Origin of the sequence: Novipirellula herctigrandis (genome assembly GCA_007859835.1) — a bacterium.
Classification (GTDB): Bacteria; Planctomycetota; Planctomycetia; order Pirellulales; family Pirellulaceae; genus Novipirellula_A; species Novipirellula_A herctigrandis.
In genome coordinates this window covers 124238-181908 of the sequence record SJPJ01000001.1, presented here as the reverse complement: position 1 = coordinate 181908, position 57671 = coordinate 124238, and the positions used below count along the sequence as shown (strand labels likewise).

Genomic DNA, 57671 nt, shown 5'->3' with positions numbered 1-57671 from the left:
TTAGGACCTTTTCCAGCGCCGGGATGAACTCGACTTGGTTTGGATTTCGGAGATCTTTGTGCCGCCCCAATTCTGTGATCGACGCGCCGGCGGTTTGCGCAAGCGATGGCTGGTCCAAGTAGGGCAACAGAAAACGCAACGCCTCGACGGTCCGTACTGCCGAGACACGCTGCAAGACCAAGTTGCGTTCTTCGTCACGGACCGACCGTCCCATCGCCTGCTCAAGCAAATTCAGTTTTTGGGTATTTGGCAAATCACTCGGAAGTGCAATGACGCGAATGAAGGCACGCAAAGCGGAAAGTCGATGTGCCGACGACTCCGCGTTCTCAGAAAGAGCCAACAATTGCTCCGCTACCGACGCATCCGGCCAATTACAGATCGCTCGCACTGCGGAGTCGTATCGTGCTGATTCTCTTGATCTAAGCGCAGCCTCAATTTCCTGTTTCGCTTTGCTTCCCCCCACGCGACCCAACATTGGCAACAGCGCAACTTGGTCTTTGGGACTTGAACTTTGGAGAACTTGGATAATCAAATCCGCTCGTCTATCCGATTCATTTATCTGCTGACAAACAAGCATCACGGCTTTCTCCGCACTATCTCGTTCGGAGCCTTTCTCAGCATGCAATACGGCAGAGGTCATGGCGGCAATGTCATTCGGTCCTGCCAAATTTGCCAACGCAGCCATCGCGCGACGGCGAACCCGCGGATGACTTCCGGATGCCTCTTGCAGCAATAGCGATACGGCTCCCAACGGGCGTCTTGCCTCGACGACTTCGATCCAAGTAGCGCGGCGTTCCGCGACATCTTCTGCACGAAGGATAGACGCGATCTGCTGATCGAGCTTGGGATCACTGATAAGTTCAAGGCTATGACGTGCCGCTTTGCCAACCTCATCGTCCTGTATCGCGGATTGGATTAGCAATGGCAACGCGGATGCATCGCCGACAATTCCCAATGCTCGGATTGCAGCGACTTGCACCGCCAAGTCCTTGTCGCTGGCGGCTTGTAAGGCGATAGACGCCAACGATTTGTCCTGTCGAGTACGAATCGCCGCCATCATCGCCACTTGTCCCTCGGCCGGAAGACGCGACCAATTCGTCTGCATTTTGTTTGCGAAATCACGAAATGCCTGAATCGACAGACTCGGCAACTGGCTGGCAGCCGCTTGTCGAACCAACAAATCGTCATCGACCATTGCCTGTTCGATCGCCATCGCGAGTCCTGAATTGGCGGACTGCAGTCGACCACGCAAGGCCCCTATCCGAACGGCTTGGGGTTGGTTCGGCTGCGACAGTTTCGTGTAGATCGCCAAAGCTTTCGCTCGATTGCCCGCGGCGAACAATCGATCGGCGCAGATTACCAACGCTTGGCTGATATCCGTCGTGTTATCAACCTTCGACTTGGCATGCCCAGCGGCCAATAACTCAGCGGCTTCCGTGGTCCCGATTTTTCCGAGTGCTATGGCAGTTGCAACTCGCACATGCGGGCCATCGTCCTTCATCGATTCAGCGAAAAGCGTCACGGCTTCGGCGTCGCGACGTTCCCCCAAGCTGGCGATGATGCCAGATTTCGTCAAACCGCTGGTCTTGCTTACTGCCTCTCGTAACGCGGCGCTAGCCTGAGGATAGGGCATCACTTCCAACGCCATTCGTGCCGTATGCGAAACGCTTGGTTCCGTTAAAAGCTCCGCCAAGGCGGGAATCGCCTTTTCCGTACCCACAGCCTGCAACTCGCGACACGCATTACATTTGTCTGCGACCGAGGCATCCGAAGCCAGCACGCTGAGCAAAATATCTTCGTTCGACTGGCTTAATACGGGGCCACTCGTAATGCAACTAACACTGAGTACGGCAATCACCCATAGGTTTCGTTTCATGAAGGTCATTAAATTTGCATCTCGCATGGGACACTTTTCCAGTAATCGGCTCCGCATCACAACTCGTGTTACATTCCACTACTACACAACCTTTAATCATTCCAAGGTTCGCGGGATGCCATCGTCAGCAGCCGGTTAGCGTCGGCCGCGTCTGGGAATTCCTCCTTGACGGGGTCCCACCTCAACGTCCGGCCCATTTTCATGGCGATCCCGCCCAACAGCAGCAGGCTGGCCGCCCGGTGAGTGCTTTCTGCGTTGCAAATGGTTGGTTGCCGAGTGCGCACGCACTCAAGGAAATTGCCCGAGTGACTGTTGGAGTAGTATACGCCTGAGTCGTTTGGTATCGGCGTCTCACGCAGTAGTTCCGGCGGATCGGAAACCAAGACGTTGCGATGCACCGTGACCGAACCTTCGGTACCGACAAAGGTTGCACCACCTTCGTCCCAACCCTTGCCGGGCAGCGGGCCACCGATAATCTCGACGCCATTGGCGTAGCGGAAGACGGGCTTGCCATCCTCCAACCGGATCTCTAGCGGCCCTGTTTCATCCGCATCCGCGCCCCATTGGACGATGTCGTAATGATGTTGCCCCCAATTGATGTCGCCCCAGCCGAAGCGATGGGCACCAGTATGACCGTCGTAGTTGAACCATGGCAAACAGTTGACGTAAGCTTCCCAGTTCACGTCCACGGGAATCGCTCCGCCGCGATCAGTTGATGCAGGCGGGGTCAGTCCGCCACCAACTTGGTAAGAGTAGATTCGCTGCAGCTGACCGATGTGACCGCCGCGAACCAATTCCACGGCGCGGCGGAAGCGGCCATCGTACTCCGATCGTTGCTGCGTTCCGGCCTGAAACACGCGTCCGAAAGCAGCAGCCGTATCGGCCACCGCACGCCCGGTGCGAATCGTGACGCTAGTGGGCTTTTCACAATAGACGTCTTTGCCGGCTCGCAACGCGATCAGTGTGTTTGTCGTGGCGGCATGATAGGCCGCAGCAATCAGCACCGCGTCGATGCTTGGGTCAGCCACCAATTCTCGAATGTCATCGTAGGGTCGGCAACCACGATAATTCCCACGTCCGGATCGATCAGCATAGTGCCGTTGTACGCGTGTGGCTGCGTCATCAGCCCGTTTCCTTTGAACGTCGCAAACGCCCAACACCTGGACATCATCGCGTCCCAAGTAGCCACCGGGCAGATAGGTCCAGGCGCCACCGAACAAGTGGCCGCCGCCTTGTCCACCCAAACCGACGAACCCCATGCAGATGCGCTCGCTGGGCGCTGTGGCACCATCTCTTCCCAGTGCCGATGCCGGTACAACATACGGCGCCGCGATCAGCGAACTGGCCGTGCCCTTCAAGAATCGTCTTCGTGTTAGCCCATTCGACACGTCTGGCTCCTCTCGTTGAATTATGTTTTTGGAGTCCTCGTTCTCGCCTACGTCTCGGTTGCCGACCCAGCAAAGACGTTCTAACAAATCACGCCCGTGCGAAGCCCGCCCACTGACGCCGACCATCTTCTCGTTCACACACATAGTTAATGGAACACGCTGTCAATGGAACACGCTGGCCGGTACTTCTTTGTCGACGATCGCGCCGTTCTCTAAGTCCGAGTTGTTCTCTGAGTTCCAGTTCATGTGCGTTGTTCAAGGTTGGGCGACGATTTGGATACCTGACACGCCGGTCCAACCCTGCTTCAAGTTTCCGGTCCATTCGATTTTAAATTGCTTGGCCGTGATGCCGCGAAAAACGACGCAATTCGAAGGTTTCACTTCGTCCAAACTCGTGGCGTCGGATTCGACGAATATCCCGTCAAGCCAACGTTTCCAATAGTAATAGGTCTTGTTTGCGACAACACCGCCGTCGGGTGAAGAAATCGTTACGCTGCCCGAGCCTTGGTTGTCATCAGCCGCCAGATAAACATGCACGTCATACTTCTTGTAAGGCACGTCCGCGACAGAAAGCTCACCACCGAGTTGGATATAGCCGCTTTGCAGTTTCAGGTTAGCATGTTCGAAGCCCCAGTCTCTGCCTAGCTTCGATCGCCACGCATGTTCCTCGCTGGGCACGGACCATTTGACCGTCAAACCATCAACCGTGTTTCCTTTGTCATCCATGCCTTGTGTCATCTGCCCGCTTGGCCCTACCAGGTTATTCCAGTTGCCTTGTGCCACGCCCGCCGCGCCGGCAGCTTGGTTTGGCGAAAGTTGAGTCGACGCTTCATCCTTGACTGAAAAGTTCAAGCCGACAGCTGCCGTTTTGATCCGTGGAATCGGGCCAAGGTTGGGCGTGTAACCTTCGATGACAGGTTGTTCGGCATAAACGCGGACAAAGTCGACCCACATGTCGGTGCCGTTGCTGTAACGTTCCAAGTCGATCGGCCAACCACTAATCCCGCCAATCGCGTAGTTGACCATGAAGAAATGCGGATAGTGGATCGAGACGGTTCCGGACGGATGACGCAACACCTCGATGTCATCGAAGTAATAGACCGTCTCCTCCAATCCAATATAGACCCCATAAGTATGAAACGTTGACGACCAATAAGACTTACCGCCGAGTTCCATAATCGGCACCCGTGTCGAAAAGGCCTTCTTGTCCGTACCGTCCGCGTTCTTCTGTTCCCAAAAGTGAGACACAATCGAATAGCCGCCATGGTTTGGATTTCCCGTGCCTTTGCCGCCATATGCTTCGATGATATCAAGTTCGTCGGTCCCTTCATCGCCGAGGGCCAAAGTCCAGAATGCCGGCCATGTTCCGATTGCGGATTGTGCCGTGAAACGACACTCCATGTAGCACGGCGCTTTCGCCCAGACGCCTTCAAAGTCGCGATTGACCGACGCGATAATTCCGCTGCGTCCGTTGGGCGATTCATCATCTTTCCGTGCGGCAATTCTCAGCCACGTGTCTTTCTGGTCAAACGGCTTACCGTCGCCAAGCACGTTCGAAAATTGCCATCCGCTGAAGTCTCCACCGCCCGGTTTATGAGCGTTGTATTTCGCATCACGCCCATCATTGGAGATCGAGTTTGGACCGTCAAAATCGTCGGCATAAATCAGACGCATCCCTTTGGTCGCCGGAGGATCCGTTGCGGGGATGCCTTCATTCCATTTCACACCGCCTAAATTGAACAACTGCAGTTCAAAAATATCCTTTTTGTCGTTGCCGTTGTGAGCGTAGATGCGGACATTCACCGGACCATGCGGAAATTCATCAGCCGGGAAGACAAACGTTCCATTGCCATTGGCGTCCAACACGATTCCCCCAGGAATCAAATTGGAATCTTCGCCCCAACGATCAAGTGATTCCGCTTGGTGCCAGCAAAGAGCGTTTGCATGGGGCATACCGGATGCCTGAAACTTCACTGTCACGTCACCACGAACCTCGGAACGAAGCGCGGGCTGCATGACGCGGATCGCCTGAGTCCATTGCTCAGCATCTTCGGCAACCTGGCCGTAATTGAACTCGTGATACCCATCGATCTTCGCAGTGGACCCCGCTTCTTGGGCAAGGATGGTAGTTGCGAAGAATCCCGCTGTGAGAACGAAAAGAATGATGTACTTCATAACGACGACTCGGATAACTTGCTTCATTTACGCAGCCGCGATGCATCATTGTGGTTGCGAAAGGTAACGGCCCTAACGCAGGATTGACAAGCGTTCCAAGGCCGGCATAAAAAATTGCACGGTTACGCTTGTGATCGCTGTGCGTAACCACTAACGCGGTTACAACAACAAGGAGGGGGTAAGGTAGGCATTCGGTTCCTTGCACGGGGACAGTAAAGTACAAGAAACTTGGCAGGCAGGTACAGGAGTCCAGGATGATCCAAGCAAGTGGATTCCGAAATACTCCATCCGCCCAACGCTCGCCTAAGATTATACATTATTCCGCTCGCCCGTGGCTAGCTACTGACCAACCCCAATGGCATTTCCGTAACGGCTATGACATTCGATACAGCCATAGGAAAGAAGAGCACCGAGGCAAGACAAACGATCAATGTATTATTGCTGTTTGGAACGCAGCCTAATTGACCCATCGGCACAATCGGTTCTCTCGCGAGACGCCAACGCCTCTGAATTTCTGCCGGATCCGAGTCTACGATGCTGCGGGACAATCCACTCATAATGGGGTTCCATAGTACCAACATTTGGTGGGTGGTATCATACGTCCCTGGGCCAGTAATCATTATTGAGTGCTGCCACCTTTGTTTTGTCCAGTCTCGATGTCCTGCGCAAACACTGGAGAAGTGACGCGAAAGACCACGAATTTCCACGTGCCATCTTCCTTTTTCAATTTGGCGATTATCGTACCGTTTCCATTTTCGAATGTCGCATCGTACGAAACATTAATGGAAGATCCAGAAATATATTTTGTAGTTGTGAATCCTTGCAAGGACTTAGATTTCAGTTTGCCAAGCCGAAGTCTGATCAGGTCGCCAACAGCCGTGTATTGATCCTTCGTCGCTGATTCGCGTAGCGATTGGGTCGTTTCGGATTCATAGGTTTCAGCAAAAGTATTGTTGTCGATTGCTGAAAACATTGCGTCAATTTTTGGAGAAACCTGTGATTTCACATCCTTGAAACCGAAAAGGAGCAGTCCAGCACATGATCCGGCCAATAAAACACCGATACTGACACATGCGATAAAGATCGGGACGATCGCTTTAGCTTTTGTCATCGGAAGCTCGTCGGGATCAAGGAGAACAAAGGGGCCAGCCGACTTTCTTCTTTTGTACCGAGCTTTTTAGGAGGGGCAAAAGGAGCAACCATATCGGGCTTACTGCGCACAACCAGATGCAAGTGATTGCTCAGCACCGTATAGCTCAGGCAATCGATTCCGAAAACACTGGCCAAAATGTCCAGCGATCGCGAATCCCACCACGGCGATGCAATCATAGGATTGCCCTGAAAACCGGTCTTCACGCACAGAAAGTCTTCACCGCACAGAAAGACGCGTCGTACGCAACGTTGTACAGCCTGGAACACTTGAACTTCGCCGGAATCTGCGACTTCATAACGTGGTTTCTGTGGCATAGCGACCTCATGGGCTGAATGTTTCGACTAGGAATCTTAGCAAATCCCCGCTGCAGTGCAAACGTGTTTGGGTGGCCCCCGTTTGCTGCCCGTTTGGCCCGTTTGCTGGATTTTGCTTTTTTAATCTAACGAAGAGAGTCGCATCAAAAATGGCATGGACGAACTCGTTATCGAATGAATCGTCCCGACTGCGAGCTAACGGCGCGACGCGTTGCCGAGCGGGCATTGCGAACAGTGAGGATCAGCGTCTTTTGCAGCGGTCCGTTGGTTACACCCACGGCGTCTAGCGTGCCCAAAACACCGAACTGACTACAGGCAAGTGATCTGAGTAACCCGTCTCGTGAAAGAAAGGGCCTGAGTAAGACCGACTCGGCCGCGCGATGGCGTCGCCACGAGGGTCGTATAGTTGGTTCCACGTCAAAATCGCCGGCCTTGTGGATCCCAACACCCAACTAACTCCATTGGGAATCAACATTCCAGGTGAAACAAATATCTGATCAAGCGTTTCCCACTGATTGTCGTAAACATAAGTTCCTGGAGGCTCGATTGAATCCACAGCAAACATCGTATTGAAAAGCTTCCCTCCTTGAATCTCCGCTAGCTCCGCCGTCGCTCCCAACGCGGTACTAATGGATTCGTCGGATTGATGATCGTTGAAATCTCCCATTGCAATGATGTCTGCCAATGCATCGACACTCAGCAGTTCGTCGATGCGTTTTCGTAACGTTGTACCCGCGGCAATACGAAACGAAGCGTCGTGACTACGCGCGGGCCAATGGTTCACAAAGACGGTCAATTTGTGATCGTTTCGCGTGAACGTTGCTTCAACAATTTCTCGTGTATTTCCAGCATCCACGAAATGAAACCTTGAATCCTGCAATCCAAACACTGCCGCATCGTAGAGTAACGCACAATCGATTCCGCGTCCGCTCGGCGAGTCGTGATGTACGATTCGATAGTCTCGGCCGAGAAGTTTTAGCTTTTCGATCAGTGCCTCCAAGACAACAAGGTTTTCGATTTCAGAGAGCCCTAAAATATCGGGCCCCAGTTGACCGTTCATCTGGCCGATGACTTTCGCTAGATTGTTTAGTTTGATTTGGTACCTTTCCTCAGTCCACTTCTTTGGTCCTGTGGGTGTAAATTCCTCGTCGCCTTCGACATCGGGATCATCCTGCGTATCAAACAGATTCTCTACATTCCAAAATGCGATACCGCATTTCATATTCGCGTGTTTCAATTGGGCTAGGTCATCGAGACCACGACCGAAGGGTTTCATCCATTCACCGTAGACTGGGTTCGGAAGCACAATCCATGACCGACCCCACTTCGACCGCGTTTGGTCCACTCGGCGTTTTCGATGTTCAATCGCTGCGGTCAGGTCAGCGGAAACTGACGCAGGGGGTAACGACGGCGACTTAAAGGATTCGTCGAAATCCCTCAGGTTGTCGCCAATGTTTAACAATACGGTAAACCCGTCTTGGGCTATCTCCGCCCGACGCGTTGTTTTATTGCTGGTTGTCGTACGTAACTTTAGTTCTCGCTCGTCTTCAATGGGAATACCGAGTCGCTGAAGCGTCTGCTTTGTCTGCAGTCGGTAATCCTCGTTTCGATTGCTGATGAAGAAAACGGTGACACCAAGCGATCGAGCCGCGAGAACAAACTCCTTCGAAGCTGGAATTAGTTCCGTCTGGCTACCGCCCAATTCCTCCCATTGATCGAAAAGACGTTGGTCATACGCAAGCCCACTTTGCAGTAATTTTGTTTGAAATCCTGAGTTATCGACAACGGTCTCATCAAGATCGAGAATCACAGCATGTTTCTCGTTGCGATCTTTCCTCGACGCCCATTGTTGTCGTAGCCGCAGGTATGCCAATTGGTACGCTTGAATACACGCGGCGCGGTACTCCGCAGATGTTTGCATATAAAGATTTGCATCCAAGCCTCGCTGCGTCGGAGGCTCCGGTGCAAACGCAAGCGAGTGAGTTGAGTTCGGTTCTGATTGTCCGTAGCAGGAGGTTGCGAAAACAAAAACAAAGAGACATAGAACGAAGCGAACCATCATGCTCGCGCGTTGAGCAAAGTAGACAGGAGACGCGGCTTTCCTCAGGGGCGGGCTAGGCAAATAGGCCATATCATTTTCCGGTGGGTTGAATTGCTGACAAACAAGATTCTCGTCTACGAGATCATTATCTTAATTAAAGAAGAATCATTGTAGGCCGGTCATCGAACGGATTTAATTCCTGAACATTCGCAGGAAATGGACACTGCAAATTAGTTTTCCGAGTCGAGAATTGATGATTCCTACTGGCAAAAACAAAGCTTCAAACGTCTAATTCCGATTGCCGTACGATGTGGTTTTCGTCGATATTATTCCAAGACGTCACTCGATCCGGTTGGGTGGATCCTAGGATTGGCGGCTGAATTGGCTTGCAAAGCTTCGCCCATTCGTCCCGGCGGCTTTCCGTCACTTTGCTTTTTTGAAGCGGGTGGGCTCAGAACACTCCCTCCGTCTAGCATGCGACTCTACAAAAACAGACGCTCAAGTCGTTATTAATCACGGCAGCCCGTCCTTATCGAAATGCTTCGCTTTCCGCATCTTGAACTCAAGGTCTCTGACGATCAGCCATTGTTTCGGGGTTGGTGGTAGTGCGTTGCTGAACAGGGACCGTCGCCGGTATCGATCACGCGTGTATTGAATCCAACACTCGCGCAATTTTTCTCAGGCGTCGTTACATGTGGATGAGGGCGTTCACAATAATATCACTGGTGATTGAAATCTCTTTTCGCTGACGTGCGCGAGATCTGGGCGACCGAGTGGATGACAATTGCCATTAATTCCAAAATCAGGAGGCAAGATCGATTAGAATCGTTATTGGTTGCCGGCCGCTTGAAACGCTCTGCCATTTGTCACAGTCTCGTAAGCAGTTTGGAATAGGCATTGGAAGCGGCTCCACGGAGCCAAACTTAAACGACAAACACGGCGGATGGCGCCATTTGAAATGACGCAACGACAAAGAAAACGAAAACGCACGGCCGAACTGGACACGATCGTCGTTAAAGGGGCGAGAGAGCACAACCTCAAGAACGTCGACATCGAGCTGCCCAAGAAGAAATTGATTGTCTTCACGGGAGTCTCTGGATCAGGCAAGTCCTCGTTGGCGTTCGATACGATCTTTGCCGAAGGGCAACGACGTTTCGTGGAGTCGCTATCGGCGTACGCGCGTCAGTTTATCGGCCAGATGGACAAACCACGCTACGACATGATCCGCGGGCTATCCCCCACCATTTCCATCGACCAGAAGGCAGCTAGTCGCAATCCGCGTTCGACGGTGGGCACGATCACCGAAATCTCCGACTACCTCCGCGTGCTTTACGCGCGGATTGGCGAACAATTCTGCTTGGACTGCGGCAAACCGGTCGGACGAGGGAACGCTCAAGATATGGTGGACCAGATTCTCGATCTGCCAGACCAGACAAAGATTATGCTGCTCGCACCGATCATTGAGAACCGCAAGGGCGAACATCGCGACCGATTGAAACAACTTCTAATCGAAGGGTTCTCGCGTGTGCGAATCGATGGGGTCATTCAATCGCTCGGGGACGTGCAAAAACTGCCCAAGCAAAAGAAGCACACGATCGAGATCGTGGTGGATCGCTTGGTAATCAAAGCCGGCAAAGCGTTCAAACAACGTTTGACTGACTCGGTGGAGCAATGTCTCAAGTTCGGCCAGGGACGGGTGCTAGTGCATGTACCGACGCGCGAAGATCTAGCGTTCAGCGAGGCACGCACCTGCTGCGGCCGCGCCTACCCAGCCTTGTCGCCACCGCTGTTTTCCTTCAACTCACCGCAAGGCATGTGTCCGGATTGCAATGGTATCGGAAGTGCCGTGACGATGGATTCCGACAAAATCATTCCGGACAAATCACTTTCCATCTGGGAAGGTGCGGTCGTGCCGTGGTCCGGTTATGTCAAGCGTGGAGGCGCTCGCTCGTGGGGAGGACGGCAATTGGCGGCGATGCAGGAACAGTGGGGCTTCGACTTCGACCGGCCTTGGTCCAAGATGACCCGGCGGCAGCGGGACATCATTCTTCACGGCGGCGGTAACCGGGAATTGAAAGTCAAATGGGACTCCGAAAAAATCCAAGCCAACGTGAGTCTGACCTGGGAAGGTATCGTGCCGACACTCATGCGGCGATACCAGCAAACCCAATCCGAGCATCAGAAGAAGTACTACGCCGGCTTCATGGCAGAGCAGACTTGTGCGACCTGCGGCGGCGCACGGCTTAAGCCAGAGGTGGTCGGCGTGCGTGTCGGCGGCAAGTCGATCGTCCAGCTTTCCGAGATGACGATCGGAGAGGCTAACGATTTTCTTTCAGGACTTGCGCTCACTGGAAATCGCCGTTTGATCGGCGAAGAATTAATTAAGGAGATTGGAAATCGCCTGCGTTTTCTGATCAACGTGGGATTGGATTACCTGAGTCTATCGCGGAAGGGGCCAACGCTATCGGGCGGCGAATCACAACGCATCCGTCTGGCATCGCAAGTCGGCTCGGAACTGACCGGCGTTCTGTACATCCTGGACGAACCCTCCATCGGTCTCCACCAACGTGATAACATTCGGCTGTTGGAAACGCTCTTTCACCTACGTGATATCGGCAACACTCTCATCGTCATCGAGCATGATCGGGAGACCATGAAATCGGCGGACTGGATCGTGGACATCGGTCCCGGCGCTGGTTTGCTGGGCGGACAGATCATTGCCGAGGGAACCCCGGCCGCAATTCGGCGTAATCCGCGATCCGTCACAGGACGCTATCTGGCCGGCAAGGAAGACATCCCTTGTCCGGAGCAAAGACGGCGACCGGGCCGCGAAGATTCATCATGGATCACTGTTCACGGAGCACGGCAAAACAACTTGGCCGACATCACCGTCCCGATTCCTCTGGGACTCTTGGTCGCCGTCACCGGGGTTTCGGGCGCTGGCAAATCGACGCTGATCAATCAGGTTCTCTATCCCGCATTGGCTCGTCACCTGCACGGCTCCGACGTCGAGATGGGCCAACATGATCGAATCGAAGGGCTGGAACATATTGACAAGGTGATCAACATTGACCAGGCCCCCATCGGACGCACGCCCCGAAGCAATCCCGCAACGTACACGAAGGTCTTCGATCTAATCCGCGATCTCTTTTCCCTGTTGCCGGCATCCAAGGTCGCCGGATTCAAAAAAGGCCGCTTCTCTTTTAACGTCAAGGGCGGACGTTGCGAAGCGTGCAAGGGGGACGGGTTCGTACGGGTGGAGATGCACTTCTTGGCCGACGTGTACGTCCCTTGCGAAACGTGCCAAGGCAGACGATTCAACGACGCCACACTCGACGTGCTGTTCAAAGATCATTCCATCGCCCAGGTGTTGGACCTCTCGGTGCGTCAGGCACGAGACCTGTTCGAAAATCAACCCAAGATCGCCACGATCCTCGACACCCTAATCGACGTCGGACTCGGCTACATCAAACTCGGCCAATCCGCCATCACTCTTTCTGGTGGCGAGGCACAACGCATCAAGCTCGCCCGTGAGTTGGCTCGGCGCGATACCGGCCGCACGCTTTATGTCCTCGACGAACCGACCACCGGGCTGCACTTCCAAGACATACGCATGCTCCTGACGGTGCTCGATCGATTGGTTGAGGCTGGTAACACGGTGATTCTGATCGAGCACAACCTGGACGTCATCAAGACCGCGGACTGGATCATCGACCTCGGCCCCGAAGGCGGTCACGCTGGCGGGCGGTTAGTGGCTCAGGGATCACCTGAGAAAGTCGCCAGTAGAAAATCGAGTTACACCGGACGGTTCCTCCGGGATATCCTTGATGCCTAGCGCAGACGCCACTAGCCACCCCCTCGCTCCGTGCATGGCTCGCCGACAGCAGCAAATGGTCGGAGAGGTGTCTGCGCTAGGCCTAAAGGGGGCACCATTTATCCAAACATTGCAGTTGCACATCAACGTGCGCACAGTACGAAACCGATCCCGAACGACAAAGAGATCCATACGCGGTGCAACAACCTCAGAGTTTCGATCGGAAGCCCCAAAACAATGGTCACGATTACGAAGTGTTTCCTAACGGCAACAAAGTGGGGCCGAGACATTACGACAGGCCAGAAGGGCATACCTGTTTCGGGTGGGGCATGTACGACAAAACCCTACAGCACGACGCGATGATCTTTGTTACGGCACCAAGTTAAAGTGCGAGGACGCAAGCAGCAAAGCCAGACACGCTAAACTTCTCCGTCCCCCATCGATGGGCCACGGAGTCCGTTTCATGAATAGGGGCATCGTTGTTTGCCCGTGCGCCAGCCAAGTTTGCCCGTGCGCCAGCCAACCAAACAAAGATGACACTGTGTTATAAAACAGACTGCGTCGGTACGAAAGATTCAATCCGGCGTCTCGAATTGCAGTGTCGTCAAGTGAAAGGCAGCTCAATGATGAACCGATTGCATGCGTTGATCCCACTCGCCGCCCTCGCGTTGTTTGGCTTACCAGGCGGAACTGTCGTTTCCGCAGAGGGAAACGAGCACGCGACTCGCCAGATTCGCCGCAGCGACGTTGTCTTTATGTATGACGATCCGACCATGTACGAACCATACGGTTGTACCGTTTTGGGCTGGGCTGGATCGTCAAAAAGTAAACAACACATCGAACAAGCACACGCCGCCGGCGTGCGACATTTCGCGGTCAGCGTTGGATGGCTCACCGAATCTCAAGGGATGATTGATTTCAGTGCCGACTTTCTCGACGCAGCCGCCCGCAACTATAGCGGCGAACCCTTCGTCACTCCTTGGTTAACGGACCATCAACATAAGGGACAACCATCTTGGTGGTGGTGCACCAACAGCCCTCTGTATCGCCGCTTTTTGGAATCACGACTCGAACAACGGATGACATTGAACCCAGATGGACTTCATATCGATGACTACCGCGGAAGTTCGGGGGCGGTCACATGGCTGTCGGCCTGTTTTTGCCGTCACTGTTTGGCCGAGTTCCGCCAGTATCTTGCCGACGAGGTCTCTAAAGAGAAACTTGTCGAACTGGGTATCGAAAACCTCAACGATTTCGATTATCGGCAATTTCTAATCGATAAGAATGTCGATCCGAAGGATTACAACCACCGCCGTAGCCAGTTGCCGCTTGCCGACGAATTCTACGACTTCCATGTCGGAGCCAATACGCAGTATGTGCGCGCGTATCGTCGCCGTGCAGAGCAGATTCGGGGAAAGCCGCTGAGTCTTTGCGTCAATTCCGGTCTGAGCAACCCGCAGGCTTTGTCGATCGCGCCAGAGCTAACTTACTTTTGTTGCGAAGTGCCTCACCGGGCCGAGACGTTGGCGGTGGCGACGCATCCCATCGCCATTTACAAACTTGGCGACGGACTCGACCGGCCGATCACTTCGACCGCCAGTGGCCAAGATTGGGCACGGGTCGCTGAAGAAGGAAGACCTTCCCTCGTGAGAAGTTGGGCGGCGTTATCGTATGCGTTGGGGCACAACTTTATGGCACCGCATCGGCAGTGGTGCTACACATCGGAAAAGGGGACGCATTGGTACAACGGACCTCAAGAGCAATACGCTTGGCTATACCGATTCATCGGCGATCAGGCACGATTGCTCAATGGTTACGAAGCGGTTGCTCCCGTCGCGGTGGTCTACGACAACGCGGCCAACCGAAAAAACCAAGGCAAAATCGAAGCCACATGCGTCGCGCTGGCTGAGCGCAGCATACCGTTCACGGTAGTCGTGGCCGGCGATAATTGGCTCGACTATCGCATCAATGCCGCGCAGCTGGACAAGTTTGCCGCCGTGGTCACCGCCTGTGATACTCGCTGGATGGACCCCACACAGAAACAGGTTCTCGATGAAGTGGACCAGCAGGGCCGACTGCTGAAAACAATCGATGACGCTCGACTAGCCAAGCTGATTGGAAAGCCGATTGAGATCACCGGCGACAAGCAAGTCATGGCAGTCGCTCGCACGAAAGTCGGTGACGATCAATCGCCCGCGGTGTTGCACCTGCTGAACCGTCAATATGACGGCAAGTCCGATGCGATGGTTCCCCAGTTGGACTTCGCGGTACGACTTTCCGATTCACTTTTCGCAGGCCGAACATTCCGTAAAGCCATGATGCACTCGCCCAAGGCGGAACCGATCGAACTTTCGCTAACGCGCAAGGGCAACACGACGGAGCTTCATGTCGACAGGATCGACCTTTGGGGGATTGTTGAATTGATCCCATGAGGCGTGGGATATTAGCAGCGTCGAGTGCGGCTTGCTCATGACCGTTGCATCACCTGCGTCGCCGGAGCGAGTTCGCAAAGCTCAAAGCTTTCCGATGACCGATGTGAGATGAGCACCTATGCAAGGAGTTGCCAATGCTCGTTTCATTTATCCATCGCCCCGTTATTTTTTCAGTGCAATTCGTTGCTTTGGGCGTCGGCTAGATAGCCTTCTTTGTTTGCTTCGTCTAAGTTCATCGATTCTCCACCCTGGATCGTTGAGAGCGATTGGATCACCTTCAAAGTGGCTTTGCGTGTCAAACTGAAGTTCACGTTTCCATCTGCAAAAAGCACACAAGGGTCACGCCATGGGGAAGACGATATTGTCAAGTCTTCAGGGCCTGGATTATCTGAAACGGATTTTTCAACGTCAATGTCTCGAGGCTCAAGCCAAAGAAGGTTCGAGTTTGCTATTTCCGTCAATACGATTGTGTTCTCAATGCCATCGGTGAACTCTTCGATGCGTTTGGCCTCGCTTCCTTGGAATGCCGTTCCCGGGCCTGTCACAGCAACGACATTTGTAAATCGATCACTTTCAACCTCTGAAGGCATATGGAAAACCCGCGGCATCTGGTCAACCAAACGTAGATTCACCGGATCATCCCAGGCTTTCGTGAAGTCATATTGTTGGTAAAGGGCTTGTTCCTCGACATAAGGAAGTACCAAAACCCGCCAACTGTGCATTGGCTGTCCTGAAGCGTCGGCAAGGTACGCAGGCGGAAAACAACCGTGGGCAGTGTGATAGTTATGTAGTGCAAGCGCCAATTGTTTCAAACAACCTCGCCCATTCATCCACAGAGCCACGCGCCGAGCATCGCGTATTGCAATCGTCAGTTTCAGAGCCATCACCAAAGAGACAACGACAACCATTATCCAAACTGCAGTTGACCGACGCATCGCTCAGCTCCACTTACTTGTTTCCGTTTTTTCAATTCATCGAACCAAATCGCTATCCTATTTCCGTGAGGATACCGCCCCACGAAAAACCAACGAATGCAGACGTAATCAACGCGGTCATGCTTGTCAGTGACGCCCATGCTGTCGGTCGCAGTACGATGCAAACTTCATTTCCATTGTCTTGGACCCGTGATCTATCGTCGCTTCTAAAACAAACACCGAGCGAGCGCAGATCACAACCGGATATCCCAAACGGGCCGTCAGTCATAATCGCGACAAACACTCGTTCCCGTTCAAACCGCGTTCCCGTTCAAAGGGCATTCATGAGCAATGAATTGGCAGGTTTAGTCGCAAAGCACATCATAGACGTTTTCAAAGGTGTTGGTATCGGCAATAATACGAGATCATGCGGGCGCTCGTTGCTGACAAAGGAAGACCATGGGGCTTGATGCAGTTGAAATCTTGATGGAAGTGGAAGAGTCCTTCGGAATCACGATTCCTGAGGACCGAGCATCGATGGTTAGGACGGTTGGCGACCTCTACGCCATTGTCCTTGAGGAAACTAGCGATATCACTCGCGACAATACGAGTTGCGTGACTGCCGCGACGTTCTACTCGCTCCGCCGCCATTTAATTCCATACGTTCCAAACCCGTCAGCGATCCGCCCAACGACAAGCGTTGCGGAATCGTTGCGCCGTCGAGACCGTCCTCGATTGTGGGCCAAACTTCAATACGAAATGGACCTTCGTTTTCCGCCACTCCAGCGGCCTGGTTGGTTGCGGCTGCTTGCTGTCTTGATCACGGCGACGATTGGATGGTTGGTTTTGGCTTCGTCATTGATTTCCGATCGCCCCGGCCTGACTGGCATTATGACGTTACTTAGCGTCGTGTTGGCGGGCCTCATCCTTGCCGTCGTGACAAAACCGTTCGCAATTTGCACGGCACCGTCGTATTCTGACTATCGAGGTCTTGTCACTCAGATCGTCTCACTGAATTACGCAAAGCTCTCCGAATCGAGCAACACGTGGAATGCCAGTGATGTTTGGAATGTTCTGCAGTGGATCATCGTCGAACAACTCGGCGTCAAGAAACAAGCTGTCACCCTAAACGCAAACTTCGTTTATGATCTTGGAATGGATTGATCGATTGATGAGGTGTCGCCCGTCCAATGCAATTGACCATCCAATGCACTCGAGAGCTTGCCACAACGGAATCACTCCTAATGAGCCCGCTCGTTGTCGTCATCATGTTGCCGCTAATGTGGTGCGGAATTTCATTCTTACTGACATTCCTGAGTGGTTGGGCCAAGTTAGCGGAAAGATACCCGGACCGAACCTTACCTGATTGCAAAGCCTTTTACTGTCAGTCCGGAAACATAGGCGGCGTCAACTACAATTCCTGTCTCACGCTGTGCGTATCCCAGCGGGGACTGGGATTGTCCGTGATGATTCCATTCCGGATCGGGCATCCGACTTTATGGATCCCCTGGTCGGACTTTCATGATGTTCAAGAAACACGAACGCCAATCGTCGGTTTTCGTTCGATGACCGCAACGCTTGGAACTCCGCCAACGGTAAAGGTGAAGCTACCAGCATGGCTGATCGACTATGTCGAAGTCGGTGACGGCTACGATGCGGACCAGGATAAAGATCTCGAAACGGAATCGGAACTCGGGCCAAAGTGGCAATGCAAACAGTGCGGCGAACGAAACGAGCCAACGTTTGATGTGTGCTGGCAGTGCCAAGCTGAAAACGATAATCGTCTCGTATAGCTGAACAAGAACAACGCCACAAGACACTCCTCGCAACCGTGTACTGGAATGCGCCGCACAACGAGAGGTGCAGGCTCGGACGCTACGTCTTGCCCGCAGGGTTACAAACGTCCCAGTCTGAACATCGATAGCGGGTGTCTCGCGTGCCGATCAGCCCGCATCCCACTCTGCACGAAACGATCAGGAACAGCTGAAGGCATAGTGGATCACGGAAGGCAATAGCGTGCATCCAAATGACGCCAACAATCGATTCCGTAAGATGTTCGGCACCAAGATGACCACTTTCATCTCCGAGCAAACGGATATCGCTCGGGTAGCGGTTGTTAAGGACAACCGCCGATGCAATTCTGGACATCGCACTCGTTCTTTGGTACGCAAAGCCTCAGCCGCTTCAGGGGGGCGTCGAAAGTGCAATCGAGAAGAATCCGCTAAAATTCGCAGACAATCGATGTCGAGATTGACTGTTATCGATCGTATCTCGGATAAGATGTAGCCATCCTGAGTGCGGATGAACCGACCGAACACGTTTTGCGGAAGCGAATCGAGCTGACGTCGAGCAACAGCACGGTCACCATGCGTTACTGTTGACGAAAGATGTTAGTCAGCTCAGCGAAGGCGGCCGCCAACTCGCCTTCCAATTTGTACGTCGGACTTATAGCGACTGATTCGCGCACTCGTAGATCAGATCGACAATCACAAGTCACAGCAACGCATTCAGCGATCCAAGGGAATATGCCTTAGCAACAAGCCCCGCCGAGAGTCAGATCATGTTGGGCGTCTGATCGGTCCAAAGTCGCCTAACGCCAATCAAACCAAATTAACCACCAGAAGAATCAGACACGAGAATCTGTATGAGACCAACCATAACAATGCCAACACTCGGCCTGTTGGCCTTGCTGACATCCTCCGCCCTTGCTCAGGGGACCAATCGGGAAACGCAGGGCAACCGCGTCGGCGGTAATCGTTTGTTGGAATTTCCTACCGTCGAGGGACGCTGGCCCGCTCCGAAGGCGAACGCTTGGTATACCGAGCAGCCTTGGCTGGTAGGCTGTAACTATTATCCGGCAACGGCTATTAACCAGATCGAGATGTGGCAGGCCTCGACGTTTGATCCCGAGACCATTGACAAGGAGCTTGGCTGGGCCGCTGCAATCGGCATGAATACGCTGAGGGTCTATTTACATGATCTCGTTTGGGCCGATGACGAGAAGGGAATGTACGACCGCATGGACCAATTTCTCAACCTATGTAAAAAGCATGGGATCCGGCCATTCTTTGTGTTCTTTGATGATTGCCATTACCCCGAGCCCGAATTGGGCTCTCAGCCGTTGCCAGTCAAGGCGTATCACAATTCGGGCTGGCGAAACTGCCCGGCACGCGATCTCGCTGTGAGGTTCTCCGAGGGAAAGGCGACCGCCGAGGAAGTTTCCCGATTGCGCGGATACGTCCAGGGAACAATGCGACGGTTCGCGGACGACGACCGTGTGCTGTTCTGGGAACTCTACAACGAACCAGGCCGCGGTCGCGGTGAATCCGGCAATATGGCAGGTAAGAAGGGATCGCGTTCTAGCATGGGCGACCGTTCGAATCAGCTCGTCTATCAATCATGGGTGTGGGCGCGCCAGGTCAATCCGTCTCAACCGATCACTTCCAATTCGGCCGGTAGTGTTGGCAGCGGCAACATCGCCATCAATCGCAGTAACTCCGACATCCATTCGATCCACAGCTATAGCCCACCGGAGGCTCTTGAGAAGTTGATTCTCGATTACAAACACGACGGTCGTCCGATCATCGTTACCGAATGGCTCGCTCGAACGAGAGGCAGCACCGTGCAAGCATGCCTTCCTGTTTTAAAAGAACATCATGTTGGCGCCGTGAACTGGGGATTCGTTTCCGGAAAGTCAGGGACAATCTGGCCTTGGGAAAGTCGCAAGGGCCGCGATTTAGTTGCTGATCGCAATCAGGGCAACGTGGTGAAGCCAGGCGAACCCTTTCCCGAGCCGAAACTCTGGTTCCACGACTTGCTGCGCACCGATGGCTCGCCGTTTGACGCCAAGGAGATCGATGTATTCAAGAAGTTGACCGGAGCCCAGTAGAGAGACGAACCCACGCGATGAAAACGGAACGTCATCCATGATGACCAACATGATGAACGCGTCGTGATTCATCCTATCCTGCGTTCATCTTTTCGAGTTTTATCGTGTTGGGGTTCATCGTGTTTTTTTCTTACGCCGAGGCAGATGCGATTCAAACCCAACGCCGATTCACGGATTCCCCACAGCAACGCGACTGGATCAAGCCACTGCGATCCGTGACGATTACCGAACCAAACACGAAATAGAGCCAATCCATTGGCAACAAGACCATTCTTGAAAAACATGCTACAACGACGACGAAGAGAAAGAAGTTTGATGTATTGCTTTTAGGGCTCCTATCGTTCTTCGCGACCGGATCGGAAGATAAGCCGATGCGTCTCGACGTCACCATCATCTTCAATGATGATATATTGATGACATGACGTACGACGATGTCGAATTCAAAAGAGCCACCGGACAGCGAACACCCAACCGAAATCAGATGTCCGCCCAACGCATGAAGTTCACTGACTTTTATTCGAGCTGCACAAGCGATTCGAGATTGCGAGCCGCGCTGCTGACAGGATGCCGGAAGTACACATTCACGAAACCAACCGTGGAACGTTTGTAAGTCTGAAATACCCTGCTGCGACTGCCAAACCAGCCACACGACCAACCCCACACCCCGCCAAGAAAAAAATAATGAAAGAGTTCGAGATAAAACGTGTCCTGATGATCCCTCTGCTGCTTGCATTAGCTGGTCCGGTGCATGCCGGCGCATCCGAGCAGCCAAATTTTCTAATCATCATGGCCGACGACTGCACCTACAACGACCTTGCGCTCTATGGCGGACAGAACGCGAAGACGCCGAATATCGATGCTCTCGCGAAAACCGGCATGACGTTCAACCACGCCTATCTTGCGTCGGCCATGTGCCAACCTTGCCGAGCCGAACTGTTCACGGGCCAATACCCGCTGACCAATGGTTGCTCGTGGAATCACTCTGCAAGCCGCCCTGCGACCAAAAGCCTTCCGCACTTGCTTAATCCACTCGGCTATCGAGTGGGGATCGCGGGCAAGGTTCACGTATTACCGCAAACCTCTTTTCCGTTCGACAACGTTGGCGGCTTCGACCCAAACTGCGTAAGGGATCCGACTCGTCCATCGGACTTGTCAGGCATCCGCGACTACATGTCGAGTGACAAACATGACTCACCATTTTGTTTGGTGGTCGCGCTGGTCGACCCACATATTCCGTGGGTCATGGGAGATGCGTCTCAATACCCGCCAAAGAGGCTGAAACTTCCGCCCAATATCGCCGACACGCCCCTCACACGAAAACACTTTTCGAACTATTTGGCCGAAATAACTTACATGGACGGCCAGGTGGGGCAGATTCTCGAAACACTCAAAGCAGCTGGCGCGAACGAAGATACCGTTGTGCTGTTTACATCCGAACAAGGTTCGCAGTTCCCGGGCTGCAAATGGACGAACTGGAATACGGGACTTCACACGGCGTTGATTGCGTCGTGGCCGGGCCAGATAGCCGAAGCCGTTCGCACCGACGCGCTCGTTCAATACGCAGACATCGCGCCAACGCTCGTCGATCTGGCAGGTGGAAAAGGGTCGTCCGACTTTGACGGAACCAGTTTCACCGCTGTGCTGCGCGGCACCGCGGATACGCATCGCGAATTCGCGTACGGTATCCATAACAACCTGCCTGAGGGCCCGCGCTATCCGATCCGCTCGGTTACCGACGGCAAGTATCGGTACATCCGCAACCTGATGCCGGATGAACTCTACATCGAAAGGCATTTGATGGGTGGCGGCCTGCTCAACAATCCTTACTGGGCGACATGGCTCGGTGCCGATCCTGTAAAACGACCCGATGTATACGAACGAGTCAAACGCTACATGCGCCGCCCATCGGAACAATTCTATCTGACAACCGACGACCCGTACGAAATGAATAATCTCGCCGACGATGCAAGGCACGCGGAATCAAAGTCACGACTCAGCAAAGCGCTCGATGCGTGGATGGATGCTCAATCGGATCCCGGTGCTGCAGTCGATACTCCCGAAGCCCTCCAAGCCGCCCGGCGTGGAGAACATCTTCATGGCCCCGGGACACCCCGTGCTGGGTCGCATGCAAACTAAGCAGCTTGTGGGGCGGCAACAACTGAATATTCGCACCGTGTTCATGCACACCGAATTTAACGGTGTCGACAAAGCCGAAGATACCTCACCCAAGCCAAAAGATTGCCAGAAGCGTTCACCACTTAGAAGCAAACGTCTGCCAAGCGGTCGAAACCGATTTACGTGCAGCTCAATGAAGCCACGTGCTGCGCAATGAATGGATGCTTGATCCCTCCATCTTCCTGCACTGCGATGGCGGTGTTCAGGGGATCGAGGCCTGGCAAAATGATGACGGCGTGGGCAGGCATCGAGGACGCAGCACCGACCATCGGATCCAGCGAGTTGATCGTGGAGGTGTTTATGCGAACGGCAAATGGGAACGGACCTGCAACAGTGATGTGCTAACCGTTAACGACACTGCGTTGACGGTGGACGTTGAATTCCCCGAGGGCGCGTAATTCATCGGGATAATTAACAATCACAACGGACGGACCCAGTGGTGGCGCCTCGGACCACGCCATCGAGGCGGACTGGCCGGGAAACGTCTACGTTCATGCCAACCGATCCATCCCGGCAGCGACAGGCTCTTTAGTCGATTTTACCCTGTCTTTTTTTGGTCAATTTGTGTTTGGGCTTCTGCCACCTATTCCTGATCGCTGAATCCTCCGGAAGCTGAATCCTCCGGAAACTGCCCCCATTTCTTGACGGCGCCTACCTACCCCAGTAGACTGTGGGCCTACCCCAGTAGACAGTAGGTTTTGAAACTACATGGCTCAAACGTGGATCACCCATTTTACATTGCCACGCAGCCGGGTCCCCTTGGTCTCTTCGAACGAGCGACAGCATGAATAAATTGATCGCTAGAATCTTTTTCAGTCTTGTTTTCCTATCAAGCTCCAACCTTTACGCGGATTTGGTCTGGTCCGAAACCTTCCTCGACGCGGACGATGCCGCTACCGACAGGGCAATTGCCACTGGAAGCGGAAACATGGATGTGGCAGGGAACCTAGATTACCTCAGTGGTGCCCTGGTTATTACACCTGATGGTGGATCAGATCGCGTTGAAATGGAGTCCACCGCCGCCGCTCTAGCCGGAAACTTCACTTTCGATGCCTTCCGCACTGGGACTGGTAACGGAAGTCTGTTCGTCCAAATGGTCGATGGCGACGAGCGTAGTACAGGCTCCAACACGGTAGCCGACTTTTCAGACACCTTGAACATGGCTTCCATCACCACGTCAACCACGATCAATTACTATTTCAACGTTAGTGGAGCGCCGATCACCTACGCCGCACCGGATGCCACCACAGAGACTCTTGCGAACAACGCGTTCGAACTATGGATCGGGACTTCCAAATCCGGCGGTGACGATCAGGTCACTACAAATAATGATGGTGGCTTACCGACAGCCGGTGTCGATACCTTGATCCTGCAGACTTTTGTTGGACAAGCGCCGGGTGTGTACACCTTCGACAACATCTCTTTCAACACCGTTGCGGCGGTCCCCGAACCGTCATCGATGACTCTATTTGGGACCCTCGGGCTTGTATTGCTTCGCCGAAAACGGCGCTAGTTGAGTCAGTTCATTCATTTTGAAAATGGAAAAGCCACGCTCCCCGCGTGGCTTTTTTGTTTCGGTGTGCCGAGCAAGTCGATTTGCTGAAGGTGAAAGTCGCCTGTTCAGCTCAAACGCAGTTAAAAGCGAGTGAAGCACAGGGGCGCCATGGCGACGTTGGTTCGGTCGAGACCAGACCAACGGAACATGATGGCTCTGTAGAGAATCACAAGTCCGTTTGACACGCTAGCGGCGCTAATGTGGTAGTGGTGATCGAGCTAGGGATGGCTATCGCCGATCTCCTCCCGGGCGCGAAGGTCCTATACTATGAACCGTTCTGGGGCGGACATTTCTCAGAAAACCGCTATGTGAGCCGAGCGGTATCGCGCTATGAAAAGGCACACAACGGTGTGAAGCACGGTACCAACTACCAGCGCAAGGAAATCCGAATCGGCAGCAATAAGTTCGAGCATGGAATTATAATGCGTCCTGCGGGCAAGCAAGGACTGCGATCCGTCCAGTAAAAACGGATGTGAGATAAAAAAAAGATGGCCGTGATTGAACTGGCAAGCCTTAGCTCCACAACCGGGACGCACTTGAGGTTGCCAATATCTGCGTGTTACTCTCCACCGTTGCGTTATCCGACCTGCCAATGCTATTATCTCCCAACGCTATTATCCTCGTGACGCAGTCGCTTGCGGTTTCGACGGAGCTCCGCAATAGTCACATTCGGCAGAGGGATGATCGTGAAGCCAATCCCAGGCACCATTGAAAAATCGATTCGAACGATTGGGTGGGATACTGCATTTTTCTTGCTGGCGTTCTTTCTTTACGTGTGGCTGGTGATCGATCCTCATTTGATCCACCACAGCCTCGGCATCACCATGCCATTGGAACCCTTTTCTGTTTCAATCGGTTGGTCGTTTTTTGCCGAACACCTATCTCGTCCCGGAGGTCTTGTCGAATATGCCGCCCGTTGGCTGACACAGTTCTTCTGGTGGAGTTGGGCTGGAGCCTTGATCATTTCGTGCGCTGCGTACCTGATGTGTTTGGCAATGGACGTTTTGGCTTTTGAATCTGGATTCAAACGTGGGCATGTCGCTCGCTACGTGCCGGCGATGATGATGCTAGTAGCCTGGGCAGGCTATAACCACCCAATTCGACCGGTCCTATCGGTACTAACGGCACTGGGGGGCTTTGTTCTGTACCTCGTCGCATCACGATTATCTGTTGTAAAGCGGCCTGTCCTTTTGCTTGCCACGAGCCTGCTTGCAATTAGCACAGTGGTTTACATCACTGCGGGACCTAGCGCCGGATTGCTCTTTAACGCACTGGTCGCTATTTACGAAACGTTCGTCAAGCGACGATGGCCACTTGGCGTTGCGGCAGTTTGCGTCGGCGCCCTCGTGCCTTGGGCTGTCGGCATGGCTCTGTTTCAAAACGCAATCAGGAATGCGTACGACGGATTTTTCATACACACGCCGGGCGTCGAGTCCTGGTGCATTCGCTATATGTTAATCATGCATTTGATTTTCCCTGCGACACTCGCGACAACGACTCTTTTCCATCGTTTTCGGAAGGCAAAAGCAGGTAGTCCAGAATCCCGCACGTTGGACTCGGAAACGACGACACACGACGCAGCGGCCAACGTGCGCGTTTGGCTGAACAAGCAGCACCTTTGGGGAGCATCTCAGATTGCGATAGTATTTTCTGTCGCAGGTGTCATTGCTTGGTCAGCTTCCAACGTTGAGACCCGACGGATATTACGGATAAACGACTTTGCGCAACGAGGCATGTGGCCTCAGGTGCTATCGATCGCACAAGACCTTCCGAAAGGACAGTACAACGTCTACTGTATCCGGAATATCCAACTCGCGCTGTATCATGCCGGTGCGGGACAACTGAGCGAAGATATGTTCCGTTACACGCAGGTACCAGGAATCAGTCTGCTTCAATTGCCGAAAGCTCAGCAAACCGCCTACACCTCGTTTCAAGAAAGCCAAGTCTATCTACAGTTGGGGCAGGTGAATTTGGCACAACGATGTGCTTGTGAGGCGCTCGAAACCCTTTCCGATTCGCCCGAACTTCTAGAGCATCTAGCTGTAATCAACATCCTAAAGGATCGTCCGGAAACGGCAATGATGTTCCTGAGGGAACGGCTTAAGAAGCCGTTTCATCGCCGCACGGCAAGGGCGATGCTAAGTGAACTTGAAGAGGATCCACAATTGGCGAGTGATCCTCGAGTCCGTCAGCTTCGAAAATTGATGATTCGCACTGACCATGCTGGCGATCAGACAAATGAAGAAGTTTTGAAAGCGTCACTGCAGGACGATCCAAACAACCGTTTTGCATTCGAGTTGCTGATTGCCAACTACCTTCACACTGGCCGCACAGACAAAATCATCGAAACGCTAGCGCATCCGCTTGGCCTAAAGTTTCAACCTTTGCCTCGCCATATTCAAGAAGCGATCGTTGTTTACTCACTCCAAACTTACGGGCGAATGCCTGAGCCCAACGCACAGATTGGAGCACACGTTATCGATCAGGCGATTCAGTTCGACCGTATCGGGAGACGCTATGGCACAGACAACCAAGGCGCACAAGCGGAAGCCATCGCGGCAGGACTCGGCACGACATTTTATTTCTATTTCAAATTTGGTGCATCGGGCCTGTAAAATATGACACGAAAAGCACGTTCGCCCCTTTTAGTTATATTGGCGGCTCTAGTTTTGCCCGGCACTTGGATGTGGTTCCGAAGCGAAAACTGGAATATTGAAGACGCCGCTAACATCGACCGTCTACCACATATTCGGCCCGATTTTTCGGACGCTGTAATTCCGCCAAACATCGCCCCGTTGAACTTCGTTGTCCAAGAACCAGGCACGCGGTTCCTCGTCAATATACGATCCAAACATACCACTCCGATTCGGGTCGTCAGTCGTTCTCCTAAAATCGAAATACCTCCGCAGCTTTGGCGATCACTGTTGGAAGCAAATCGTGGTGAGGATCTGCATTTCGAGTTGTACTCGCAAGTCGAAGGACGCTGGCAGCAGTTCCAATCGATCAACAATCGGATTGCTCCACACCCAATTGATGGCCATCTGGTCTATCGCCTGACGGGACAAATTCACAATTTTTGGAACGAGATCTCGATCTTCCAACACGACCTTGCCACCAATGAGAAGTTGCCGGTTATTGAAGGAAAGGCAATCGAGCACGGCTGTGTGAACTGTCACAGTTTCAGCAACAATCGCCCTAATCAAATGTGTATCGGAATGCGCAGTAGTCAGTATGGCAGCGGTGCAATTGTGGTCACCAATGGTGAAGCAAAAAAGCTGGGCAGAAAGCTCGGATACACAACATGGCATCCAAGTGGACGGCTTGCTGTCTATTCCATCAACAAAGTGCGTCAATTCTTTCACACCGCCCAATCTTCTGTTCGTGATGTCATCGATATGGATTCCGCGTTGGAATACTTCGATGTTGAAACCGAACAAGTCAGCTTGATCCAACAGGCATCCGACCGAAAGCGGCTGGAAACTTACCCCTGTTGGTCGCCGGATGGTGAGCACCTGTATTACTGTAGTGCGCCGATCCTCTGGGAAGACAGCGATGCCGTTCCTCCTGAACGCTATGCGGAGGTCAAATACGACCTAATGCGGATCCACTATGACCTAGAGACCGACACATGGGGTGAACCAGAACTGGTTCTGTCTGCAGAAAAAACCGGCCTGAGTATTCTGCAGCCGCGCATCTCACCGGATGGCAAGTTTCTTCTGTTCTGCATGTGCCGCTACGGATGTTTTCCGATCTATCAACCCACCAGCGACCTCTACATCATGGATCTGGAAACTCGCGAGTACATGAAGCCAGACATCAACAGTTCTTCCGCTGAAGCTTGGCATTCCTGGTCTAGCAATTCACGTTGGATCGCTTTTAGCAGCAGACGACGTGGTGGAGTCTTCACTCGGTGCTACCTCAGTTTTGTCGATGAATCCGGCCAGGCGCACAAACCATTTATCCTGCCGCAAAATGACCCCGAAGCTTATGATTCGCTGCTCAAGTCGATGAGTGTGCCCGAGCTAACTTCGGCGCCGATTCCAATCGACGCACAAGAAATGGCTCGCGTCGCGCGATCCGAGGACGCATTCGGTGTTGACGCCATGAGCGAAGCGACCACGTTGGTTGACATGTCCGAGCCTTGGGAACCGGGACATCGTTAGTAGCCCGTCCAAGAAAGGACACGCCAAGGTCGCTAGACAAGTCATGCCGATTTGTGCAAACGCATCGATACCCGAACTAGGCAATCAGCAAAACCATCACGCAACTGTTCGTCGCAATCGGTCAGTTCTATAGAACGATACGACATTGTAATTCCATGCTTTATTGGTGGTTCTTCCGTTGCTCGGGAAGCGAAGGCCGGACGCGAAACTCCTTTCCTTTCTACTCCGCCAAGATGCGCAGGTATTGATACGGATCGGACCAATTACTCGACGGCTCGACGACCGTGGTTTCCGGCCATTCGTTCAAATACCATTTTGCCTAAGCAACAGCCGCGACAAGAGCCGCGCGGCTCACCCGCGGACTGGCAATTGAGTCCTGCCCCCGTTTGTTCTCAATAGAGAAGGCAAAAACGCTATTTTCGTGTTGCGATAGGCCACCATGCCTCCACGGCTTTGATGAAACCAACAAGTCGTTGACCATTTCTGCTACGATTTCCACGGTGCAACTGGTGCAGAACTCAAATTTGCCGCTCCTTGCATAGCGGTTTCACAAGCCCACGTCCCGTCGCCGCATTTTGGGAACAAAATCATGTCGATAAGATCCTTCGTCGCACATTTCACGGGCTCGATGCTTTTGGTTGCATTCAGCAGCGGGGTTACAGCCAGTTCGACCGTGCCTGCGGATTTGAATGAGGGCGACATTTCGTTGCGGCTCGGTGGTGTCGGCGGTGTCTACTTCTTGGCCGAGCCCGGTGAATTAGTCATTGATGTGCAAAAGGAAGATCTCAATCGCTCAAGTCGAAAGACTCATTTGCGAGCTATTTTGGTTGCGCCCGACCGAGAACTCGTCCAGGAACTGCTGATTCCAGACGACGGTCTCCCTCGCGGCAGCAAAATTGGACCGACACAGCGAATTCGGTTCTCGACGATCGTCAAACAAAAGGGGATCTACGCACTGAATATCACTGTGGCGAATGACCGCTATGGTGCCGCGATGCGTTGGGGATTTCGAACGAATTGTTCCAAGTTCCTTATCGAGACCTCTCGGGGCCATCGCGATGCCGCACACGAAGAACCGATTGTCGTCGACTCACCCAATCAGCCAGGCAATATCTGCTTCGTCCCTCAAGCCGGATCGTTTGGGATCGAAATGACCGGATTAGCAAAGAGTCTTGACAACGCATTGGTCTTTGACGCCGACGATCGCCTCGTTCAATCGATGCAGATAGATAAACAGGGCAAAGCAGCATGCAAATTCCCCAGCGACAAAACACGTGGTGAAAAACCATGGCGGATCCATCTCGATACCTTCCAAGCAACCGTTCATATCGATGGTGTGACTCGCTGGGATCGCAACGATGCTTACCAAGATCTTTGTTGTTGGTCGCCAAGCCGAGAGACATGGTTTCCACTGCTATCCTATCGCTGGCTGATGACACCGTACCAGCGGACCATTTATCAGGGTGGTGATCAACACAAAATACAGGCTTTTCGCATCCACAACAATTCATCTGAAACTCAAACATTTCATCTCGATTTGGTTTTTCCTGATCAACAATGGCCAGCCATACTATCGCAGGACCATGTCAGTTTGAAACCAAAGTCAGCCGCTGAGGTAACCGTTTCGTTTTCTTCGTCAGTCGAACAGCAAACGCAAACGCTTCAACTTCGCGCAACGCCTGAAAGCACCCCGCACTTTTCAACCTATGCGACGTTAACGGTCAAAGCAGGCGAACCACCGGCATCGTCCTCGTTGAACATGCCGATCACGCTGAAGCCATATCAGCACGAAAACAATCAATTCGGTTATGGAGTCGATTATCCGCAAGACAACCAGGTCTATTTCGATCTTGAAAATCGTCCCTATATTTTGTCCAGCCGCCAGCTTTGGCGACGAGTCGATGGATCATGGGTCGCTAACGACCTGAGCGGCGCACGGCGCGAGGCCTCGGTGGGTGACGGTGCGATTCGCGCATCAGGCACGAAGGTCGCGTTTGATCAAGACAACGACCTCTATATTTTGGGCATGTGCGGCAGAACCGCCGTGCTGCTTCATTCATCCGACCACGGCGCCAGCTTTGCAGCCTTTGCGATTGCTGGTCAGGAAAACCGCTCTCGCTCGTTTGATATCGAACAGTTTTCGGGCCACAACATTCCAACGGGCCCACCGCCGATTGTTCGTTACACTCGAACGGCATCAGATCCGAAATTGATGTGGCGAAGAATCCACAACCTCGATCTTTTTTTACCTGAAAAGGCGAAAGGCCAAATTTCGATCGGAGATCCGATTGCGATTTCAGATCACTGTATTGGGCAGTCCGCTCATTCCGGCATCCCGTCTTCGGTCGTCTCACAGGGCGAAAAAGTGCATGTCGTCTGGGGCCAGGCGACGGACCCAAAGCAGAAGCCCCCGGGAGTGCCCGGTTACGCGGTGACATACAATCGCAAATTCAAAAACCTTAGCGAGCCGACCTTGATTGGCTATGGCCCGCCAGCCAACGATGTGCATAATTCGCCCAGCATCACCATCGATGGCGATGGGTTCCTTCATCTATTGATAGGCACGCACGGCAAACCATTCCCCTACGCCAAGTCGCTCAAGTCGAACGACACTTCAACAGGCTGGACAGCTACCGAGCCGATCGCAGATGTCCGGCAAACCTACGTTGGATTAGTTACCGGACAAGATGGAACCCTGCACGCGGTCTATCGAATGTGGACCTTCAATGAACAGCCCCATCCGGAAAGTATGCATGCCGTTCTGGCTTACTCACGCAAACCAGCGGGGCAGCCTTGGAGCACTCCGATGCCTTTAGTTGTCGCCGCATTTTCCGACTACAGTATCTTCTACCATCGTTTGACAATCGATCGCACTGGCCGACTGTGGTTATCGTACGACTATTGGTCAACCTATTGGTTTTATCGGAATGACCACGTTGGATCTCGTCGCTCGCTACTAACCAGTCCTGATGATGGGGAAACGTGGAAATTGGCGGGTGACGATGACTGGATTTCGCTTGAAAATTGATTCCCCCCTTTCGTTTTGCTCGGGGCACAACAGCGGCCAATGCCAATCCGCGACCGGCTGACAAAATGTGCATGGCCATTTAGAACGGCAGGAGGTCCGCATTCGCTTTTCTCCCTACCGCAAAACATCGCCCGGCAGCGGTTTGCCGTCACTATCGAGAAGCTGAACGCTCATCATATTTCGGTCCGCCTTCGAGGATGTGTTGGCATACCGCCATACAAGTTCCTTACTTCGGGTGATTTCAAGCAGTCCGGCACCATTTGCCTTTTGCACAGCTCGGTAGATCCCCATGACCACATTTCCATTGGGTTGAACATGGATCCCGCAGATCATGCCAATGTCGAGTCCTTCCAATTCGTTCTTATTGAATTGCCACACAATGTTTCCTTGCGTGTCATACTCCGAAATATGATTGATGTGTCCAACCATTGTGTGGCCACTATCCAGGCGTACGGCGGAATACGGGACATCACTGACCTTTACCTCAAAAACGACATCACCATTAGGCGTGTATTCGCGCACGAGTGATTCACCTTTGTGGCAAACCAAGTAGTTGCCATTTTTGAGCTTGCGAACCATTCTCAGGTTGTTGTGGCTACCCGGTTCGGTCAGCGGAAGCTTAAGTTCAAATACAACTTTACCGCTCTTATCAACTTCCACGATGCGACCAGCGGAGTTTTCCCCCACGACGGTGTTGCCATTCAGGAGACGCTGGCACGAAAAGGTCGCGCCACCCTTCTGTTGAGTAGGGCGATACGACCAAACGATGGCGTTCGTCTTAGGATCGATCTCCGTCACATTGTTGTCAGCGTGGAGGACATTTCCATTGTCCAACATCCAAACATCACTGCAGTTTTGTCCCTGATGTTGCCACTGGATGGTTCCGGTTTGATCGAGCAGCATGATACGGCCTCCACCGGTAGCCAACACAGAGCCGGAAAGCGTGCCATGAACAAACGGTGTATCCAGTTGAGCGAACGCGGCCAACGGAAAACAGCTACTCAGGAGTATCGTGATTGCATACGTAAGCGGATTGTTCATGGCTTCTTCTCTCTTTGGATGGGATGCGGCTTGGTTGCGATGTGGCAAGTATAAGCCAAAAGCATGCGTTCAGACTGGAGCAGTACGTGGTCCGATGCCCCGACCGCGGATGTAAGTATTGCGTGTATTTAAATAGCTCCGCCGGGCATTATTCACAGTAGAGACGGGTGGTTCAAGCAGTGCAAATGGTGGCGTCGAGGCAGTCGTTCGATCGGCAAGCGTGTTCATAAGTCGCAGCTTCATTTGCTCATCAGAATGGTGGGCAAGCTCAACACTGGCGATATCTTGGTACCGAGTCTCTGTTCTTCATTGGATTTCAAGTCCACGCCGCACCTTGGCGTCGCTCGGTGAGTCACTCTAGGTGCTTGGAACCATGATTGACCGAACGCCAGCTATGAGACGATGGAGAAAGAAAGCTCGATTCAAGTAACGACAGAACGGGTTTGAAGCGGAGAAAACGCCAGCGGGCGAGAGAGCTCCACACTGCCCGCAAGAAACGGGGGAAAAAACGAAAAACGCCCGCGTGCCTTCTCTAAAATACGGACCTTAAACGCGTTGCCGAAAAGCTCGCATCTTTTCGAGGAGCTTTCCACGCGCGACGTTTTCCCAAAACCAGTTTCCGTGACTCCCTCGATTCAATGCTCCGCTTGCACCGTATTGCAACAACGGTGCATTCGTTGAGACCGTAAAGCGATCCGGACAGCCAATAACGTTTGGAACTCCGGTCAACATGAAAGTGTCAACTAGAGATCTGACTATTCTTTCAAAGAGACAGATTTCGTATGGATTACATGTTGGTTGGCAGGTGACTAACAGCGAAGTTGCCCATCTGTGGTTTTCGACTCCGCCAAATTGCGGAATCGAAATAAGAGGCTCTGTTACCGATGTTGACGAAGATCTTGGTGGATTTTTGGTGTCTCAGTATTTGCACAGGTCGAATGTCCGAATTGCGTTTTCTTTTCACAAAACGCTTTTGACTTGATCTAAATCAACACGACGCACGCTCAATCCGATATACTTTCAAAATGCTACCCAGTCGCGCCCCGCTACACCGGTGTAGCTGCAAGGTCAATTCTCGCATGCCATATCAGGCAGCTTCGTTAAGACTGGAAGACCACACAGGACTCAACGGCTAGACGAGTGACGAAGGAAACATCAATTCACGACGATTCGGAACGGGATGATCTGGCGACGCAGACTTCTGCCGCTGACGATACGCCTGCGACGAAGGCGTCTGCCGAAAACCAGCATGGACCTCGGTTCGGCAAGGTGGCACTGGCTTTCGCGGTGACGCTCGGTCTGCTCGCCGGGGTCGGCGTATTCACATTCGGGTATGGCAAGGGAGCCAGTTATCTGAGCAACAATCCGCAAACGTGCGTCAACTGCCACGCGATGCAGGACCACATGGATTCGTGGCAACAAAGCAGCCACCATCACGTCGCCGTCTGCAATGACTGCCACCTTCCGCATGACGCAATTGGCAAATGGGTGACCAAAGCCGACAACGGGTTCTTTCACTCGCTGGCTTTCACGTTTGGCGGTTACAAAGACCCAATTCAGATTAAGCCCCGCAATCGGCGAGTGACGCAAAGCACCTGTGTCGATTGTCACAAAGACTTTATTCACAATTTGCTGCCGACCACTGACGGTGCGGACATGCAATCGTGCGTTCACTGTCACGCCGATGTTGGCCACGCAGGACGCTAATCCAAATCCCAACGCTTCACCTTCGATATTTGAAATGCCTAACATGACTTCAGACAAAAAACGCAGCTTCGGGTTGCTGGCATTGTTGACCGGCTTAACCGCATTGGTCACCCTCGGCGTGGTCGCGCTGTTGGTCAATATTTTTGAACGCAAACAGGAAGCCCGTGCGACATTCACGAAGGTCGTCGATGTCAACGAAGTCAGCACCGACCCGGCGCCTTGGGGGCTGAACTTTCCGCAGCAATACGAAGACTATTTAAAAACGGTCAATGATCCGTACACTGACTTCGGTGGCAATCACACTTTGCCGCCTAGCAAGCTGAAGGAAAGCCCATGGCTCAAGCGTTTGTTTGCCGGATACGCCTTTAGCATCGACTATCGCGAAGCTCGCGGTCACGCCCACATGCTGGGCGATCAAGAAGTCACCAAACGCGTCACGGACGTCCAGCAATCCGGCGCCTGTTTGCATTGCCATGCTTCGATCATTCCCACTTATCGCCGCATCGGACTCGAAGCGTTGGGCGAGGACGCGACGGCGGAGCGTTTGGCTAGCAACTTCGAAATGGATGCCGTGCTGGCTGGTTTTAAAGAAGTCAGTACGAAGACGTACGAAGAAATTCACAAAGAAGTCGAAAAAACACCCGATGGGATCGACGTCGCTACCGGCGATCCGCACATGGGCGGCGCTCATCCGGTTTCGTGCATCGATTGTCATGATCCCGACACGATGGCAATTCGCGTGACGCGGCCCGGTTTCATCTTGGGCATCGACAAATTGGCCAAGAGCGACGATCCCGTACCGCACCTGCCGTCGATTCAACAGTGGCGGGACAAGGGATCCAAGGAATCATACGACCCGAACACGATGGCGACGCGACAGGAGATGCGAACGTTTGTATGCGGTCAGTGTCACGTCGAGTACTACTGTGCGAACAAGATGACGCTGACGTTTCCATGGAGCAATGGCCTGAAGATGGAGAATTTGGAAGCGGAATGGGATTCCACCGAGTTCCCTGAGGGCGGCGAGTTCTACGATTACGTTCACAAAGAAACCGGCACGAAGGTTTACAAGGCCCAGCACCCCGAGTTCGAACTTTGGAGTCAAGGCATTCACGCACGCAGCGGCGTCAGTTGCACCGACTGTCATATGCCATACGAAAAGAAAGGGGCGACCAAAGTAAGCAGCCACTGGGTTCGTAGCCCGATGGAGAACATCAACAAAGCGTGCCAGACGTGCCACAACATTCCCGAACAGGAAATCAAGGAACGCGTCGACTTGATTCAAGATCGCACGCGGGCCTTGATCGAGCGTGCCGCCACGGCGATGACCGAGATGCTCGACGCGATTATCGCAGTTCAAGAAGCCGGCGCAACAGAGGAACAACTCGCCCCGATTCGCAAACTGCAACGCAAGGCGATGTGGCGACTTGATTACATTGCCAGCGAAAACAGCAAAGGCTTTCATGCTCGACAGGAAGCTGCCCGAATTCTGGCCGAGTCGGTGGACTACAGTCGGCAGGCGATCGCGGCATGTTACCAGCTGGATTTGAAAGCCAAGCCGGAAGAGGAAGCGGTTGCGAAAGCAAATTAAGAATGGGACGCAGAGTCACATTAGGCGGTTCACACGACACATCAAACTGCTAACACTTCGATCGTTCAATAACGGGATTTGAATTGAGCGTAAAAAAGTGAGCGTCGTTGCCTTCAACACAACCGTCGTTGCCTTCAACCGATAGCGAAACCACCCCAATACCGTGATTCATTCATTTTACGGTGTCATGATCTGCGTGCTGATGTCTTGCAACTCACGACGCCGAAGTGCGTGGTTCACGAAATTGTTCACAGAAGTGAACCTGAGTACAAAACTGCTCAATTGGACACTTCACAACGTTTGTTGACTTACCGATCGCGTCGAATTCAACGGGCCGGAAGCACCAGCGTTATAGCGGAATCCGGCAAAGGAAGTGCCGCGTTTAACCGCCTAGGCTCGCAATGACGGGACGCCCCTTGCCGCTGCTATATAAAGATCTGATTCGCGGTAACTCAATCCCGCGTTGGCATTGGTTGGTTCTAGACCCTGTCTCGTAAATTGTGAGCGGCGCAGTAAATGATGAGCGGCACAGCACCAGCTGGTGAGCCCGGAAATCCGCGCGGCTAGCGACTTGCGGCTCACAGAAGAGTGCGTCAATTCACATTGACGAGACAGTGCCAAAGCTGGCGACCTTTCCGATTGCTCGTTCGTGCCGTCATCGACGACGGTGGATCAATCGAAGAGAGTCAATCCAGGAACAATCAAATATTTTAGTATCAAACAGCTCGCGAATCCCGTAAACTGTCTACCGTCGCAACGCAAATTCATCATCAGCGTATTAGATGACTCGTGCGGCGTCCAACGGCTTTCTTTTCTCGGAGACGACATCAATGTGCGGAAACCTCATTCTTCGACTACTCCCGCAACTTTCCGTTGCTTTGGGTTTGGTTTTGGTCGGTCAGGCGTTAGCCGAGGAGAGCGTCGCGGCGGCTGATCCGCGCGATGCCGATCGGCATGAGATTGAGGCCGCGATTGAATCTTACGTCGCCGCATTCAACGCGAAGGACGTCGACAAGTTAGTTTCGCACTGGTCTCCCGATGGCGTTTATATCAGTCGCACGAGCGGCGATCAGTTGACCGGACATGCATCGTTAAAGGAGGAATTCACGGCGATTCTGTCGCCGGAGGACGCTCCCAACTTGGCAGTCGAAACGGAGTCGATTGAGTTTGTTTCGCCCAACGTCGCGATTGAACGTGGTTCCGCTCTGATCTCCCGAAATGATTCCAACGAAGAAACGACATATCAAGTCGTGTACGTGGCGCACGGCGGCACGTGGTTGATCGACCGAGTCAGCGAAGACGTGATCGAAACGAAGGCTTCCAATTATGAACGTCTCAATGGATTGGAATTTTTGGTTGGCCAATGGATCAATGAAGGTGACGGGATGATTATCGATCTCGACTGCCAATGGACCGCCAACCAAAACTATTTAAGCAGAAAGTACCACGTTTCAATCGATGGAGATGTGCAATCCTCCGGTCTCGAAATTATCGGCTGGGACGCCAAAAACGAACAAATCCGAAGCTGGCTTTTTGATTCGGATGGTGGATTCGTGAAAGGCGAATGGAACCTGCACGATCGCAAGTGGGTCGTCCAATCGCTTGCCACACTTGCCGACGGAGCTTCCGGTTCGTCCACTAACGTCTTGCGTCCGATCGATGAGGACACGTACTCGTGGCGGAAGTTTAATCGAGTGGTTGATGGCCAATTGTTGCCGAATACGGAGGAAGTCACCCTTCGTCGTCGATAGGGTGACCGAAGCATATGAAAATACAAATTCCGAGCCTGAATCAAGGTAATGTTATGAAACTTGGCACCACTATCAGTTGCTTTTTGATCATTTTCCTTGCCGGCAATCCGTCGGGGGGCGATTGTTTTGCCCGTGGCCGTGGTGGTGTTTCGAGAGGCGGAGGAATGAGTCGCTCGTCGATGAGCCGCCCCTCCCCTTCGATGAGTCGGCCTTCAATGAATCGGCCGTCGCCTTCGATGAGTCGGCCTTCAGTGAGCCGGCCTTCAATGAGTCGGCCTTCAATGAGCCGGCCGTCGCCTTCGATCAGCCGACCATCGACGCGTCCCTCGATGCCATCGACGCGTCCCTCACTTCCATCGACGCGTCCCTCACTTCCATCGACCTCGCGCCCGACGACGCGTCCTTCACTTCCATCGACCTCGCGTCCTTCACTTCCATCGACCTCGCGTCCTTCACTTCCATCGACCTCGCGTCCTTCACTTCCATCGACGACGCGTCCTTCTCTTCCATCGACCTCGCGCCCGACGACACGTCCTTCTCTTCCATCGACTTCGCGCCCGTCGATTCCGACAACGCGACCGGGAACGGGACGTCCGAGTACAGGACTGCCTTCCCAGGGAAGACCCTCGCAAGGGCAGCTCAATGACTTCTTGAACTTGGATCGTCCGTCGACGCGACCTAGCGTTCGACCTGGCAGCGGTGGCGCGGCAGGCGACTTCCTTCAAAACCGACCATCGACGCGGCCCTCACCGGGAACGCGTCCCGGCATCGGCGATCGACCCACGACTCTTCCGGAAACACGACCAGGCATCGGCGATCGACCGACGACTCTTCCGGAAACGCGTCCGGGCAGCGGTGATCGACCGGGCATCGGCGATCGACCGGGCATCGGCGATCGACCGGGCATCGGCGATCGACCAGGCAGCGGTGATCGACCAGGCAGCGGTGATCGACCAGGCAGCGGTGATCGACCAGGCAGCGGTGATCGACCAGGCAGCGGTGATCGACCAGGCATCGGCGATCGACCGGTCCAACTTCCATCCAAACCAGGACGAATCCCGCCGGGTTGGACCAACCGCCCCTCACACCGACCGCCAGGCACGCGTCCACCCGGCTGGCGGCCGCCGGGACAACGACCTCCCGGTTGGCGACCCCCAGGCTATCGCCCGCCCTACCCGGGCCATCTGCCGCATTACGGCGTTGGATATTGGGGCCGTTATCCGCACTGGCGTTGGGGTTGGGTCAATCATCCTCACAACTGGTGGAAATGGGCGACGGCGGGCGCAGTAACAGGCTGGTTTGTCGGCAACTGGACCTCACCGCCAGTGTACTACAGCTATGGAGACAATCTGTACTTCGAAGGTGACTCTGTTTACTACAACAACGAAGTCATCTGTACCACCGAGGAATACGCTCAACAGGCGCAAGAGATTGCATCGAGCGTTCCGGAGGTTGAACCGGATTCGGTCGAGTGGATGCCACTAGGTGTGTTCGCACTGACGCAGGAAGAAGGCAGCGCCGAAGATGCGACACTGTTCCTTCAACTTGCGATCAGCAAAGAGGGCATCATCGCCGGCACGTTCCAGAACACAGCAACCGATGAGGCTTTCGAAGTCGAGGGAACCATTGATCGCGAAAGTCAACGCGCAGCGTGGGGCAAGGTCGATGCGGATTGGCCGATCATGGAGACCGGGATTTACAATCTGAGCGAGAGCGAAGCGGGGGCACTGCTTCACTTCGAGTCAGGCGAAACGCAACAATGGACATTGATCCGCTTAGACGAACCCGAGGATTCGGAATCACCTTAGGCAGTCCGATTGTTCCTTACCCTTTTGTGTTTCGCTCTTTGCAGGCAGTACCAAATTTTGATTCCGCGTGTCGGATCGCATACGCGGACGCCAAAACCGCAACATCAAGAAGAACCTCCCCTCGATAATAGATTGTCAGATTCATCGGAACGATGCGGTATGTTAAGACGGAGTGTGTTTACCGTTTTTCTTAACACTTCTGTTTCTGGGGGGGCGTGATGTTGCAACCGTTAGGGCGTGTAGTGCTGGCCGGCCTTGCCGTTACCCTGGTTCTAGCAGTGATATCTCCGAGGCTCCACTCGGCAGAGACACAACCCAGCAACATCCTCTTCATTCATATGGAAGATATGGGGGTGCAAATTCCTGCATATGGAGACCACACTGTAGCAACGCCAAATCTGGACCGGTTGGCGGCCGAGGGTATCGTCTTCGAACACGCTCATGTCGTGGCCGCCACCTGCGCCGCTTCGCGCGGTGCTCTATTCTCTGGCTTGCATCCGCATCAAAACGGAATCATGGGCTTTATCGACTCGCACGGTTTCCATTTTCGCGAAGGGCTGACGACATTCATTCATGCCCTCAAGGAACAGGGCTACGAGTGCGGGCTGACATACAAGACGGGGGTCAAGCCAAATCCGCCCTTCGATTTCAAACCCAGCTACAAGCAAAACCGTCTTACGGGCGAAGACAGCGACCATCTTGTCAACAATTCGGTCGACAATTTTCGCTTTTTCCTACAGCACCTCGAAGAAGGGACTCCCTTCTACTTCCAGGCTCAGACTCCCGACACGCATTCGACGTGGCATCGGCCTGAATTCATCAACCCCGGCTCCGAAGGTTGGCCGTATCCCGACGTCGATCTTGCCAAGCTGCGGCCGTTTGATTGGCTCGGCGACGACTTTGCAATGAACGCGAAGTTCAGACGGGAAGTCGGCACGTACTACAGCGCCATTCAGCGTGTCGATTGGTTCGTTGGCAGGATTCTCGCCTTGCTTGATGAATTCGGTCACGCGGACAGCACGCTCGTCATCTTCTCGTCCGACCATGGACCGTCGCATCTGCTGCGTGGCAAGACGACACCCTACCAAGCGGGCCTGCAAGTTCCATTCATTGTTCGTTGGCCAGGCGTCGTGGCAAACCCGGGCACGCGTTCTTCAGCCCTCGTTTCTTTCGTTGATCTATCGCCGACCTTTCAGGAGGCCGCCGGAGTATCGCCTCCGCTATACCTCCCCGGGTATTCATTGATCCCGTTATTCAAAGGTGAGCCGCCGGCGAGAAAGTTCCTTTATTCAACTTATGTCGCGCACACAACGAATCAGGGATCGTATTGGCCAACGCGGACGATTATGGACGGGCGTCATAAGCTGATCCACAATCTAAACGGCAATGGTGTCAGACGTCGAATTCCGGATGGCTACAACAACACGAGCTTCCTGTTGGCGAAGACGCTTGCTGAATTGCCGGTCGACAGCGTCGCGCGAACCGTCGCGGACCGCAGCACGGCACCGCCTGAGTTTGAACTCTACGATCTTGAAAACGATCCAGGCGAGATCCACAATCTAATTGGACAGACCGAACATAGGTCGATTGAAAAATCGCTTCACGAGCAACTGCGCAGGTGGCAACAAACCGTGGTTGATGATCCTTTCCGCGACCCACAGTACCTCGACAGTTTCAACGCAGATTACGCCCAGCGGCTTGCTCAGTACGAACGAAAGCGTCAGCAAATGCCAGCCAGCGAAATCAAACGTTCGAAATATAGGGTCGACTGGGATCATCGCATTGAGTCATGGGACCCAACGCCTTATCTCCGCGCGGCGGGAGAATCGCAATGAACCGAGTATTGTGGGTTCCAATAACGCTTTTACTTTGGGGCTGTTTCTGGGTCCAGGCAGCCGACCGGCCTAATGTTCTGCTTATTTGCATTGACGACCTCAGGCCCGTGCTGGGGTGTTACGGCGGTGCCGCCAAGACGCCGAACCTCGACCGCTTCGCCGAATCCGCAGTGACTTTCCAGCGCCACTATGTGCAGTTTCCATCGTGCGGACCGTCACGTGCATGCATGATGGGCGGAGTCCGGCCTGACACCCTGCGACTCTACGGCAACGGCGGCTCAGGATCGGTAGCCAATGAACCGAAGAAACGCCCGACCATGCCGCTGCTGTTCAAGAACAACGGGTTCACGACGTTGAGTTTCGGTAAGACTTACCACAGCAAAGGAAGCGGACCGGGATTTGGCTGGAGCCGTCAGCCCTGGCACCCGCCATCGGGTTGGACGTGCTACGTGAACTACCAAATGCAAAAAGGAAAAACAGCCAAAGGTATGTGGCGACCGGCTTTCGAGATTTACGACGGCCCCGACGAGCTGCATGGTGACTATCAGACCGCTGATCAAGCCATCAAAGCACTCGAAGAGAATCAGGACAAGCCATTTTTCATAGCGGCCGGGTTCTACAAGCCGCACCTACCGTTTGTCGCGTCGAAACGGTTCTGGAACCTCTACAAGGATGAAGAGATTAAGCCGCTCCAACCCCAAACGATCCCCGAAGCAGCACAACGCTATGGGTATAGCTTTCGCGAGATCTGCGCTTACGGACTGGACAAGGGTAAGTTGTTCACGCCGGAATCGATGCCGACACTGCCCCAGACGAGGGATTTGGTTCATGCCTATTACGCAGCAACCAGTTTTGCCGACGCTCAGGCCGGGAGGATCCTAAGGAAACTTGACGAACTGAAGCTACGGGAAAAGACCGTTGTCGTTGTTTGGTCCGACCATGGTTTTCACTTGGGTGATCAACAGCGTTGGGCCAAGTGGACCCAGTTTGAAGCCGACATGCGCAGCCCGCTGATGATTCGCGTGCCCACGAAAGGTCAGCGTGGTCGCCGCACCAATGCCTTGGTTGAATCGGTAGACATTTATCCGACTCTGGCCGCTGCCTGCGGATTGAAACTGCCGTCGCACCTGGAAGGTGTGAGCCTGTTACCCATCATCAAAGGACAAGTCGATTCGCTCAAACCCGCCGCATACAGTCAGGTTAAAGGTCTCAAAAATTTCCCCAACATGCTTGCCTATTCCATCAGGACCGATCGTCATCGTTACATTCAGTGGCGTGATGTCTCGGATGGTTATAAGTTGGTGAATACCGAACTGTATGATTTGGGCGTGATCGGTGCCGAACGCATGAACATTGCTGACGATTCTGAGCAGACCGAAGTGTTGGATGCCTGCCGCGCATTGATGGGTGCCGGGTATACGACATTGCAGGCGGTCGAGTGACCTTAACGCAGAGTGAACTGATCCATCCCTCAACAAAGAACCAACTGACATGATGTATAGGCTGCTGGCGATAACTCTGTTTCTCAGCTCGTTAGCTACGGCTGCGGAACCGGAGTTTTACAAGGGTGCGGACATTTCGCTGCTGCAAACGATCGAGGACAGTGGAGGCGTTTACAAGGAAAATGGCCAAGCCAAAGATCCGCTGATGGTTTTCAAAGACAACGGCTGTAATGCGATGCGGGTTCGTTTGTTTCATACTCCCACAGGCAAGCCACCACGAGTGAACAGTCTGGACTATACAAAGAAGCTGGGACGCCGGATCAAGGATGCGGGACTGAAACTAATGCTTGACATTCACTACTCGGATACTTGGGCGGATCCCGGGAAACAGAACAAGCCGGCGGCCTGGGAGAATCTGAGCTTCGAGGAATTGGTCAACGCGGTTCGCGAGTATACGGAAGAGGTGATTGTCGAGATGTGCGAAGCGGGGGCGGCTCCCGATTGGGTCCAAGTCGGCAATGAGATCGCACCGGGTATGTTGTGGCCGGACGGGCGCATCGGCACGCCGCAGCAATGGGAGAAACTCGCGACTCTGCTGAAGGCAGGTATTGCTGGCGTTCATGCAGGACAAGGCGACCGGCCGATCAAGACCATCATCCACTTGCATTGTGGGGGCAGTCCACAGCAGACGGCACGCTACTTTGACTACATGAAGAAACACAATGTGAATTACGACATCATCGGGCTTAGCTATTACCCGTGGTGGCATAGTCGCGGCTTGGGCTTCGAGCCACTGCAGGAGACCCTACAGGCGAGCGTTGAGCGGTTCGGCAAGGACATCATGGTGGTGGAAACCGCCTACCCTTGGTATCCGAATTGTGATGATCCAACCAAGCTGCTGCATAAGAAGGAGCGGCGTCCTTTGGTCCCAGGATTGCCGGCAAGCAAGGAAGGGCAAAAGGAGTACCTGGAACAGCTCATCAAGGTAACGCGTGAGACGCCCGGGGGACGCGGCATCGGGCTGTTCTACTGGGCACCTGAATATATTCCCGCACCCCGTTTGAATCCTGGCCGGGGACACCTCTCGCTGTTCGACGAAGATGGAAACGCCTTGCCCGGAATGAACGCTTTCCAAAAGTAATCAAGGGCTGTTGGGAAGACAAGATTTACCAACAAGAAGATGAGGAATACTCGGCGACCGCAGAGTAAAACGTTTGGTCGCCATGTTTGCCACAAGTTTCGATTTTTTTGGGGCGTGAGTTGTCGCCAATCGAGCGGGAATAAATTTGGATCCGCTTCATAATTGTCAAAGCACCGTCGTTTGTAGCTGCGCAGTCAGCGCGTGAAGCAATGCAATTTACGTTATGCGGTTGCCAAAACGGGTTGATGCCGCCGAGCTCAAAACGACATCACGCGCCTTTTTCTTGATTCAAATGATCAGGCAATGCTAATCGCAGGAACATCTCGGCACTGGCCAGAGTACTGTGAAGACTGACTGACGGCGAGTTGATCACCGAACTGCGTTTGATCACCTTCGCAACGTGATCGTTCACACCGGCTAAGACCACCATCACGCCATCATTTTGCAGATTCGCGACCGCTGATTCAAGCGCGATTAAACCGGTCATATCAATCATCGATACGTTGCCCAAATAGAGCATTAATGCGCGAGCATCGCCTGTCACCTCTGCCATACGATCGGTGGCTTTGGCTGCCGCTCCAAAAAAGAGCGGTCCGTTCACTTCGTATAGGCAAACTTCCGGCGGTAATTTCGCGACCAGCTGTGGATGCATACCGTTCAACACCCGGACATTGGACAGCTCCGCCATTCGTTGCATGAAAAGGAACGCGGCTAACACCATGCCGACCGTCACACTGATCACCATGTCAAAGACGACCGTCAAAATAAAACACGTCCCCAGCACGACGATGTCACTACGTGGCGCCTCGCGAACAACTCGCATGAAGTGCTTTGCTTCACTCATCTTCCAGGCGACGGTTAACAACAACGCCGATAACGCCGCCATTGGCAAATAACCTAGCAATGGAGCGAGCGCCAACATCGCGGACAACACGAAAAGTGCGTGGATGATCGCCGCAACCGGGGAACGGCTGCCAGCACGAATCCCAGTCGCCGTGCGAGCGATCGCCGCGGTTGCCGCGAATCCTCCAAAGAACGGCGCGACGATGTTGCCAATCCCTTGTGCCAGCAACTCACCGTCCGGATCGTGCTTGCTCTGTGTCATGCCATCAGCAACCACCGCACACAAAAGCGACTCGATCGCTCCTAGCATGGCGATTGCGATTGCGGGAACCAATAATTCACGCATCAAACCGAACGAAAACCCAGTTGGTACACCATCAACTTCCAAATGTCGCCAAGGCCATTCAAATGTCGGCGGCGTCTTAGGAATCCCCGCAAATTGCTGGCCGTTCATTTCAAAAGAAAACCGATCATTAATCGTGGCCACGTCAAAACCGGGCGAAAATTCCGGCAGTACCAAAGCCACCAAACTTGCGATTGTCAATGCGACCAACGGTCCCGGAATGCGACGCAATACACGCGGGCTGACGACCAACAGAATCAACGTTAACGTACCGATAAGCAATTCGGTCCAACTAATACTCGGCAAAGCGAAAACCAAAGCGTGGACTCGTTCCAGATAGGTTTCGGGCATCTTGTCAACGTCGAGCCCAAGAAAATCCTTGATCTGTAACGTGGCGATAACCACGGCAATGCCGCTAGTAAAACCCGTCGTCACTGGGTGAGGCACGATCTGAATTAATCGCCCCAAACGGGCCGCTCCTAGCAATACCTGAATCATTCCGGCCATCATCGAGGCAACCAGCAAGCCGCCTAAACCAAACTTGGCTGTAATCGGTGAAAGGATGACGACAAACGCCGCAGTCGGACCAGTCACACTGACACGCGATCCCCCCAACAGTGCCACCAACCCACCAGCTACGATCGCCGTAAACAATCCGTTCTGCGGCGGTACTCCGCATGCGATCGCCAAAGCCATCGACAATGGTAATGCCACCACGCCGACAACAATTCCCGCACCAACGTCCGCTTTGAAATCCGCTCGCGAATACCCGCTTTTCCATGCCGCCCGCATCGCAGAAAACAAAACCAAACGTTCGCTGCCGTTACCATCACCTTTCACTCTCCACTCACTTCCTGACAAACTAGAAACGCCTATACAACACGGAAACGGTTAACTAACGATCACGTTTTCCGACCCAAGATGTGGCAGCGTATTCCTGGCGAGAGCGTTCTGCAATGCCGGGCAATTTCATTGACAGTAAACCTTCTTACCGGCAGCTGTCGCTTACGGTGACGAATACTTGCGAGGCTTTCGTCAGAGCGAATCCTCCCTATACGAAACGTGAAATTGAAAAAGTCTCGGATTGTCCATTTTAGCTTTTTCGCAGCGACAGTAGAGAAAAATGCGAATATCGATTGACCGCTATCAAGCATTCCATGAACCCAATTCCAGTGCAAACGGCCGCATAGCGCGCTATTAAAAAGTATCAGCCGAAACCACCTCGTCGGTCTGTGTTTCGCGAACCTTCAGAATGGCTTTGAAGACGCATTCGCGAATTGCGTCCCTACCCCGCTTCCGCTTCAAATTTGGCTACGTTCGCAAACCGACACAAGTCCGTCTTGTGCAAAATGATCGAACGAGCTCGTGACGAGCGAGTCTTTGTGCAGGTTAACTCATTTGTTTGGATTGAGCATTCTTGGTATCCCTACGGGGAGCGATCAAAGGTGTCGAGCGATCAAAGGTGTCGGCCACCGGAATGGCTGGATAGGTGTTCGGCGACAATTGGTTCCCCCTTAAGTATCCTCATTTGATCATTCCATAGCGTGAGACAGGATTCTTGTCTGACGCTTTCTTTTTGGCTACCTAGATTTGGTAGCTTGCTGCCGCCGAAGTAGTTGTCCCAGTGTGACTTGGCAACGCTCGGTGTTGTTGAAATGCTTGCAAGTTGCTCGCGAAGCGTTGATTAGGATTTCACTTCGAGCAACGCAGATTTTGATGCGATGGCAGGCTGCAAGCATAGACGCCCCAACCCATTTTATGGATTGCTTGTTTCTGCGTTTCTCGAAGTTGGCAAAGGCATGGAACGCTTTCCAGGTTTCTCGAATCACGGGCTCATTGACGCAGCATTGCAGTGGTGCTTGTTTCGATGTACCACGTGGGGCGGATCAACGTACCGTCAACGCGTTGTTCATGGCCCACTCGGTCCCCGTGATCCCAAGCAAAGACTTCTTCACCACCGCCGCGTGTAACATCTAGAAGCATTGGAGGGCCCTTGCTTACGATAGTGCAAGGCGATGTGGTTCTACAGGTCGGATTAACGTCGTCGACAAGGCAGGGATGAAGTATTTTGGGACGGCGGCATTTTTGCGGATTGCTGTCTCGGTCGGCTATTTGCCGGAGGCCCATTTCCGGACGTGATGGTCTGTTAAGCCCGCTATGGGAGAATGTGCGTATGACCTATATTCGCAGGCGACTATTCTGCTTTCCGATTTCTCGCCCGACAAACGATTTATGAACCAAGATATCACGCAAATTTTATCGGCGATCGAAGCCGGCGACCCGCGTGCGGCGAATGATTTGTTGCCACTTGTGTACGAAGAGCTCAGGCGATTAGCGGCAAGTCGAATGAATCAGGAAAAGTCTGGACAGACGCTTCAACCGACGGCCTTAGTTCACGAAGCTTTCATGCGATTGGTAGGCGGCAATGTTTCGCAACAGTGGGATGGACGAGGTCATTTTTTCGCGGCTGCCGCCGAATCGATGCGCAGAATCCTCATCGAAAACGCGCGTCGCAAAGGCAGGGCGAAACGTGGTGGGGAAATTAAACGCCGCGACTTGTATGACGACGTTGCGGTTGTGGATACGGATAATGTCGATGAACTGCTGTTTCTTGATGAAGCACTCAATAAATTAGCCCTGGAAGATCCACAGCTTGCGAAGTTGGTTGAACTGCGTTACTTCACAGGTCTGACGATTGAAGAAACAGCCAAGGTCCTTGGCGTTTCTCCACGAACCACCAAGCGGAATTGGGCCTACGCTCGAGCCTGGCTGCAACGCGAAATGAGCGATTAGGGAAAAATCATAATAGGCCTCCTGAAATCTTACGACCATGACGAGCGTCCGCACCGTCCCCGCTCAGGAATGTCCCCGCTCAGGAATGTCCCCGCTCAGGAATGTCCCCGCTCAGGAATGTCCCCGCTCAGGAATGTCTCTGCTCAGGAATCGAGAGCCACTCGTGGATCGAGAGCTTCAGGATGCTGCGTTTGCTCCGATGGCATCTAATCACGCGTGCTCAAAACAACTATTCACGTCGATTGCATCTTGTGAACACGCGAGCCGCACACTGGCAATGCTGTTTGGTACCCGCGGGTGAATTGCGACGCTATTTGGACTGCCGATCGATCGGTCGCGTGATCAAATTTATCGACGCATTTCGGAGTTGAATGACATTCGGCTGCAATTGCGAGGGAGTTCCCAGGATGGTCCGCGAAGCTTCGTCGTGGAGCTGCAACGCTTCGATGAGATCGTTCCATAGGACCGGGCCACTTTCTTGTGGCTGTTCGCAGATTTCATTTAGAACCTCACGGATCGACTCGCCTGAGAGTTCGAGCGACCGTTTCGCCTGTTCGCTCTCGTCGTTCTGATAATGGGCTAATGCTAGGGGAGCGTGTACCAGATATCTGTCTGGCCAATGGGCGTCGGCTCGCGTTTCGTCGAGCAAGCTGATCGCTGAATCGAAATTCTCCGCACGCAAATGGGCCAGCGCCGCTACATAGTTACACATCACCCGAGGCAATTGGTGTTGCCTTCGCACAACGCCCGACGGATCGGGTGGTGGACCGTCGCGTTGACCGCGCCGTGCATTCGGTGCAGGACTAGGTGTTCCTTCCAAGCTAGGCAACCTATCAAAGTTAAACATCCCATCAAAGCCGGTCTCACCATCAAAGCTAGGGGGGCCATCAAAGCTAGGGGGGCCATCAAAACGGTGTGGCGGTCCAGGCGGAGGCTTTGACAACCAACTTTGTGCGAGTTTTGCGAGAAATTGACCATTCCTGGCCGCATCGATCCGATCACTGACGACCAACCCTCTCAGCAGCGACCATTTTGGTTCTTCGGCGTTCTCTAATAATTGATGTTCATATTGCTCGAACAATTGTGCGAACGCGTCGTCGTGTCCCGTATATAGAAACAACGCTGGCACTCCCAACCACTGTGGCTGCGAAATCGAAGCCCCGGTATCCAAAGCGATTTTGTAGTCGTTGGCTGCTTCTGGCCAAAGATGAATGCGCGCGTAAAGCTGGGCTCGTTGAACGCGGGGCAGAAAGTAAGTCGGCTGGATTGCGACGGCGGCGTCGTAGTGTTGCGCCGCTTCGTTCCACCGACCTGCATCGGCGTGCGTCTGACCGCTGGCGACCAGAATGCTGGCATGCGTCAAATTCTCTGCGAATTGTTCGAGTTCTTGTCGGGCTTGGATCGCCTTGGACATTTGCCACAAACTTGCTGCCGTACCGATAATCATTGTGCAGCCGACGAGTGCCGCCGTGATGAAGGCAACGCGATGACGGCGAGCGAATCTTTGGAACTGATAAAGCGTGCTTGGCGGTCGCGCGACGATCGGCTCGCCATCAAGATAACGACGAATGTCATCGGCCAACGATGCTGCGGAGTCGTATCGCCGAGACCGGTCCTTTTCGAGCGACTTCATGACGATCCAATCGAGATCACCTCGCAAGGTGGAAGCCAAGCGATGCAAATCAATGCGGCGCTGATCCGCGATCGTCGACAGCGTTTTGTTTTGCGTGGAAAGTCGTGTGCTTGGTCGTGGCGGCTCTTCTTCCCGAATAATTCGGCGCATTTCATCCAGCCCACAGGAATCCAAACGATCACGATCGAAAGGCGTTTTTCCGGCGAGCAATTCATACAGCAGGACGCCAAGCGAATAGATGTCGCTGCGTGTGTCAACGTCTAGTCCGCTCATTTCAGCCTGTTCGGGGCTCATGTAGAGCGGTGTTCCAATCATCGAGTGGAAACGTGTGTAGACGGTTTTCTCTGTCAACCTTTGGCCAATCGCCTTGGCAACGCCAAAGTCAATCACCTTCGCGACGGGTTTGCTATCGTGTAGCGTAACCATCACGTTGGATGGCTTGATATCGCGATGGATGACCCCTTTCTGATGCGCATGATGAACGGCGGAGCAAACGTCGATCATAAGATTCAAACGCTCTCGGACACTCATCTGTTTTTTGTCGCAGAACTTTGTGATCGGTAACCCACGGACCAACTCCATCACGAAATACGGTCGATGGTCGGACGTTTCACCGGCATCAAACACCTGAGCAATATTGGGATGGTTCATCATCGCAACGGCTTGGCGTTCGCTCTCGAAACGGGCAATCACTTCTTTGGATGCCGCACCCGGCTTGACGATTTTCAGTGCAACGCGCCGCCGTACCGGTTGCTCTTGTTCAGCGACAAAGACAAGGCCAAAACCGCCTTCACCGATCTGCTCCATCAACTTGTAGGGGCCGATATGCGACCCGATATGTTCCAACGGCCCTCCGGCAAACTGATTGGGAAATGCAGGTCGGCATTGGTCGGAACCAATGGGATGATCCAAAAGCGCCGCCGGTTGTTCATGAGCGGCTAGCAACGCCTCGACCGATGCGCGTAGCGAGGCATCGCCGCCGCATGCGGAATCTAAATAGGCCAAGCGATCATCGAGGTTGTCTTCGTCGATCGCTTGCAAAAAGATCGCTCGTTCAGTGGGATTGGGCATTCGTCTATTCTAGCAAAACACGTATTGCGTTACGACCGCAAGCGAAGTGACGTGCCGATCGAAGAGTGGTTACGCATTGCCGTTGGTCGTTGGTATTTTGCCACGTATCATCAAACGCCGTGAATCATCCTGTAGCGAAAGTCGTCAAACCATTCGCGGATCGAAACGAGTGTCATTCAGGACGTTGAGGCCGCCCTTTTTTTTGATCACCGTCGCCATTGGCGGCGTGGTCGGGGCCATGCGGTGGCTGAAAGTTTTCAAGCTGTTCTTCTTGCTCGTCCGTCAAGATTAAAGCGAGGCGTTTATCGACGTCGGCTTGTAACGCGGTCAATTGACGCTCCTGGCGAGCGCTGAGGTTAAGTGACTGCGCAACTGGTTCGGGCAACACTTGACCGGGCTTTGGCGGCGACCCTTGGGGGCCGCCGTCTTGCCGTGGCTGGTTCCGCGCTTGTTGGTTGTCTTGTCCAAAAACGCCACCTTGGGGAGGCGGGCCACCGCGACCAAATTGATTGCCGCGTCTTTGGTTTTGAAGGACCGCCGTTAGTTCCGCCCTGGTCACGGTGCCATCTCCGTTGACGTCCGCTTGCGTGAACAACTGAATGATCATTTCCAACGGCGGTCCCCCCCCAGGGCCCATCCCGGGAGCTCCCCCGCGTCCCGGAGGTTGGGCAAATAGCATACTCGAGCTAAGTGCGATGCCGACGATGACGGTGAATGGAAATGCACGATTCATGGTTCGTTTTCTCGTAGAGAGTTAGGTTTGACAAGCTGTGTTGGGCGCTCGTGAGACAACCGCCACGTTGTCAATGCGCCATCGGCGCAGGCAAAGGGCCAAGCATTGCAAGAGATTTTCACGAATAGTTGAAAAAGCAAAAAACAACGAAAAAACCGCTGGTTTTCATGCTTAATGTGCAAGAGTTTGGCAAGCTGGACCCGAAAAGAAATGTGCCAATGGCCATGGCAAGTCCCATTTCACCTACACAACGAAAGGCAAATTTTGAACATGAATATTTCCAACTCAATGGCGGCTTTCCCCAGCCAATCTTCGTCTTCCAACTCACGGCCGCAAGGTCCACCACCGCAAGAACCTATCGCATCGGCGCTGGAGTCGATTGGAGTGGATGATTCGACGGCGGCCAGTGTACTCGAACAGATTGACGAAGCCATCACTTCGCTACAATCGGAGTCCTCCTCGGGGGCGACAAGTCGCGAAGCTTTTCAATCCGTGGTCAATGATGTTCTCGAAGCCAACGGTATCGACTCGGGGGAATTCGAAGAAGCGATTCAAGCGGGCGGCGTGTCAGGCGCGAGAGCGGCATCAGGCGCGGGAGGCCCATCAGGTGGCAGAGGCCCATCAGGCGCGGGCCGCCCCAACGGACCTCCGCCCCGTAGAGAAGCTGAAAGCGAAACCAGTGAAGTAGAATCTGCTCTGCTTTCCGCTGGCGTCGACGAGGCGTCCATCGATGAACTGATCAATCAGATGATCGAAACCATTGCGGAGTTGACTTCCGAGTCTGGCAGTAATGTTTCTCAAGATGATCTTCAATCTTCCATGAAGAGTCTGTTCGACGAAAACGGTGTCGATTTTGATGCATTTGAGCAATCGCTTAGCGAACAATTCGGCGCGACCGGATCGTTCCTTGATCGTCTTGTGTAACCCATGAAAATGGTATTCTCCATAAGAACGCAGAACGTGGCGCTGAGGACTTCGTTTCAGCAAACCTTTGCGTGCAAGATGGGTTGCGGTGAAGCAGAGCAAGGCCGCAGTATCGATTTTGTGTTATGGGTTTATCATTGTCCCGTTTTGTTACAAGCAGAGATTAAGAAGGCAGATCGCTCGTCGGCGAACTTCCGGAACGACATGGGGTGTTCCGCGGGCACCGTGTCAGGATTCGCAGCCGCTTGAAATGCTTCATACGAAGTCAACTTTCGCGTGTCTGCTTTTACAAGCGGTTCGATAAGTTGCCGATAGTCCTCAACGACCGGGCCTAAGTGCTGCCACGAAATCGATTCGTTTGCCATTTGATGAACGTATTCCAGATAACGTTGACGTAATTCGGGTACTGCCAGCAGTCGGCTACGCAGCGGCATACGATCGTTACGGATGTCGACCAGCGGGTCGGTGTCGACCTGGGCACGAAGGGGGCCACCGCCGCGGGGCCCACCGGGTCCACCAAGGAGTCTTCCAAAAAAATTACCGATGGCGCCCGGTCTAGGGTCGGGACCACCACGGCCGTTTGGTCCACCATCGGGGCCACGCCGACCGCTAACACCACCTGGTCCGGGGCCGACTGGTCCGGGGCCAGACAGCGCAAATGCTTCGTTCATGTCGTGCGGAATGACGTGGAATTTGCCATCTTTATCGAGGAATAAGTAGTAGTCACTCGCCCGCGTCCAGTAGCCATCGTTGTTGGCGAGTACGACGTCGAGCGCGAGGAACTTGAGCGTTTCGTCAATGTCAAGAATCGGCTCTAACGTGGATTGCAACTCTTCACTGGGCGTCTGATTCAAAATTTTGCACAATCGTACAAGCGCCGCCCAAGCTTTTTTACCATCGCTCGACTTCATCTCAAACCTCAACTTGTACGGTTCCAAATCGTCGCCTAGATAACGCAATCCACCATCTGCGTGCGGGCTGCCGCTGACCTTCCAACGTGTCCCTTTTGATCCGTCATAATTCTCTTTTAGGAACTTTTTGTCAAACTGCTGAACACTGTTGTATAACCCCCAGCTTTGGCCATTGACAACGAGGTGAACGAAGTTGGCTTTGGGAACGGGGATGTATTGCCGAGCGATGTGCGAATACAGGACGCTGCTCATCATGGATGGATCGCAATGGCAGTTCAGCAGATTCAACGTCTTGTAACCGTCGATGTTTTGATCCTCGTCAATCATGTCGAGCGACACATTGACCGACCGCTTGCTGCCAGCCGAAACATGGTCAAAGGACGAAGCCCCACGAAAGTGAACTCCCACTTGTTCGTATGTCGCTCCATCAACGATCATCGTTGCCGGGACATCCACATCGGTCGCATAAAAAGCTTCTAACTCCGATTCCCATTCATCGTTTTCGAATTGCAAGAACACCGTTCGCAGGATGCTGGTGTCGTAAAGTGTCTTGTCCGGATAGGCCTCAACCTCGTTAACCGCGACATTCGGCCCGGGCGTTTGCGACAGCAACGATTCGCTGTGGCCTGGACCTCCCCGTCTACCAATAGGTCCACCACCAGGGCCGGCTCTTCGGCCTTGGTCGGACGCCATCGCTTTGCGAGCCATCTGACGTTCGTTTGCGTCGAGCCAACCGCTCGCGTCGGTGTCGTAACTATCGACGATTGACCGTTCCGTACGATTGCGAACGCCTGGACCTCCCGGAAAGCCTGCAAAGTCCGGGCCGCCAAAACCAAACCGTTCGGGCCGGCTTGCAAAGACAATCCCTGTCACCGTCGCGCTGACACCGAGAAGCAACAGAAGTTTCTTTTTCATTTTTCTAATCTTTGGAATGACTGTTTTCGATGCTGGCGTTTCAGCCTGATAGGAAAGCGAGTCAAAGGATGCAATCTATTTGGGGCTGCGATGAACTGCACCTTAGACCGCTACCTTCGCGAGGGGCGACAAAGGAATGCTGTGTCCAACCACAGTGCCAATCAAAAAAGCCATTTAAATCGCACGGTTAGCAATCGATGCGCCGAGCCACTTGCTGGTGTCGACGGATTGATTTAGCCAAGCTGGCGTTGTGCCGTCTACTGTAAAGTCGTAGCAGAAGTCGCCAAAACGCACGACGCATCATTCGTTTGATAGAGACATGCGTCGAAACTTGCACAAAAGGGCCAAGAAATTTATTGGGAAGTCCAAAACTTCTGTAATGGCGAGCCGTTGAGCGAACGCAAAATCGTGACGGGTTAAGAGGTTCGAGCTATCGACATAAACACGACAGTCGTGACGACTTTTGCAACAGGTTTGGGAGTTCCGACATTTTTTGGCCCCGTCCTCCGCTCAATGGCGCATTAGCTCTCAACGACAAAGAATCAGTCCCACTCCGAGTTCAGCACCCAATGAGCTGAATCCCAAACCCGGGTGGTCTAGTCAACTTTTTGAATTGAGGCCATGGTCAATATGCCAACCCCCCAAAGTCTTTTCAGCCGTACACTTTCTCGACTTGGCCGCTCGCAGCAGCGTAAACGTTCACGGCGGCGTCGGCCTTCTCGTCGGTTGCTTGCGGAATCACTGGAAGCCCGTCAAATGCTCGCCGGTGACCTCTTTATCAACGAGATCATGGCCGATAACGATGCAACGATTGAAGATCCCGATGAAGCGGGTGCGTTTGAGGATTGGGTTGAAATCTACAATCCAAGCACGGAGGCGGTCGACCTCAGTGGCATGTATCTGACCGATGACACAAGCGACCCCACACAGTGGCAATTCCCGAATAATTCGAACGTTGCCGCAGGTGCCTTTCTTTTGATTTGGGCGGATGGTGATGACGATCAAGGTGACAACCATACGTCGTTCAAGCTGTCTTCGGGCGGCGAAACGGTTGCCCTTTACGACACCGATGGTACGACTCAGCTCGACTCGATCGAGTTCGGCGCGCAGGCGACCGACGTCGCCTACGGACGTTCTCCCGACGGCGGGGAAACCATCAGCGTGCTAACGACGCCGACGCCCGCTGCTGCCAACTCAGCAATTGGTGATACGAATGTCGCGCCGACCGCCGATGCCGGTGGCCCTTACTCAGGCACAACGGCGGACACGATTTCGCTGACCGCTTCGGCGTCCGGCGATACCGATGGAAGTATCGCGACTTATGCTTGGGACTTGGACAACGACGGAGAGTACGACGACGCAAGTGGTGCGGCGGCAAACTTCTCGTCGACAACGGTGGGAACATTCATCGTCGGTTTGCAGGTGACCGACGACGATGGGGCGACCGACACAGACACGGGAACGATTGTTGTTTCGATGATTGGAGACGAACCATCGCCCTGGGATCCCGTCACAATCGATGATCCGTCGGCTGCCTTCTTTGACGACAGCTATGTCCACGAGATCCATATCACGTTTGAAGATGCTGATTGGTACAGCACTCTCTACGATTCTCACGCGAACGATCTCGACGACCCGTATTTTGAGGCGAGTTTTGTTGGTGACGGAATCGCGTTGGACCAAGTGGGCGTTCGCTTCAAAGGGAATTCGTCCTTTGAAGGAACGGGCGTGAAGAAGTCGATCAAAATCGACTTCGACGAATACGATGAAGACAACGACGAGTTAACGTTTCAGGGCTTGAAAAAGCTGAATCTGAACAACAACTACAGCGATCCGACAATGCTGCGGGAGAAGTTGTTCTACGATTACGCCTCGAACTTCGTCGAAGGCGTGGGTCGTGCCGTCCACACCAAGGTTTACATCAACGGAGAATACTACGGGCTGTACACGGCGGTAGAACAACTTGACAAGACTTTCGTGCAAAGCCGGTTTGCCGACAATGAAGACGGCAACTTGTACAAGGGGACCGCGGCGGACGATGCGGTGGCCCAAGATCCAAATGCCGATTTCGGTTCGGACCTGACCTATCTTGGGACGGACCAGGCGGATTACGAAGATTTCTATGAACTGAAGACAAACGAAACCGCGAATGATTATTCACAGTTGATCGAATTCATTGATGTTCTCAACAACACTCCGTCGGGCGAGTTGGCCGATGCGATCGAACCGATCTTGGACGTCGACGACACTCTCACCTCGTTAGCGCTAAATAATCTGTTTGTGAATTTGGATTCGTACATTGGCGCGGCCCACAACTATTACCTTTATGATCGTGACGACACGGGTCAATTCACGCATCTGTTTTGGGATGTAAACGAATCGTTTGGCACGTTCACATTATTCACCGAACGCAATCAAGACCCTGTTGAAATCGATCCATTTTGGTTGCCGGCCGGTATCGCGGTGGGGCCTCCTGGGACTCCCATCGAGGACGAACCACGACCGCTCGCCGAGAGCTTGTGGGCGATCGAGGAATACAGTACCGAGTATCTTCGCGACCTCGCCGAAATGCTGCAAGAAGGTTTTGACGTCACCTCCGCCACCGCCCGGATCAACGAACTGGCCAATTTGATTCGCGATGATGTGACGGCTGACACCAACAAACAATTTACGACGGCGCAGTTCGAACAGAATTTGACGACCGATTTGATCGATGGCAGGAGAACGATCTTCGGATTGACCAGCTTTATCGGGGATCGTGCAGACTACCTGTCTTCGGTCTTGGAGGGGTATGATCTGGAACCCGAAACGGTGGAGATCTATGTCAACGAGATCATGGCCGACAATGACAACGTGGTCGAGGATCCCGACGAAGCGGGCGCGTTTGAAGATTGGATCGAACTGTATAATCCTAGCACGACGTCGGTCGATCTCAGTGGCATGTATTTGACGGATGACGCTGGCGATCCGATGCAGTGGCAGTTCCCGGACGGTTCAACCATCGACGCAGCCGGTTACCTCGTTATTTGGGCCGATAAAGATACCGACCAGGGAGACGATCACGCGTCGTTTAAATTGTCAGCCGGTGGCGAGTCCGTCCTGTTGTACAACGTTGACGGATCGACTTTGATTGATTCAGTCACCTTTGGCGAGCAAACAACGGATGTTTCGTATGGTCGATTTCCCGATGGTTCATCAACTTTGGTTGTGTTGTCAGCCGCCACGCCCGGAGCTGCGAATACCAATGAGACAGACGGAAATGTCGCCCCCATGGCTGAAGCCGGAGGTTCTTACACCGGAACCGTCGGTGATACGATCACGCTGAGCGGTGCCAATTCGACCGACACGGACGGCATGATCGCGACGTATGCATGGGACTTGGACAGCGATGGCGAGTACGATGATGCCACTGGTGTGACAACCACATTCGATGCGACAACGGCCGGAACGTTCACGGTTGGACTTCAAGTCACGGACGATGACGGTGCAACCAACGTCGACACCGCAACCGTCACGGTTAATGAATTGGCCAACATCGCCCCCGTGGCCAGTGACGGCGGCCCGTACAACGGCGATACCGGTGTGGCGCTTACCCTTGACGCCTCCGGGTCCGTTGACCCCGATGGAACAATTGTCTCCTATGCGTGGGATCTCGATAACGATGGCGATTACGACGACGCCACCGGAGTCACTGCAACGTACGTCCCCTCGATGGCTGGTATCTTTGCCGTAGGCGTTCAAGTGACGGACGATGACGGAGCAAACAGTACCGACACAGCGATTGTCACGATTGCCAACCATGTGGTCGAACCGGGATCCTATGTGATTGTCGACACCGGCCAGCAAGACAGCTACGACAATGAAGGTAATGTTATCGAGCCAGCTGCAGGCGAAGCCTTTTTTGGTCAAGACGGTCAATACGATGGTGTTGAGTTTGCTTTCGAAGATAACGGCGATGGCACCGTTTCGGACTTGAATACGGGTTTGATTTGGCAGCAAACGCCGTCGGATGTTTCGATGAGCTACCAAGAGGCTCTCGAACATGCCAATAGCTTTGAACTTGGCGGCTACGATGACTGGCGATTGCCGACAGCCAAAGAGCTGTTCTCGCTGAGCAATTTTTCCGAAGGTTGGCCTTACCTGGATACCGATTACTTTGACTTAGTTGGCGCCACCGGTGGCGGTCCGCCCGAAGGCACGACCGCTCCCACCGACGGCGTGCCACCCACTGACGGCGTGCCACCTACCGACGACGTGCCACCTACCGACGGT

36 protein-coding genes (1 of these 36 cut by a window edge) are annotated in these 57671 nt (G+C 53.5%); 21 read left to right on the top strand and 15 right to left on the bottom strand.

What is annotated here, in order from left to right; genetic code table 11:
* The 6 genes from CA13_RS00645 to CA13_RS00620 all read right to left on the bottom strand — a co-directional run.
* A protein-coding gene (locus tag CA13_RS00645; protein WP_419193768.1) for a HEAT repeat domain-containing protein crosses the window boundary here: on the bottom strand, positions 1–1903 show its 5' portion. It extends 68 nt beyond the left edge of the window; the window shows 1903 of its 1971 coding nt (coding positions 1–1903); the start codon lies at positions 1901–1903; its stop codon lies off the left edge, out of view.
* A 65-nt stretch (positions 1904–1968) separates the two neighbouring features.
* A complete protein-coding gene (locus CA13_RS00640) occupies positions 1969–3264 on the bottom strand; it encodes a Gfo/Idh/MocA family protein (RefSeq protein WP_419193767.1) in 1296 nt (431 codons plus the stop codon).
* 255 nt (positions 3265–3519) lie between these two features.
* The gene (locus CA13_RS00635) at positions 3520–5466 is read right to left on the bottom strand and encodes a glycoside hydrolase family 16 protein (protein WP_419193766.1); all 1947 of its coding nucleotides are present in this window, start codon (positions 5464–5466) and stop codon (positions 3520–3522) included.
* A gap of 592 nt (positions 5467–6058) precedes the next feature.
* Positions 6059–6550, bottom strand: a complete 492-nt coding sequence (locus CA13_RS00630) for a DUF4019 domain-containing protein (protein ID WP_146393844.1) — start codon at positions 6548–6550, stop codon at positions 6059–6061.
* Positions 6547–6906: a hypothetical protein gene (locus tag CA13_RS00625; RefSeq protein WP_146393842.1), complete on the bottom strand. Its 360-nt coding sequence runs from the start codon at positions 6904–6906 to the stop codon at positions 6547–6549. The genes CA13_RS00630 and CA13_RS00625 overlap by 4 nt, the downstream gene beginning before the upstream one ends.
* Positions 6907–7189: 283 nt before the next feature.
* The gene (locus CA13_RS00620; RefSeq protein WP_146393840.1) at positions 7190–9037 is read right to left on the bottom strand and encodes an endonuclease/exonuclease/phosphatase family protein; all 1848 of its coding nucleotides are present in this window, start codon (positions 9035–9037) and stop codon (positions 7190–7192) included.
* Positions 9038–9905: 868 nt separating this feature from the next.
* Between CA13_RS00620 and uvrA the strand changes: the two genes are divergently transcribed.
* Both uvrA and CA13_RS00610 read left to right on the top strand, forming a co-directional pair.
* The gene (uvrA, locus tag CA13_RS00615) at positions 9906–12782 is read left to right on the top strand and encodes an excinuclease ABC subunit UvrA (protein ID WP_473087429.1); all 2877 of its coding nucleotides are present in this window, start codon (positions 9906–9908) and stop codon (positions 12780–12782) included.
* A 602-nt stretch (positions 12783–13384) separates the two neighbouring features.
* Positions 13385–15193, top strand: a complete 1809-nt coding sequence (locus tag CA13_RS00610) for an alpha-amylase family protein (RefSeq protein WP_146393836.1) — start codon at positions 13385–13387, stop codon at positions 15191–15193.
* A 170-nt stretch (positions 15194–15363) separates the two neighbouring features.
* Here CA13_RS00610 and CA13_RS00605 read toward each other — a convergent pair whose 3' ends face one another.
* A complete protein-coding gene (locus tag CA13_RS00605; protein WP_146393834.1) occupies positions 15364–16128 on the bottom strand; it encodes a DUF1559 family PulG-like putative transporter in 765 nt (254 codons plus the stop codon).
* A gap of 438 nt (positions 16129–16566) precedes the next feature.
* Here CA13_RS00605 and CA13_RS00600 point away from each other — a divergent pair, with 438 nt between their 5' ends.
* Both CA13_RS00600 and CA13_RS00595 read left to right on the top strand, forming a co-directional pair.
* On the top strand, positions 16567–17271 hold the full coding sequence (locus tag CA13_RS00600) for an acyl carrier protein (protein ID WP_146393831.1): 705 nt from the start codon (positions 16567–16569) through the stop codon (positions 17269–17271).
* A gap of 80 nt (positions 17272–17351) precedes the next feature.
* A complete protein-coding gene (locus CA13_RS00595; protein WP_146393829.1) occupies positions 17352–17900 on the top strand; it encodes a DUF7577 domain-containing protein in 549 nt (182 codons plus the stop codon).
* Positions 17901–17982: 82 nt separating this feature from the next.
* Here CA13_RS00595 and CA13_RS00590 read toward each other — a convergent pair whose 3' ends face one another.
* A complete protein-coding gene (locus CA13_RS00590) occupies positions 17983–18255 on the bottom strand; it encodes a hypothetical protein (protein WP_146393827.1) in 273 nt (90 codons plus the stop codon).
* Positions 18256–18769: 514 nt separating this feature from the next.
* Between CA13_RS00590 and CA13_RS00585 the strand changes: the two genes are divergently transcribed.
* The 7 genes from CA13_RS00585 (at position 18770) to CA13_RS00550 (ending at position 30917) form a co-directional block, all read left to right on the top strand.
* Complete coding sequence (locus CA13_RS00585) at positions 18770–19996, top strand: cellulase family glycosylhydrolase (RefSeq protein WP_419193765.1); 1227 nt, start codon at positions 18770–18772, stop codon at positions 19994–19996.
* Between the two features lie 681 nt (positions 19997–20677).
* Positions 20678–22132, top strand: a complete 1455-nt coding sequence (locus CA13_RS00575; protein WP_146393821.1) for a sulfatase family protein — start codon at positions 20678–20680, stop codon at positions 22130–22132.
* Between the two features lie 200 nt (positions 22133–22332).
* On the top strand, positions 22333–22569 hold the full coding sequence (locus CA13_RS00570; protein ID WP_146393819.1) for a hypothetical protein: 237 nt from the start codon (positions 22333–22335) through the stop codon (positions 22567–22569).
* 386 nt (positions 22570–22955) lie between these two features.
* The gene (locus CA13_RS00565) at positions 22956–23684 is read left to right on the top strand and encodes a PEP-CTERM sorting domain-containing protein (RefSeq protein ID WP_146393818.1); all 729 of its coding nucleotides are present in this window, start codon (positions 22956–22958) and stop codon (positions 23682–23684) included.
* 728 nt (positions 23685–24412) lie between these two features.
* On the top strand, positions 24413–26341 hold the full coding sequence (locus CA13_RS00560) for a DUF6057 family protein (protein WP_146393816.1): 1929 nt from the start codon (positions 24413–24415) through the stop codon (positions 26339–26341).
* A 3-nt stretch (positions 26342–26344) separates the two neighbouring features.
* Positions 26345–27889 (top strand): TolB family protein, encoded by a 1545-nt coding sequence (locus CA13_RS00555; RefSeq protein WP_146393814.1) that lies wholly within the window; start codon positions 26345–26347, stop codon positions 27887–27889.
* Positions 27890–28478: 589 nt separating this feature from the next.
* Positions 28479–30917 (top strand): BNR-4 repeat-containing protein, encoded by a 2439-nt coding sequence (locus CA13_RS00550; RefSeq protein WP_146393812.1) that lies wholly within the window; start codon positions 28479–28481, stop codon positions 30915–30917.
* A 114-nt stretch (positions 30918–31031) separates the two neighbouring features.
* Here the strand turns inward: CA13_RS00550 and CA13_RS00545 are convergent, their stop codons facing one another.
* Complete coding sequence (locus CA13_RS00545) at positions 31032–31958, bottom strand: outer membrane protein assembly factor BamB family protein (RefSeq protein WP_146393810.1); 927 nt, start codon at positions 31956–31958, stop codon at positions 31032–31034.
* A 1140-nt stretch (positions 31959–33098) separates the two neighbouring features.
* Between CA13_RS00545 and nrfH the strand changes: the two genes are divergently transcribed.
* From nrfH to CA13_RS00530, 3 genes are all read left to right on the top strand, one after another.
* Positions 33099–33665, top strand: coding sequence for a cytochrome c nitrite reductase small subunit (gene nrfH, locus CA13_RS00540; protein WP_473087428.1), 567 nt, complete (start codon positions 33099–33101; stop codon positions 33663–33665).
* Positions 33666–33708: 43 nt separating this feature from the next.
* On the top strand, positions 33709–35256 hold the full coding sequence (locus tag CA13_RS00535) for an ammonia-forming cytochrome c nitrite reductase subunit c552 (RefSeq protein ID WP_146393808.1): 1548 nt from the start codon (positions 33709–33711) through the stop codon (positions 35254–35256).
* An 830-nt stretch (positions 35257–36086) separates the two neighbouring features.
* Entirely contained in the window at positions 36087–37007 is a 921-nt protein-coding gene (locus tag CA13_RS00530) for a YybH family protein (protein WP_419193764.1), read from the top strand.
* A 40-nt stretch (positions 37008–37047) separates the two neighbouring features.
* On the opposite strand, the gene CA13_RS00525 is transcribed toward CA13_RS00530, so the two are convergent.
* Positions 37048–37650, bottom strand: coding sequence for a hypothetical protein (locus CA13_RS00525; protein ID WP_146393804.1), 603 nt, complete (start codon positions 37648–37650; stop codon positions 37048–37050).
* Between the two features lie 13 nt (positions 37651–37663).
* On the opposite strand from CA13_RS00525, the gene CA13_RS00520 reads away from it, so the two are divergent.
* The 4 genes from CA13_RS00520 to CA13_RS00505 all read left to right on the top strand — a co-directional run bounded on the left by CA13_RS00520 (position 37664) and on the right by CA13_RS00505 (position 43233).
* Positions 37664–38815, top strand: coding sequence for a hypothetical protein (locus CA13_RS00520; RefSeq protein ID WP_146393802.1), 1152 nt, complete (start codon positions 37664–37666; stop codon positions 38813–38815).
* A 218-nt stretch (positions 38816–39033) separates the two neighbouring features.
* Complete coding sequence (locus tag CA13_RS00515) at positions 39034–40650, top strand: sulfatase family protein (protein ID WP_146393800.1); 1617 nt, start codon at positions 39034–39036, stop codon at positions 40648–40650.
* Positions 40647–42092 (top strand): sulfatase, encoded by a 1446-nt coding sequence (locus tag CA13_RS00510; RefSeq protein ID WP_419193763.1) that lies wholly within the window; start codon positions 40647–40649, stop codon positions 42090–42092. The genes CA13_RS00515 and CA13_RS00510 overlap by 4 nt, the downstream gene beginning before the upstream one ends.
* A 49-nt stretch (positions 42093–42141) precedes the next feature.
* Complete coding sequence (locus CA13_RS00505; RefSeq protein ID WP_146393796.1) at positions 42142–43233, top strand: glycoside hydrolase family 53 protein; 1092 nt, start codon at positions 42142–42144, stop codon at positions 43231–43233.
* Between the two features lie 268 nt (positions 43234–43501).
* Here the strand turns inward: CA13_RS00505 and dauA are convergent, their stop codons facing one another.
* Complete coding sequence (gene dauA / locus CA13_RS00500; protein ID WP_419193762.1) at positions 43502–45259, bottom strand: C4-dicarboxylic acid transporter DauA; 1758 nt, start codon at positions 45257–45259, stop codon at positions 43502–43504.
* 993 nt (positions 45260–46252) lie between these two features.
* Positions 46253–46402, bottom strand: a complete 150-nt coding sequence (locus tag CA13_RS34440; protein WP_419193761.1) for a hypothetical protein — start codon at positions 46400–46402, stop codon at positions 46253–46255.
* A gap of 249 nt (positions 46403–46651) precedes the next feature.
* Here CA13_RS34440 and CA13_RS00495 point away from each other — a divergent pair, with 249 nt between their 5' ends.
* Positions 46652–47212 (top strand): ECF-type sigma factor, encoded by a 561-nt coding sequence (locus CA13_RS00495; RefSeq protein ID WP_146393794.1) that lies wholly within the window; start codon positions 46652–46654, stop codon positions 47210–47212.
* 310 nt (positions 47213–47522) lie between these two features.
* Here the strand turns inward: CA13_RS00495 and CA13_RS00490 are convergent, their stop codons facing one another.
* On the bottom strand, positions 47523–49916 hold the full coding sequence (locus CA13_RS00490) for a serine/threonine protein kinase (protein WP_146393792.1): 2394 nt from the start codon (positions 49914–49916) through the stop codon (positions 47523–47525).
* Positions 49917–50088: 172 nt separating this feature from the next.
* On the bottom strand, positions 50089–50649 hold the full coding sequence (locus CA13_RS00485; RefSeq protein WP_146393790.1) for an EF-hand domain-containing protein: 561 nt from the start codon (positions 50647–50649) through the stop codon (positions 50089–50091).
* Between the two features lie 270 nt (positions 50650–50919).
* Between CA13_RS00485 and CA13_RS00480 the strand changes: the two genes are divergently transcribed.
* Positions 50920–51573: a hypothetical protein gene (locus CA13_RS00480; RefSeq protein WP_146393788.1), complete on the top strand. Its 654-nt coding sequence runs from the start codon at positions 50920–50922 to the stop codon at positions 51571–51573.
* Between the two features lie 134 nt (positions 51574–51707).
* Here CA13_RS00480 and CA13_RS00475 read toward each other — a convergent pair whose 3' ends face one another.
* The gene (locus CA13_RS00475) at positions 51708–53399 is read right to left on the bottom strand and encodes a CotH kinase family protein (protein WP_146393786.1); all 1692 of its coding nucleotides are present in this window, start codon (positions 53397–53399) and stop codon (positions 51708–51710) included.
* A gap of 621 nt (positions 53400–54020) precedes the next feature.
* Between CA13_RS00475 and CA13_RS00470 the strand changes: the two genes are divergently transcribed.
* Positions 54021–57671 (top strand): CotH kinase family protein (locus CA13_RS00470; RefSeq protein WP_146393784.1); only part of this gene is annotated, 3651 nt, incomplete at its 3' end.

Bases quoted from the DNA above. Each gene is read 5' to 3' on its own strand.
- CA13_RS00630 (WP_146393844.1), bottom strand. From the start codon at position 6,550: ATGACAAAAGCTAAAGCGATCGTCCCGATCTTTATCGCATGTGTCAGT.
- CA13_RS00475 (WP_146393786.1), bottom strand. From the start codon at position 53,399: ATGAAAAAGAAACTTCTGTTGCTTCTCGGTGTCAGCGCGACGGTGACA.
- CA13_RS00545 (WP_146393810.1), bottom strand. From the start codon at position 31,958: ATGAACAATCCGCTTACGTATGCAATCACGATACTCCTGAGTAGCTGT.
- CA13_RS00595 (WP_146393829.1), top strand. From the start codon at position 17,352: ATGAGCCCGCTCGTTGTCGTCATCATGTTGCCGCTAATGTGGTGCGGA.
- CA13_RS00485 (WP_146393790.1), bottom strand. From the start codon at position 50,649: ATGAATCGTGCATTTCCATTCACCGTCATCGTCGGCATCGCACTTAGC.
- CA13_RS00505 (WP_146393796.1), top strand. From the start codon at position 42,142: ATGATGTATAGGCTGCTGGCGATAACTCTGTTTCTCAGCTCGTTAGCT.
- CA13_RS00510 (WP_419193763.1), top strand. From the start codon at position 40,647: ATGAACCGAGTATTGTGGGTTCCAATAACGCTTTTACTTTGGGGCTGT.
- CA13_RS00585 (WP_419193765.1), top strand. From the start codon at position 18,770: ATGCCAACACTCGGCCTGTTGGCCTTGCTGACATCCTCCGCCCTTGCT.
- CA13_RS00565 (WP_146393818.1), top strand. From the start codon at position 22,956: ATGAATAAATTGATCGCTAGAATCTTTTTCAGTCTTGTTTTCCTATCA.
- CA13_RS00550 (WP_146393812.1), top strand. From the start codon at position 28,479: ATGTCGATAAGATCCTTCGTCGCACATTTCACGGGCTCGATGCTTTTG.
- CA13_RS00490 (WP_146393792.1), bottom strand. From the start codon at position 49,916: ATGCCCAATCCCACTGAACGAGCGATCTTTTTGCAAGCGATCGACGAA.
- CA13_RS00625 (WP_146393842.1), bottom strand. From the start codon at position 6,906: ATGCCACAGAAACCACGTTATGAAGTCGCAGATTCCGGCGAAGTTCAA.
- CA13_RS34440 (WP_419193761.1), bottom strand. From the start codon at position 46,402: ATGCTTCTAGATGTTACACGCGGCGGTGGTGAAGAAGTCTTTGCTTGG.
- CA13_RS00480 (WP_146393788.1), top strand. From the start codon at position 50,920: ATGAATATTTCCAACTCAATGGCGGCTTTCCCCAGCCAATCTTCGTCT.
- CA13_RS00635 (WP_419193766.1), bottom strand. From the start codon at position 5,466: ATGAAGCAAGTTATCCGAGTCGTCGTTATGAAGTACATCATTCTTTTC.
- CA13_RS00515 (WP_146393800.1), top strand. From the start codon at position 39,034: ATGTTGCAACCGTTAGGGCGTGTAGTGCTGGCCGGCCTTGCCGTTACC.
- CA13_RS00600 (WP_146393831.1), top strand. From the start codon at position 16,567: ATGGGGCTTGATGCAGTTGAAATCTTGATGGAAGTGGAAGAGTCCTTC.
- CA13_RS00605 (WP_146393834.1), bottom strand. From the start codon at position 16,128: ATGCGTCGGTCAACTGCAGTTTGGATAATGGTTGTCGTTGTCTCTTTG.
- CA13_RS00555 (WP_146393814.1), top strand. From the start codon at position 26,345: ATGACACGAAAAGCACGTTCGCCCCTTTTAGTTATATTGGCGGCTCTA.
- CA13_RS00570 (WP_146393819.1), top strand. From the start codon at position 22,333: ATGCTTGATCCCTCCATCTTCCTGCACTGCGATGGCGGTGTTCAGGGG.
- CA13_RS00495 (WP_146393794.1), top strand. From the start codon at position 46,652: ATGAACCAAGATATCACGCAAATTTTATCGGCGATCGAAGCCGGCGAC.
- CA13_RS00530 (WP_419193764.1), top strand. From the start codon at position 36,087: ATGTGCGGAAACCTCATTCTTCGACTACTCCCGCAACTTTCCGTTGCT.
- CA13_RS00610 (WP_146393836.1), top strand. From the start codon at position 13,385: ATGATGAACCGATTGCATGCGTTGATCCCACTCGCCGCCCTCGCGTTG.
- CA13_RS00590 (WP_146393827.1), bottom strand. From the start codon at position 18,255: ATGTCCAGAATTGCATCGGCGGTTGTCCTTAACAACCGCTACCCGAGC.
- uvrA (WP_473087429.1), top strand. From the start codon at position 9,906: ATGACGCAACGACAAAGAAAACGAAAACGCACGGCCGAACTGGACACG.
- CA13_RS00575 (WP_146393821.1), top strand. From the start codon at position 20,678: ATGAAAGAGTTCGAGATAAAACGTGTCCTGATGATCCCTCTGCTGCTT.
- CA13_RS00535 (WP_146393808.1), top strand. From the start codon at position 33,709: ATGACTTCAGACAAAAAACGCAGCTTCGGGTTGCTGGCATTGTTGACC.
- CA13_RS00620 (WP_146393840.1), bottom strand. From the start codon at position 9,037: ATGGCCTATTTGCCTAGCCCGCCCCTGAGGAAAGCCGCGTCTCCTGTC.